Source organism: Paraburkholderia gardini, from assembly GCF_907164575.1.
Taxonomy (GTDB): Bacteria; Pseudomonadota; Gammaproteobacteria; order Burkholderiales; family Burkholderiaceae; genus Paraburkholderia; species Paraburkholderia gardini.
The window spans coordinates 229356-286385 of record NZ_CAJQYY010000001.1 but is presented as its reverse complement, the minus strand read 5'-3'; the positions used below and the strand labels follow the sequence as shown (position 1 = coordinate 286385).

The window sequence follows — 57030 nt, the reverse complement described above, 5'->3', positions numbered from 1 at the left end:
AACGTCCTGATGACCAACGACGCGGCGCTTCGCTTTTTCAACCACTTCATCGACATGGCGTCGCGCGAAGGACCGCGCAACATGCTGCATCTGATTTTCGATCCGCAGGGTATGCGTCCGTTCGTGGCCGACTGGGACAACGTCTCGCGAAGTTTGCTGCAACGGGTGTATCGCGAATCGGTCGGTCACGTCATCGACGACAATACAACGCGTCTGCTCGACGAACTGCTTGCGTATCCCGATGTGCCGCCCGACTGGAAGACGCACCGTGCGCCGACCGTCACGCCCACGATGCCGGTCATTCCGCTCGGCTTCGTCAGCGAGGGCGTGGTTCTCCGCTATTTTTCGATGGTGACGAGCGTCGGAACACCGCAGACCGTTGCCGCGCAGGAACTGCGCCTGGAATGTATGTTCCCCGCCGACGATGCAACCGAAGCACGCCATCAGCAACTGCTCGCAGCGCACTCAAAGGAACACTGAGCGGCGGCTTTGCCGGCTGCGATCCCACCGACCGCTACAGCCGCGCGTAAGGCTGCGACAACGCCTTCGCGGACCTGATGAGATCTTCGAGCATCGCCGTGCGCTTTTCCGGCGCCGTGTCGCGGCTCGTCATAAAGCAGAGCGCGGCGACCGCCAGACCCGTTCGATCATGTATGGGTGCCGCCATGCAGTATCGAAACGTGTGCGAAAGGCCTTCTGTACAGCAGTAACCCTGTTCAGCAGTGCGCTCGACGTCATGGAGAAAGTCCTCGAATTCAACGCGCCTGCCATTGTCGAGAATGAAGTCTTCGTCTGGAATCAGCGCGCGGATCTCGTCCGCGCGCAGGTGTGCGAGCAACAGGCGGCCCGTTGCGGTCCACGGAATCGGCACCTTCACGCCGATGTCGGAACTGATATTGAACGGTCGCGAGCTGTTCTCGGACAGCACCACGGTGTACTTGTTGCCTTCGAGCATGCACAGTTGCGCGGTCTCATCGTGGTTCCTGACCAGCGCGAGAATCGCCTGGTGCGCGCGACTGATCAGATCGTTGTGTACTGCGTAATCGGCGCCGTAGTAATGCATCTCGCGGCCAAAAAACACACTGCCGTCCGCCGCGGTTTCGAGCCATCCCGCTTCCGTGAGAATGGTGACCAGTTCGTAGATGCTCGAACGCGGCGCGCCGGTCGCTTCAATCAGATCGCGCATCGTCATCGGACGCCGCGCGATATGCAACTGCCTGAAAATTCCGACGACGCGGTCAACGCCTCTCGCCCTCGATGATTCTGGTGCGGACATTCCTTCAACTCCATCGACGACAGGTTCGCGGTTCATCTTTTGTTTGACGTGAGTCTGGCGGGCAACAAGCGTCTCTTCCCCGTCCGGTCGCGCGCTCAATGGTCGAGCACGCGATGCAGGAACTGGCGCGTGCGTTCGTTCCGCGGGTCCACGAAGATCTGCTCGGGTGCGCCCTGCTCCGCGATCACACCCTTATCCATGAACACGACACGATCGGCGGTCTTGCGCGCGAAGCCCATCTCGTGTGTGACGACAACCATCGTCATTCCGTCGCGCGCCAGCCCTCGCATGACCTCGGTTACTTCGCCGACGAGTTCCGGGTCGAGGGCGGACGTCGCCTCGTCGAAGAACATGATGCCCGGCTCGACTGCCAGCGCCCTCGCGATCGCCACGCGCTGCTGCTGGCCGCCCGAGAGCTGGCTCGGATAGTGCGCGGCGCGGTCGGCGAGCCCCACGCGGTCGAGCGTATCCATCGCCCGCTTGCGCGCATCGGCCGGGCTCATCTTGCGCGCCTTGATGAGCGCGAGCGTTACGTTGCCAAGCGCGGTCTTATGTGGAAACAGGTTGAACTGCTGAAACACCATGCCGACGTGCCCACGGATTTCTCTAGCCCGTCGCGCATCGTGTAGCGGCACTTCGTTGACCCAGACCTCGCCTGCGTCGGCCGTTTCAAGGCCACTCATGATGCGCAGCACCGTGCTTTTCCCGGAACCGGAGGCGCCGATCAGCACGAGCACTTCGCCCGGCCGCACATCGAGGTTGATCTCCTTGAGCACCTGCGTGGCGCCAAAGGACTTGCTGACGCCGGCGAGGTTGATGATGGGTCTGGACGCAGTGGTCGTAGTAGTAACGGTCATGACAACAGGCTCCTTCTTCGATCATGGTGGCGCACCCACTGCGACAGTGGAAAGCACACGATGAAATACAGCACGGCAACGAGTCCATAGATTTCCACCGGCTTCCCGACCCGGTCGACGATGGCCTGACCCCCATGCATCAATTCCGACATGCCGATCATGCTGACGATCGACGTGTCCTTGATGAGCGACAGATACTGGCCGATGAGCGGCGGCATCACGATCTTTCCGGTCTGCGGCAGAACCACCGAAAAGAAAGCCTGGGTCTTGCTGAGCCCGAGGATCTGCGACACCTCCCACTGTCCTTTCGGAACAGCTTCGATGCCGGAGCGGAACACCTCGGCAATGTAGGCGCCCTGATAGACGCTCAAGCCCACCACACCCGCGGCGAACACATCGATCGCATAACCGAAGTACGACACGCCGAAATAGATGAACATCAGCGTGATCAGCACGGGCGTGCCGCGAAACAGTTCGGTATAGAGTCTTGCGACGCGCGGCGTACCCCAGGGCCCGAATGAACGCAATACGGCTGCCAGCAGGCCGATCAGCGTTCCACCGACAATCGACGCCGCGGACAGAAGCAGTGTCGCCAGCAGACCCTGAAGCAGGATCGCGAGGCTCGTCGTTAGCAATTCGCTTGACATCTTCGATCTCCGGTTTGGGCACTCAGGTGCGATCGGCCTGTCGCGCGACAAGGAACGAACGGCGCGTACGTTTCTTCATGACCAGCGGCGGATGAAAAACGCGCACGCCGAGCTGGGCCGCCACCCACGACAGGAAGTTGCTCAACACCAGATAGATGATCAGCGTGATCGTGAAGGTCTGGATATAGAGCAGCGTGCGTGCGTTGATCACCGTCGCCGTTCCGCTCAACTCCGGTAGTGCGATCGCTGACAGAAGCGATGTGCCGAGCAGCAGCTGGATCAGGTTGTTGACGATCGCCGGATAGACGGCGCGCGCGGCCTGCGGCAGAACGACCTCGACGAAGATCTGCGAGCGCGAGAGGCCGAGGATCGATGCCGCTTCCATCTGACCGCGCGACACGGACTGGATGCCCGCGCGAAATACCTCGGCCAGATACGCGCCGACGTTCACCCCTAACGCAATGACGCCAGCCGTGTAGGCGTTGAGTGTGATGCCGAGCGACGGCAAGCCGAAGAACACGATGAAGATCTGCAGCAGCACCGGCGTATTGCGAATCGCCTCGATATAGACACTCGCAACGGCGCGCAGCAGCCCGACGCGCGACGCGCTTGCCAGCGCGGTCAGCAAGCCGAGCAGCAGCGCGAGGATGAAAGCCAGCAGCGTGATCTGGAGTGTCAGCCACGCCGCGTGAACGAAATCATTCCAGTAGCCCGCAAGGGTCAGCCATTCATAGCTCATGGTTCCTCCGTCTCTCAATCGACGTAGAGCAGACGCGGATTCAATACTGTGGATTCAGCGGGAAACGCGGGTCTGAGCCGAACCACTTCTTGTAGAGCTGTGCGTTCAACTTCGACGCGTTGACCTGGAACAGGAACAGGTTCAGGTAGTCGAGCCAGACCTGGTCTCCCGCCTTCACCCCAAACGCGTTGTATTCGAGAGGAACCAGCGCTTCGTTGGTCACGGTCAGTTCCGGATCGAGCGATGCCTGATAGGCGAGGAAGTTGTTGTCCTCGATCATCGCGTCGGCCTGGCCCTGCTTGACGGCGAGGATTGCTGCCTCCGAACTGTCGAATTCCTGGATCTTCACCTGCATATTCAGCGAGCGCACTTCGTCGCCGTTCGTGGAACCCTTGACGGTGGCAATCGTACGGTTCGACATGTCCTTGATGGACTTGATGCCGCTGCTTTTCTTCACGAGCAGCGCCTCGCTCGCTACCACGTACGGATTCGTGAACGCGATTTCCTTCGCACGCTCGAGGTTGCGGGTGAAGTTGCAGAACACCACGTCGACCTTGCTGGTCTGGAGGTTCGGAATGCGATTGGCGCTCGTCGTATTCACGACCTCGAGCTTGACGCCCATTTGCTTCGCCAGTTCTTTCGCCAGGTCGACGTCGTAGCCATCGGGCTGGCCGGCCTTGTTGTAAAAGCCGAACGGTGCAAAGGTCAGGCAATCGCCTACTCGCAGCGTCCCACGCTGCAGGACCTGCTTCAGCGTCGAATTGACCGCGCCGCCCTGATCGGACGTGGCGATCTTTGTGCAGCCGGCGAACACCAGCAGAGCGGTCACAGCGAACAAACCAGCAAATCTTGCGCTTTCTCTGACGAGTCTCATTTTTGGGTCCCGATCTGAAGTGATGAGTCGGTGCGTGGAAAGAAACGGTGATCGGCATGGCGCTCGCAACATGCTCCGACGGATGAGATCGAGATAATCGTGCGCCTATGCTCAACTGTCTGATATACCGGACTCGTGTCCGACACAGCAGATGAAACGCAGTGTTCCACGGAAAAAAAATCGTCGCAATGGGGTATACGTCAGCATCGCCCGGGCATGTTTTATAGCCGTGCGATGCTTTCAAGGTGAAAGAGGCGGCCAGATACGAATCCGGATTGACGGCACCGTTCCCCGCTCCGTCGAAGCGCGGATCGACCTTGCGTTTCAGCGAAGACCCGGCTTTACGCCTTCTCAGGGCTCAACCGCCTTGAACAGCCGATTCTTGTCGAGCGTGGCCGGATCGAGCGTCTTCTCGCCACCTTCCGCGGGCAACGCGGGGCTGGCGTCCTCCAGTGCGGGTCCGGTATAGCGGCCTCGTGGCCGTATGACCTTGCCGACCTGAAGCTGCTCGATGCAATGCGCGAGCAGACCCACACTCCGGGCCGTTGCGAACAACGCGAACGACGCATCGCGTGGCAATTCCAGCTGCGCCGCGAGCGCGGCAAGCGCAACGTCGATATTCGGCTTGAGCCCGGTCAGCTCCACCACCCTGGTGACGAACGACATAAGCTCTTGAGGGGGATTCAGCATTTCGAGCAATGCGCCCGCCCGCGGATCGCCGTCCGGATACAGATGATGTCCGAACCCCGGGATTGGGATGGCCGACTGCAAATGATGGGCAACGACGTACTCCGCACCGAGTCTTCGGACGTCGTCGAACACAGCCCGCACGCGGCCTGACGCGTCGCCATGCAACGGGCCTGAGAGCGTCGCGAGCCCCGTGAGCAGGCATCCCGGCAGCGATGCGCCGGTGGAGGCGGTAATCCTCGCGGCGAACGCGGAACTCGTGATCTCGTGGTCGGCCACGAGGACCATGGCGCGGCGGATGAGTTCGGCGCCATCGCGGTCCTGGCCCCAGCCGAGCGCGAGACGTTCATGCACCCTTTGTGCGTTCGCGTCACATCGGGCGCCAAACGCCTGCGCGACGAACGCCACGAGCCGGCCAGCCTCCACATGCAGTGCACTGTCCGTGCGTCCAAGGGTCGAGTGCCCGCAGGCCGCAAGCGCCGCCAGCGATGTGAACGCGCATTGCCTGCCTCGCTCGTTACCCTGTAGTGGCACGTCCCCGGTTTCGAAGGAAACGGACGTGCGCGCATTCCAGAGAATGGCCGCCACGTCCTCAAGCGTCGCCGTGTCCGCTAGCCGGATGCTGTCCCGTCCCCGGTAATATGCCCGGCCTTTTGCGAAGGTGGTGATGCCGCTGTAAATGCAGGGCTCCGCACCGAATATCGTCCCGGCGGCGAGCGCCTCGCGCTTGCGTCCCACCTGTTTCTTGCGACACAGAACAGCGACGTCCTCCGCGCGATAGAGACTCTTGCGCGGATCATGCGGATCCGACATGACCGCGATATTGCCTCGACTTACGTACGCATAGACAGTCTGAGCCTGCACTCCGAGTTGTCGGGCTGCTTCCGTCAGAGTGATCCAGTTTCGCATGGGATGGCAGGCAAGGTGAGGCGGTGGAACGCGGCAGGAGAGGAATTGCGATACGGATCGCGCGTTGCATGCGAGCGCGACCGGTCCGGCGTCAATACTGACGTTTTTTCAGATAAAAGTCATCTCGGCGGGTCGCCGCTCCAGGATCTCGACGAGAATGTCGCCCGGCGATCGCACAAAACAGGCTCTGACGCCGGGGCGAACCTGCTTGACCGGCTCGACGATTTCCGCGTCGCAACGCAACAGATGGTCGAACGCTGCATCGAGATCGTCCACGACCACGCCGAAATGATCGATGCCCTCCTTCCGCTCACCATGAGGACGGGTGGTTTGGGCGCTCGCCAGCGAAGTGATGAAAAGGTTGATGCTGCCGATGCGCACATCCACTCGCCCCGGGCGACGCACGATCTCGGCGTTCAGGCAGCGCGCGAACCATGCGGCGGTGGCCTCGGCATCCGCCGAGCACAGTTGCAGATGATCCCACTTGAATTCAATCATTCGATCTCACCGGTTAGTTGAAAGCATCACAGTTCGATGCGGGAAAGCTTCCCCAGCAGCACGGAGTAAGAGAGCGTCCCGAGCAGACATATCGCGCCCATCAGATTGAGGGCCCAGTAGAAGTGGCCGGTGTGATGGGTAATGTAGCCAATCATGAGCGGCGTGGTGACGGCCGCGATATTGGCCGCCAGACTGGTAATGCTGCTGGTCAGTCCGACGTACTGTCGAGGCGCGATTTCGGAGACGGCGGCCCACGACATCGACCCGACACCCTGCGCGAAGAACGCGACAGTCAGGATGGCGATCACCAGTTCGTTCGACTGGACGAAGTTGACGAGCACGATAGACGCGCCAAGCGCTGTTCCGATGATGAGCGGCGCCTTGCGCGCAGTGGAAATCGATACTCCACGCCGGATGAAAAAATCCGAGAGGTAGCCGGCAACAAGAATACCGATCGTCGCGCCGATAAAAGGGAGTGCCTGGAAGATCCCGACCTTGATCATCGACATATGACGCGCTTCGATCAGATAGGTCATGAACCACGTGGTGAAGAAGACCAGCAGGGTGTTATTGCAAAACTTGCCGAGGCAGATGGCGAGAATCTGCCGGTAGCTGAGCAGCTTGAGCGCCATGCGCCAGTCGAACTTCTCGCGAGGCTTGCGCGACGCCGTGGCGCCTTCATTGATGTATTGCAGCTCGGCGGCATTCACGCCCGCATGCTGAAGCGGATCGCGATAAATCCGGTACCAGAGCATGCTGAACAGAATGCCGAAGCCACCCGTCACGAAAAAAACGGTACGCCAGCCGTATGCGGTGGAAATCCACAGCAACAGGCCAGTGAAGAGCGGCGTCCCGATGTATTGCCCCATGACATAGACGCTGGTCGCGAAGCCGCGCTCCCGGGCGGGAAACCACAACGTCACGGCGCGCGCGTTCGAAGGAAAGGCCGGCGCCTCCAGTGCGCCGATGGCGAGCCGCGAACCGAACAGCATCTGATAGCCGCTCGCGAAACCCTGCGTCAGCGTGGCGAATGACCAGCCGACGAGCGACAGCGCATAGGCTACGCGCGAGCCGAGAATGTCGGTCAGCACGCCGCCAGGCACGAGGGCAACAGAATAGGCAAGGCCGAATGCCGCGAACAGCTCGCCCATCTGCATCTTGTTGAGCGCCAGGCTCTTCGAGAGGCCCGGCGCGACGATGCCCAGTGCCGACCGGTCCACGTAATTGAGGATGGTTGCCACGAGCAGCATCGAGAGTACGACGTACCGCACCCTGGTGCGTTTCGCGGTATCGGCGTAAGCCGGGCTTCGCGCCAGTAATGTTTGTTCCTCTACGACTTTCATCGGTGTCTCCAGAACATGAGTCTGTTGTCTTTTTATGTTTGACGGCAGGCCGGTTTATCCGCGGCCGACGAACGGCATGGCGCTCGCCATGATGGTCATGTTGAGAACATTGGCCTCGAGTGGGAGACTGGCCATGTGCGCAACCGCGTTCGCCACGTGCGTCACATCCATTCTTGGTTCGGGCGCCATTCTTCCATCCGCTTGCAGCACGCCCCGGTTCATGCGCTCCGTGAGTGGCGTCGCCGCGTTGCCGATATCGATCTGGCCGCAGGCGATGTTGAATGCGCGTCCGTCCAGCGCGATCGATCGGGTGATGCCGGTGACGGCATGTTTGGTTGCCGAATAGGCAATCGTATGTGGCCTCGGCGAGTACGCTGAAATCGATCCGTTGTTGATGATTCGTCCGCCTTGAGGGGACTGTGCTTTCATCAAGCGATACGCGGCCCGCGCGCACAAAAAGACGCCGGTCAGATTCGTGGCCACGACATCGTTCCAGAAATCGACCTCGTAGTCTTCCAGGGGGACGGCCCCCGCGTTGCGGCCCGCGTTGTTGAAGAGCACGTCGAGCCGACCGAATGCCCTGGCGATCTGCGAAAACGCGTGCTCGACCGATGCTGCATCGGCAACGTCGGCCTGGAATACATGCGCTTCTCCGCCGGCAATACCGATTGTTTCCTTCGTTTCCAGCAGCGGTTCGGCTCTGCGCCCGATCAGCGCGACGACGAATCCAGCGTTGGCGAGCGCCACGGCAGCGGCGCGGCCGATGCCGGAGCCGGCACCTGTCACGGCGGCGAATTTCTTCGATGCAAGCATTTCACTTCCTCTCGACAATTCAGTTGAACACGGGAAAGAGGTTTGCATTCGCGCCATGCGTTGAGCAATCTTGATTCATTGAATCAACGTCTGAGGGCATTACCGGTGGGATCGCATCAGGGTTTTCCTGATGCAGGCGTTGCCCGCAGCGACGCGGGCCAGGCGCGTGAAAGGAAGCCGATCGCAACGCGCGGGGTACGTCCAGGTGAATAAGGGTACAAATCATTTCCGACGAGTTGATTCACACGATCAACATTGACGGCCCGGTCTGCGGTTTCGTAGTCTCTCGACGTCTGTTCATCCAGGGAAAAACCATGTTGGAAAATAAACGTACCCGGCTGTTGATTGCGCGAAAGGTTCCCACAGCCGTGGCGAATCGCGCCGAGGCTGAATTCCATGCCTTCGTGACCGAGTCCGATATGGACTCATGGTCTGTCGTCGACTTCTGCACGAAGCACGACGTGCCGGCCGTACTGATCGGAAAGAAGTCCGGTTTGCAGGCGGAGCACATTGCCGCGCTGCCCTCGACTGTCAGGATCATTACGAACGCGAGTGCGGGCATCGATCACATGGACGTGGCTGCCGCCCGCGAAAGGGGAATCGTCGTCACGAACGCACCCGATGCGCTGACCGAATGCACGGCCGATTTCTCCATGCTCCTCGTGCTCGCGGCCTGCCGCCGCGCGTCGGAGTACGAACGAATCATGCGCAACGGATGGGGCAAATCGTTTGGCATGACCGAAATGCTGGGCATGCGAGTGAATGGCAAGACGCTCGGCATCGTTGGATTCGGGCGTATCGGCCGGGCAGTCGCGAAGCGCGCGCAGGGTTTCGGCATGCGCGTGATCTACACGGATACCCGCCGTGCAGCTCCGTCGGTGGAAAATGGTGCTGCGTTTTACGCCAGCCTCGACGAAATGCTGCCGCATTGCCAGATGCTCACACTGCACGTGCCGGGAGGAGGTGTCCCGCTGATGACGAAAAATGAGTTTGGACGCCTGCCAAGGGGCGCGGTTTTTGTCAACGCGGCACGTGGCGGCCTCGTGGACGAAGATGCGCTATACGACGCCCTGACTTCGGGGCATCTGTTCAGCGCGGCGCTGGACGTGTACCGGAACGAACCCAATGTCGACAAGCGCTTCGCGGAACTCGACAACGTGTTTCTGACGCCCCATATGGCCAGCGCCACGATCGAGACCCGCGACCAGATGGGGTTTACGGCGCTCGACAATGTCGCCGCCGTGCTGGATGGGCGGCCTGCGCTGAATCCAGTCTGAGGCCCGAACTCCCCGAATCAGGGTTTGCAATGCTCGCGTGGCTGGGCATGTCCCAGCCACGCGTCACAAGGCCATTCACGAAGCGCAGGCGCTTTCATGGATGTTCCAGCGGGATACACACCGGGGCGGTCACACAACGATCACGCAAGCGCCGTACTTTGCGAAGTTCGTAAAGGAGACTGCCATGGCGAACAAGCTTGGGGAAATCGATCACATCGTGTATCTGATGCTGGAAAACCGTTCCTTCGACCAGATGCTCGGTTTCCTCTACAGCGCCACTGGAAACCGTTCCCCGCTCGGCCACGCGTTCGACGGCCTCACCGGCAACGAATCGAATCCCGACGACACAGGCCGTGAGGTCCAGGTCTACCGCATCCAGGCGAGCGATCCGCATCCGTATCTGATGCCGGGTGCCGATCCTGGCGAAGGTTTCTACAACACGAACTACCAGCTGTTCTCAACCGACGACCCCGCCCCCGGTGCCGTGCCGGACAACGGCGGTTTTGTGCTGAACTTCAGGTCGGCGATCGCGTCGGATCTCGCGAAGCACTACAAGGACTCGTTGCCCGGCACCGAGCCATCGCAGATCATGGGCATGTACACGCCTGAGCTGCTGCCGATGCTCTCAGGGCTCGCGCGCGGCTATGCCGTGTGCGATGCATGGTTCGCGTCGGTGCCCACGATGACGATGCCGAATCGCGCGTTCGCGCTCGCGGGCACGTCGCAAGGCCATCTCGACGACCACGTCAAGATCTTCACGTGCCCGAGCATCTTCGGCCGCCTCTCGGATCTCGGCGACGCGAAGGTCGACTGGGCGATCTTCGGCTACAACCGCGATCCGCTCACGCGCCATGACTTCCCCGACGTGCAGCACGCCGACGAGCGTCATTTCGGCCACTTCCGCGATTTCCAGGCGCTCGCCGCGAGTGGCAAGCTGCCCGCGTTCACGTTCATCGAGCCGAGCTGGGACGCGACCGGCAACAGCCAGCATCCGAACTACGACGTCGCAGCCGGCGAGCAGCTTATCCACGACACCTATTACGCCCTGCGCAATGGCAAGGCCTGGCACTCGACGCTGCTTGTCATTAACTACGACGAGCACGGCGGCAACTACGACCACGTCGCGCCGCCGTCGAACGCAACGCCGCCCGGCGATGGCACGGTCGGCGAATATGGCTTCGACTTCACGCGCTTCGGCCTGCGCGTGCCGGCCGTGCTCGTCTCGCCGTTGATCGAGGCAGGCTCGGTGTTCCATGCGCCGAAGGGACAAACGATCGACCACACGTCGGTGCTGAAGACGATTCACGAGCGCTGGGGCACGCAACCGCTCACGAAACGCGACGCGGCCGCGCCGTCGCTGGGCGACGTGCTCACACTCGACCGGCCGCGCGATGACGATCCGCTCGCGAACGTCGCGGTGCCGGTTTCGAGCCCGCATCACCAGAACGCCTCGACGCCTTCGCGGCTCGATCGCCTGCAGGCGGCCCGCGTCGCCGCGCTGCCGGTCCGCAACGAGAAAGGCCATTACGACGTGGAGCCGGACCCGTTGCCGGCTTCGAGCGCCGGGCTCACGAACTTCATCCGCGACCGCTCGGCCGCGTGGAGCCAGCATATCCAGCGCCGGCGCAACCGGCGCGACAGCGGGCACTGAACGAAGGACGGTGCCGTCCCGACGGCATCGCCCTTCGCTCCCGTTACGTTACGTTACGCGCCGAACGTCAGCGCATGGGTGAGATCGCCCATCGGCGTCTGTCCGCGCGCACGCATCGCGTCATCGCGCAGCTTCAGACCGTCGAGCGTCGCGAGCCCGAACACGCGCGTGACGAGACGCAGGATCGAGCCCGTGTCGTAGACCGTGTGGTCGACGTATCCCTTCTTCGCGAACGGCGAGACGACGAGTGCCGGCACGCGCGTGCCCGGCCCCCACCGGTCACCCTTCGGCGGCGCGACGTGGTCCCACCAGCCGCCGTTCTCGTCGACGGTCACGATCACGACCATGTTCTTCCACTGCGGGCTCGCGCGCAGCGCCTTGACCGCATGCACGATGTGGCGGTCGCCCGAGGCGACGTCGGCATAGCCCGCATGCATATTCAGGTTGCCCTGCGGCTTGTAGAACGTGACAGCGGGCAGACGCCCCGCGCGCGCGTCGGCGAGGAAGCGGTTCGTGCTCTCGTCGTCGCCGAGGCCGCCGTCGCGCAGACGCTTCGCGCGGGCCTCGGTGCCCGGCGCGAGATTGTGGAAGTAGTTGAACGGCTGATGGTGATACTGGAAGTTCGGGATCACGGGCGTGCCGTTCGCGAGGTTCGCGCCGTGACGATCGAGCGTCTCCTGGAAGGCGCCTGCATACCAGGCCCATTCGACGCCGCGCGCGTCGAGCTTGTCGCCGATGTGCTCGTGGGTCTGCGGCGGTGCGGCCATCGCGTTCGCGTCGAGCCGGAAATCGACGACGCCGTCCGGGCCGGGCGTGAGCGGCGTCGGCGCGTACGGCGGCATCATCGTGTTGACGGCGTAGCTCAGCGTCGCGCCGCCGGCGAGCGTCTCTGGCGGCGTGAGCGCGCTCGCGCCGAACTTCGGGACGCCATTCATCGCACTTGGGGGCGTTGCTGGCAACGGCTTCAGGTTCGGGTCGTCAGGGCGCCCGCTCACGGTCTCCGCGATCTGGAATTTCGCGATGCTCTCGCGCGGATTCGCATAACGCGGCGGCGTGGCCGCGGCGAGATACTGGTGATTGAGAAACGACCCGCCGAACGCGCCCTGGAAGAAGTTGTCGCACAGCACGTATTCGCTTGCGAGATCCCACATGCGCAGGTCGTAGCTCGTGTTCGCGTAGTGGCCCATCGTGAAGCCGGCGGAATCAGCCCAGGCGACGAACATGTCGTTCCGGCCGCCGTTGATCTGCATCTGGTTCTGATAGAACACATGCCACAGGTCATGCGTGACGAGCGAGAGCGGCAGGTTTTCGCCGCCCGGCCCCTTGAGCGCGAACGGCGCGTTCGGCAGGTTCGTCTGGTATTGCTGTCCGGCACGATAGCTGACGCCGTCGGCGACCTGATCCTTGAGCAGCCAGCCACCCGGCACGGGCGGCAAATACGGCAACACGGTCTTGCCGTCACGATCGCGCTGCAGGTAGTCGGTGGGCTTCAACGACAAGAGCGGCTTCTCGACACCGGGGAAATCGCCGAACAGGTTGTTGAAGCTGCGGTTTTCCGAATAAATCACGACGATCGTCTTCACGTTCTCGCGCAGTGCGGCATCGAGTTCGGCGCCACCGAGGCCGCGCGCGGTGCGGCCGTCGCCCGCGCCCTCGGGCGCCGCGCAGCCGGCGAGCCCACCGCCAACGGCGACCGCCGCAAGCCCGCCGAGAAACGTGCGCCGGCGGGGATTCGGGGCGGACGGCGTTTTCTCCGTTTCAGTCGATTGCGGGGATTCAACGGACGGGTCTTCCTTTCTTGTCATGCCGCTTCCTTTTTGTCGTGATCGGGGTAGAGGCGCGGGCCGGGCTCGGGTGACCGGCGGCATGCGCGGATGGATCGCCCGAAGCCGCGGCGGTCCGCTCCGCGTGCGGCTTCAGATCGTAGCGTGCAGGCGAGGCATTTGAATGACAGATCGATGACAGGACATCCGCGCATCGAAAGGAACACTAAAACGCGCAAGGCGTGGAGTTATGGCGAGCAGTATTCCATCGGTACGATGTCGGGTCGGGTTCGGCCAGCATGTGACGTTCGCTCGTGCAGGCTAGGCGACGCTCGAATGACTCTTGCATCTCAACAACGGCCATACCGCTCATGAGATCATCGGTGAGCCGACCGGCCTTCGAGGTTTCCCAGCAGCAAGCTTGGGGCAATGACTGTTCGGATCCGTCAACACCGGGAAGTAGCCTGCCATGCGCTTGTGCTTACATAGACGAGGTCATTTTGCCGCTCATCATTGATGCAAAATCAGATGCGACCGTCGGTCGGCTACAGCAATCATGACCATCATTCGTGGGATTTCGGCTCAGTTTCGCCATGCCGGAATTTGAGCGGCGATACACCTACTGCCCGGCGAAACGTGCGTGCAAAGTGTGAAGGGTCTGCAAATCCGGCGCGTTGACCGATCTGAGCTGTAGTCAGGCGCGAGAAGAGTCGCGATTCGAGCATCCTGGCCGCCACGGCGACGCGCGCGGATAAGAGAACAATACCGAAGGCCTTATTGCGGGAGGCCAGATGGCGATGCAGCGTTCGTGGCGAGATGTCTAGCGCGCGTGCCACTTCACTGGCTGTCAGCGTGAGCTCTCCGCAGCGTTGGCGAATACACTCTTCGATGCGATCGGCCAAAGACTTGTCAGCTCGCGCCGGGGAGTGGCCGCCGTTGGCAATCTCATTCGCGGCCAATGCGAGCAGGGCGCCCAGATGATCCGCGATGAGTTGTTGCGGAAGCGGTGGACGGATCATGCTTTCAGGTGTCAGGGCCGTCATGAAGTTTGTCAGCGCCCGGCCCCACGGGGTGTGCGGGGTGATGCGGCGTCCCAGCACAACCTGCGGCTCCGGCAACCACTGACGCACCCAGCCGACGGGAAGTTGGAGATTGACAAAATCGTAGTCTTCCAGTGTCTCGACCATTAAATCCAGTTGTGAGTCGGTGAACGCAGCGATGTTCGGGGCGAACAGATTTTCATCCCGGTGTCTGAGTCGCCACGATCCTCGGCGACTCGCCAGCACGTTGAAGTTGTGGTCAATCTGACGCTGGATTTCCAGCTTACCGCTTCGAACCATATGTGCGCTGCCGCTGTGCCGCATCAGGGAGAGGGGTCCCAGTTCCACCGCCTCGATCGACGCGCAAAAACTCGCCGTGTGAGGGCCTGAAAAGCTAAACGGAATGATCGCAGTCGCACACGCAGCTTCGAAATAAGCAACGCGTTGCGCCGGGGGAACGGTGCTTGTCGACCAAGTCCGAATAGTGGGCAGCGGGCTGTCACTCATTTTGATTCCGTCACAATGAACGCCCGCACAGAATAGCACCCCTCGGCATCAGCAGCGACCCATCGGAGCCCGTCCCGCGGACCTCGCTGGCAACGGATCGTACGGCGAGTTTGCGGCGTGTGCGATTAGCCCCGCCAATAGTTGTTCGCGGCAGCAATGGTGGCGAACTCGAGCGCAACGACGTGGCCAACCTGAATCAGATCCGAAGCATCGTTCGCATAGACCTCGCGCAACCTAGCTCGAGTATTGTCGTCGGGTTGCGTCGCCTTGATTACCAGGCGCGCCATTTTAATTGCCAGGTGCCGACCATCCTCCGGCGTTGGCGTAATGAGAGAATTGCCGGGTACGAGAGTAATGTCCATCGAACGGCTCCTTGAGGTCGGTTGATAAAACAGTCAGCGTCCGCTTTCGGGCGCGGCGCACCCCAGTATGAAAGGGCCGATACCGTGTAACCGGCGCGAGACTGCCATCGCGATCCGTAAATCCGGTCGTCGCGTGCCAAGCTGCGGCGGGCCGCGGACTTGCGTCACCTTCCACAACCGACCCGGCGCTCAACTACTCGTTCAACCAGTGGAGGGCACTGACACTGTTTGCGAAGACGGGACAGGACCCGATGGAAACGTCCTTGCCCTTGGGGTGTAGGTTGATTTCTGCCTGTTGCCGCTCGCCTATTTCCCTATTATTGTCAACTGAGAGGACCATGGTTCTGCCACGGCAGCTCGATGCGCCCTCATGACCGGCCTCGCTTCCACACTCGCGCAATCGCTCACCTTCTTAGGCACGCAATAGCCGATTGACATGTTGTCGGAACCGCTGGATCCCGAAGGTGGGATTGGGATTGCCGCCCGCTCTCCTGCTCATGGACGATCGCGGTTCGCGACCGTCCGTTGTCGAGAGACTTGAATGGCGGCTCAGGGGGCGAGTTGCGCCGGTCGCCGTCGGGCAGGCCATCTACGGACGTTCGCCCAGGCTTTTACACGGTCGTTCGACCCGTCGGCTCCACGTTGAAAACGGCCGTTGCTCTCGCGGTGACTCGAATGACGGTAACGGGCTCGCAAAGCGCCCTTCACGCTCAATACATTCAGCAAGTCCAGCCTCGAAAAACGAGACGTCAGGAGACAATCTTTCGCCAAAGCAGCAGCTTCTGCTCGAACGAGAGCATCGCGTTCGCCGGACTCGATGAAGGCAGCACAAGCGTTTCATAGCCCGCCGCGCCGATCACATCGGCAAACCGTCCGGCCGCCTTGCCGTTAAAGCAAACCTTGCGAAGGCGTGGCGCGTGCTCTCGCAGCGACGCAAAGTCATTTGGCTGCGCGTTGCGAATCGCTGAATCCAGACTTCCCTCACGATGACACGCATCCAGCACGTCCCAGATGCCGATGCCATGCGCAAGCACGCGTTTGAGCCGCGCGTCATAAGGCAATTCGTGAAGCGAAGCCTCACCGGTCACGGAACCCAGAAGCCGCCAGAACTGGTTACGCGGATGTGCGTAGTACTGTGTCGCCACAAGCGACGCTTCGCCCGGGAAACTGCCGAGCACCAGCGTGTGCGTATCCGCCGCGACCACAGGGGCAAAGCCGCGCAGCATCAGCAACTTCCTTCACGTGGCGTGCGCGGCGCGGAATGCGTGCGCGATGTCGTGTGATCGAGCGGACGTCCATGTTCACGCGGATACGCACGCGCCGGCGCGTCGTAGCCGGGTTCGCGCGCATCGTGTGGCCGCGCCTGCGTTCGCGCGCGCGAGGCAAGATACGCCCATAGCGCGGGCAGCATGCATTCGGTGACCATCAGCGGTGCGCCGTGTCGCTCGAATACCGAGCGCCGCGCGACAAGCGCGTGCGGCGCGGCAGTGTCGATCTCGCGCGAAGCGAGCCGGTACAGCGGATGTCGCGCGTTGAGCCGACGACTCACCAGCGCGGATCGCGCGACGCTGCTATCGCTGTACAGCAGTTCGGCAAGCGGCCGGTTGCGCAGACACCGCATCGATTGCCACGCGCCGACGCTCGCGGCGAGCGGCGCGACGCTGTGCGCGGCGACGAACGGCGTGCCATCGACGGACAGCACCACTTCACGCACCCAGACCGGCGCACGCGACGTGATGGACAACGCGGCGTATTCATCGTCCCACGCGCGCGCGACCGCTTCACGCGTCACGCGGACGATGACCGCGCCAAGCGTCGCGAGATGGGCGGTCAATGAACCGCCGCGGGTGAGCCAGTCTTTCTGGTCTGACGAGAAACCGGGCATGGGCGCCGCGCGCCAGTGCGCGTTGGCGGCATCGAAACGGATAGACATGCGCCGCATTATAAGATGCGCTCCGGTTTGCGTTCCGCGCGGCGACGTTTGCGCGTGCGCTAGCGTGTCGACGCCAACGCAAGCTGCCGCAACCGCACAATCACGCGTTCGACAACCGGCCACCAGTCGCCCGGCCGCGGCTGACGGAACAGCTCGACGGTGTCGTACCACGGCTGCGATTCCGCGACGCCCCAGCACCAGTGCGACACGTGATCGAGCATCGCCAGCACCGGACGCCCAAGCGCGCCGCCAAGATGCAAGGGCGCGCTATCGATGGTGACGAGCGCATCGAGCGCGGCAACGTGAGCGGCCAGATCGTCGAAACCTTCGACGTAATGGGCGCTCAGATCCGGCGTGCGCGTACCCGCGCAGGCGGCGTTGAACGCGGATGCCAGTTCATCGCCGCTGCCTGGCGTCAAAGGATGGAATACGACATCCGGCAATTCGAGCAAAGGGGCAAGCGCCGGGAGTGGAATCGAACGCTTCGCATCGCGTCGATGCGAGGGACTTCCGCGCCACACCAGACCGACCTGCAATGCCCCCGATGCACCGCCAGCGTTCACACTCACAAGCTCACGCCACGCCTCGGCTTTCCGCGCATCCGCGCACAGATAAGGCGCGCCATGAACGTGCTCCAGCTGAAGGCCGATCACGAACGGCACGCTCATCATCGGCAACGTGAAGTGACACCGGCCGGGCGTATCGTCTTCGATCGAAACGCAGTCCGCGTAATAGCGCGAGAACAGCGGCTTGAGCGCACGCCGGCAGGCCAGCGTGACGCGACCGCCCTCGTCCCGCACACGCGCCGCCAGCGTGGGCAGCAAACGCACCATCTGGATATCGTCGCCGTTGCCCTGCTCGCTGTACACGAGCAACGTCTTGCCCGCGAGCGGCTCGTTGTGCCAGCGCGGGCCGCGTCGCGCCATTACGTTGACGATGTTCTCCGGCGTGCGGTCGCCGCGCGCGAGGCGTGCTTCGTAGCGCGGCCATGCGTCGCGCCACGCGCCACGTCGCAACGCCAGTTCAGCCAGATCGACTGCCGGCATGACCGCGCCCGGGTCCAGTGCAAGCGCCGCGTGCAGCGCGGCTTCGCTATCGTCGTAACGCGCCTGCTCCGCGAGATACAGGCCAATGGCCGCAACCACGCTCGCATTCCCTGGCGCCGCGCGGTCGACGGCGCGCATGGTGGCTTCGGCCGCGGCTGCGTCGTTGCGCTGCCATTGCGCGTGACTGAGCTGCCAGGCCATTTCGGCATCGGCGGGATGCTTCGCGAGCGCTTCACGGGCCACGCGCTCCATCACGTCCCATGCACGCATCTCGCGGCAGGCGATGGCGAACTGCAATGGCAAGTCCGGGTGAATCGCCGGATCGAGCGACCAGGCGCGCGCGAGCGCCGCATGGCGCTCCGCCGAAGACGCCGGGTCCGCGATTGCCGCCAGTGTCTGCGCGAGCCACCACGGAGCACGGGCGTCGTCCGGAAACCGGTGTCCATACGCGCGCAGCATGTGCGCTGCAGCCGGATGGGCCGCGCAGCGATTGCTCAGCCAGACGATCCATTCGATGCTCGCTTCGCCGGGCTGCGTGAGGACGGCCTGCTCGCTGTAACGCGTCGCCGCGCGTGTATCGCCGAGCGCGTCGGCGAAGAGCGCGAGCCGCGCGAAACGCGCACCCTGATTCGCATCTGGCGCGGTCAGCGCAGCGAGATGCCAGGCGCTTCCGAAATCCCCGGCGCTTGCGCACAGTTCGGCGTGAACGATCGATGGCACGCCATCGACGGCAAGCCTGGACGCGCATTGAAGCGCTGCGTCGAGACCCTGCTGCCGCAAGATCGACCATACGATGAAGACAGATTCGGAAACTGACGCAAACACTGGCTGTGACATGGGAAGACTACCCGGCGCAACAGATTGACGTGTCGCAGAACACGGTCGAATCCGACCGCATCTGCCCGCGGATGCCCGACGGCGCGGACAGACGGCAGATTACGACGGCACGCGTTCACGCCATCTCACAAACGATTCTGAAAGCGCCGGTGCTCAACGACTGCATCGTTACCCATACTGCTTTCGCGGCCCGCGTTTTGCGGGTCGTGTCATTCGAACAGGAACAGGTCCGCCAACAGGGAGAAGAGATTGACCATCAACACAAAACATACGTCCGACCGCATTGCCCACCTTGCCGCTGTCGTGCTGGCAACGCACGGCGCGTCGCATCAGGAGAAAGAACTGGCTGGTTCGGCGCTCGCGCAGCATCACACAACGAAGCAGTCGAGCGTCGCGATGGGACGGCTCGCGGCGCACGTGCTCGACGACAGACACGCGAGTGAGGCCGCGAGGGAACTGGCGGGCTCCGTCCTCGCGCAGGTTCGCCGGCTGGTTTAGGCGGCCGGGGCGCCGCCACGCAGGTCAAAAAAAACGCTGCCCGAAAACGGCAGCGTTTTTTCCATCGCGACGTATCACACGAAAACCGGGGCACGAAGCCCCGTTTTCACGCGTTGCGAGCCAGCAGCAACGCGTTGGTCCGCTTCACGAAGCTCGCCGGATCTTCCAGCGCACCGCCTTCCGCGAGCAGCGCCTGATCGAACAGCAGATGGCACCAGTCGTCGAAGTTCGCGCTGTCGGTGTGCAGGTTCTTCACGAGCGCGTGCTCCGGGTTCACTTCGAGGATCGGATGCGATGCCGGCGCCTGCTGTCCTGCCGCCTTCAACATGCGCTGCAGGTAGCCGCTCATGTCGCCTTCGTCGGCCACGAGGCACGACGGCGAGTCGGTCAGACGGAACGTCAGACGCACGTCCTTCGCCTTGTCCTTCAACGCTTCCTTCATGCGTTCGACGAGCCGCTTCAGTTCTTCACCGACCTTTTCCTGCGCCTCTTTTTCCTCGTCGTTCAGCGCGCCGAGATCGAGATCGCCACGCGCGACACTGGCGAGCGGCTTGCCGTCGAATTCGTTCAGGAACGACAGCATCCATTCGTCGACGCGATCCGTCAGCAGCAGCACTTCGACGCCCTTCTTGCGGAACACTTCGAGATGCGGGCTGTGCGTCGCGGCCTGGAACGTATCGGCGGTGACGTAGTAAATCTTCGACTGTTCGGGCTTCATGCGCGAAACGTAGTCAGCGAGCGAAACGGTCTGCTCCGGCGAATCCGTTTGTGTCGACGCAAAGCGGATCAGCTTCGCGATGCGTTCCTTGTTCGCGAAGTCCTCACCGATGCCTTCCTTCAGCACCTGGCCGAATTCCGTCCAGAACGTCGTGTACTTTGCCTTGACTGCTGCGTCTTCCGAGTTCGCGAGCTCTTCGAGCATCGACAGCGAACGCTTCGTCACGCCTTCGCGGATCGCCTTCACATCGCGGCTTTCCTGCAGGATTTCGCGCGATACGTTCAGCGGCAGATCCGCCGAATCGACCACGCCCTTCACGAAGCGCAGATACGACGGCAGCAGCTGTTCGGCGTCGTCCATGATGAAGACGCGCTTCACGTACAGCTTCAGGCCGCCGCGATGATCGCGGTTCCACATGTCGAACGGCGCGTGCGCCGGCACGTACAGCAGCTGCGTGTATTCGCTGCGGCCTTCGACGCGGTTGTGCGTCCACGTCAGCGGATCCTGATGGTCGTGCGACAGATGCTGGTAGAACTGCGTGTACTGCTCGTCGGTGATGTCGCTCTTCGAACGGGTCCACAGCGCACTCGCCTGGTTGACGGTCTCGTCTTCGTCCTTCGTGACCATCTCGCTCTTTTCAGCGTCCCACTCTTCCTTTTGCATCAGGATCGGCAGCGCGACGTGATCCGAATACTTCTGGATGATCGACTTCAGCTTGTAAGTGGACAGCAGTTCGTCTTCGTCGGCGCGCAGATGCAGCGTGATCGTCGTGCCGCGTGCCGCGCGCTCGATCGAATCCACCGAAAAATCGCCCTCGCCCGCGCTTTCCCAGCGCACGCCTTCGCTGGCCGGCAAACCGGCGCGACGCGTTTCGACCGTGATGCGGTCAGCGACGATAAAGCCCGAGTAGAAACCGACGCCGAACTGGCCGATCAGCGCCGCGTCTTTCTGCTGGTCGCCCGAGAGCCTGCCGAAGAATTCCTTCGTGCCGGAACGCGCGATCGTGCCGAGGTTCGCGACGGCTTCGTCGCGGCTCATGCCGATGCCGTTGTCGTCGATACTGATGGTGCGCGCGGTCTTGTCGTACGCAATGCGGATGCGCAGGTTCGGATCGTTTTCGTACAGCACGCTGTTTTCGATGGCTTCAAAGCGCAGCTTGTCGGCGGCATCCGACGCGTTCGAAATCAGTTCGCGAAGAAAGATTTCCTTGTTGCTGTACAGCGAATGAATCATCAGATGCAGAAGCTGTTTCACTTCTGCCTGAAAGCTCATGGTTTCTTGTGCCATGGTCGGATGTCCTCTCTGTTGCTGGATGGTTCAAAACAGGCGTATCTCGCGTTTTCCGCACCTTTGCGTGCATCAGCGCCAAACGCGAATTGCCGGCGTAAATGGGGTCGCCCGCGCCCGTTTCAAGAGGCGCGACGCGCGACGCTGTCCAGATAGCGGCACAGAAACACCGACAGCGCCGGATCGGTACAGTTCGCGATGTTAAAGCGCATCCATGTGGCCGGCGACTGGTGCGGCGAGAACAGGCTGCCGGGCGTCAGCAGGAAGCCTTCCTCGTGGCCGGCGGCGGCGAACACGTCGGCGTCGACGCCCGTGTCGGCCCACAGGAACATGCCCGCGCCAGGCGCGAAGAATATCTTCATGCCAGCCTTTTCGAGCATGCGCACGGCCTTGTCGCGCACGCCGTCGAGCCGCGCGCGTAGCCGCTCGACGTGCCGCCGGTAGTGGCCTTCTGTCAGGATCTTGTAGAGCACGCGCTCGTTCAGTTCAGGGCTCGTCATGCCGACCAGCATTTTCTGGTCGGTGATCGCGTTCGCCACTTCCGGCGCGCACGCGACGAAACCAACGCGCAGGTTCGCCGCCAGTGTCTTCGAAAAGCTGCCGAGGTAGATCACGCGCTTTAACTGGTCGAGACTCGCCACGCGCGTCGCCGCGTAGCCGGACGGGCACAGGTCGCCGTAGATATCGTCCTCGACGACGATGAAATCGTGTTCCTCGGCAAGCCGCAGGATGCGAAACGCCTGCGCGGCGGTGAGCGACGTGCCGGTCGGGTTTTGCAGCACGGAGTTGATGACGAGCATTTTCGGGTGCCACGTCTGGATCAGCTGTTCCAGCGCGTCGAGATCGGGGCCGTCGGGCGTGTACGGCATGCCGACGAGCCGCGCGCCCTGCGACGCAAAGCGCCCGAACATCTGGAACCACGCCGGATCGCCGACGATCACCGCATCGCCCGGCTGGACGTAAATGCGCGCGATCAGGTCGATGGCCTGCGTGATACCGGACACCATCACGATCTGGTCCGGCGAAGCGCCGATTTCCAGCTCCTCCAGCCGCGTCTGCAACTGCTGGCGCAGCGGCAGAAAACCCTGCGGCGTACCGAAGCCGAGCATCTGCGCTCCGCTTTGCCGCCCGAGCGTGCGTAGCGCGCCGGTGATCAGGTCGCCGTCGAGCCAGCGGCCCGGCAGATAACCGAGGCCCGGACCTTTCTCCGGCCGCGTCGACGAATGCAGCATGTTGCGCAACAGCCAGACGACGTCGATCGTGCTCGGCGCCGGTGCCGCCTCGGTGAGCGCGCGGCGCTCGCCGGGCAGCTGGCTCGCGGCGCGCTCGCGTACGTAGAAACCCGAGCCGCGCCGCGAATCGAGGTATCCCTGCGCGACGAGCCGTTCGTACGCCTCGACCACCGTGAAGCGCGACACCCCTTTGTCGAGCGCGAGCGTGCGGATCGACGGCATGCGCATGCCGGGCCGGAACACGCGTTCTTCGATGCGGCGGCGCGCCCATTGCACCAGCTGGTCGACGAGCGTCAGCGAAGACGCGTCATGGGGCGCGGGAATCAGGTCGAGCGGGACGGACATGGCGAGGCTCCAACTGTACCGAACAGTATCGAACCGATTGTACCGTTACTGTGCCGGTCGCAGGCGCTACATTGAACACTCCGTTGAGCGCCGCGGCATGCGTCTGCGTGCCCGGCATCCGGCCAGTCGCGGGCATCCTGTGCGTTGCACGGACCGTCGGCCGGACGAAAGGTTATGCTGGCGGCCCGGGCCGCATCGCCCCTCCCAACGTCCGGTTGCGCGCGCGAATGCGCCTGCCGTTCGCTGAAAACCGTCTTTTACCGTGTTGCCATGACCGCCCAGAAGCTGCATCTCGATCATCTCGTTGTCACCGCCCGCACGCTCGACGAAGGCACGCAATACGTCGCCGACACACTCGGCGTCACGCCGGCCGGCGGTGGTACGCATCCGCTGATGCGCACGCACAACCGGCTGCTGAACCTGTGGGGCGGCATCTATCTGGAAGTGATCGCGATCGATCCGCAATCCGGTGCCCTTCCGGCTGGAACCGACATTGCGCCGCGCCCGCGTCTTTTCGCACTCGACGCGCCCGCGACGCACGCGCGGCTCGAGCGCGGCCCGTACCTGTCGCACTGGGTCGCGCGCGTCGAGCGGCCTAAAAACCTGCCGCGCTGGCGCGAGCAGTATCCGGAGCGGATTGCACCGGTCGTGCCGATGTCGCGCGGCGATTTCACGTGGGGCCTCACCGTGCCGGACGACGGCGCGTTTCCCGCGTGGCAGGGTGCGGGCGACGGCATCGCGCCTTCGCTGATCCAGTGGGATACGGCGCTGCATCCTTCGGCGATGCTGCCCGAGCCGGAAGTCGCGCTGAAGTCGCTAAAGGGTTTTCATCCGCAGGCCGATGTGATCCGCGCGCAACTCGAGTGGCTCGGCGCCGCGCATCTGATCGCGCTCGACACAACGCCGGACAGCGCGAGCCTCGTCGCCGAATTCGAAACGCCCGCCGGACTCCGCACGCTCAAATAGCGTGTGTCACGGCCCACGAACCCAGGCTGGATCAAGAGAGTAAAGAGAGACACCCGCAATGAAACCGCGCGAATCCCAGGGCATGATGCTTGGCCTCATCGGCGTCATGATCTTCAGCCTCACGTTGCCGATGACGCGCATCGTCGTGCAGGAGTTTCATCCGCTGCTAGTCGGCCTCGGTCGCGCGCTCGCCGCCGCGGTGCCCGCTGCCGCGCTGCTGGCATGGCGCCGCGAACGCCGGCCGACGTGGCCGCAGGTCAAGAGCCTCGCCGTGGTGTCGCTCGGTGTGATCATCGCATTTCCGGTGTTTTCCGCGTGGTCGATGAAGACGGTGCCCGCTTCGCATGGCGCGGTCGTCAACGGCCTGCAGCCGCTGTGCGTCGCGTTGTATGCCGCGTGGCTCTCGCACGAACGGCCCTCGAAGGCGTTCTGGGTGAGCGCGATTGCGGGCAGCGCGATCGTCGTCGCGTTCGCGCTGCAATCGGGCGGCGGCTCGCTGCAGACGGGCGATCTGCTGATGCTCGTCGCAGTCGGCATCGGTGCGCTCGGCTACGCTGAAGGCGCACGGCTTGCGCGGCAGATCGGCGGCTGGCAGGTGATCTGCTGGGCACTGGTGCTCTCGGCGCCGTTCCTCGTGATTCCAGTCGGCTGGCTCGGCTGGGAACATCACGTGCAGCATCCCGGCCCCATCGCGTTGAAGACATGGCTCGCGTTCGGCTACGTCACGCTCTTCTCGCAGTTCATCGGCTTTTTCGCGTGGTACGCGGGGCTCGCGATGGGCGGCACGGCGCGCGTGGGCCAGGTGCAGCTACTGCAGATTTTCTTCACGATGGCGTTTTCCGCGATCTTTTTCGGCGAGCACGTCGCGGCTTCCACCTGGCTTTTCGCGGCCGCCGTGATCGCCACCGTCGTGCTCGGCCGCAAGGCGACGGTGCGCACCGTCCACGTACCCGCGCGCGCAGCCTGACGAGACGCGCGATAATCACGCATTCGACCGACCCCTTTCAGCTTCAGCATCACACTGCAATCGAGGAGACCATGGACCAAAGCGACCTTCAAGCCCCGACGTGGCAACTGTCCGAACGTGCACGCAAGCTCACCAGCTCGGCGATTCGCGAGATCCTGAAAGTCACCGAACGGCCCGAAGTCATTTCGTTCGCGGGCGGGCTGCCTTCGCCGGCAACTTTCCCGGCCGAACGGATGCGCGAGGCGTCCGACTGGATCCTGCGCAACGACCCCGCCGCCGCGCTCCAGTACAGCGCAACCGAAGGCTATCTGCCGCTGCGCGAATGGATCGCCACACGCTACTCCGTGAACGGTGCGAAGATCCGCGCGTCGCAGGTGCTGATCACGACGGGTTCGCAGCAGGCGCTCGACCTGCTCGGCAAGGTGCTGATCTGCAAGGACAGCCCGGTGCTCGTCGAAACGCCGACGTATCTCGGCGCATTGCAGTCGTTCTCGATGTACGAGCCGCACTACGTGCAGGTGCCGACCGATGAGAACGGCCTGATCCCCGAAGCGCTCACGCCCGAACTGACGGCGGGTGCGCGCCTCCTGTACGCGCAGCCGAATTTCCAGAATCCGACGGGCCGCCGTCTGCCGGTCGAGCGCCGCCGCGCGCTCGCCGCGCTCGCGAAGACCGCGCCGTTCCCCATCATCGAGGACGACCCGTACGGCGCCCTCGATTACGCGGGCGAGCCGCTGCCGACGATGCTCTCGATGTCGCCCGACCACATCGTTCATCTGGGCTCGTTCTCGAAAGTGCTCGCGCCGGGTCTGCGGATCGGCTACATCATCGCGCCCGAGGAACTGCACTTCAAGCTGGTGCAGGCCAAACAGGCAACCGATCTGCACACGCCGAGCTTCACGCAACGCATCGTGCATGAGGTCGTAAAAGACGGCTTTCTCGACACGCACGTGCCGACGATCCGCGCGCTCTATCGCGATCAGTGCGCCGCGATGCTGGCCTCGCTCGAACGCTACATGCCCGAAGGCGTGAGCTGGAACCGTCCGGAAGGCGGCATGTTCGTGTGGGTCACGCTGCCTGCGCAGATGAACAGCATGAAGCTGCTCGAAGAAGCGGTCGCGCAGAACGTCGCGTTCGTGCCGGGCGGGCCGTTCTTCGCGAACGAAGCGCAACACAACACGCTGCGTCTGTCGTTCGTGACCGTGTCGCCGGCGAAGATCGACGAAGGCGTCGCGAAGCTCGCCGCATTGATCCGCGCGCGGATCTGATGACCGATCCGTTTTACCGATTTCATCCAGAGATAAAGGACACGTCATGGCTCAAGCAAATGTGTATGACCGGCTGAAGGAACTCGGCATCGAACTGCCGACCGCAGGCGCGCCCGCCGCCGCTTACGTGATGAGCGCGCAGGCCGGGAACACGGTGTATCTGTCCGGCCACATCGCGAAGAAGGACGGCAAGCCGTGGGTCGGCAAGCTCGGCGACACGCTGTCGACCGGGGAAGGCAAGGTCGCCGCGCGGTCGATCGCGATCGACCTGCTCGCAACCCTGCACGCACACGTCGGCGATCTGAACCGCGTGACGCGCATCGTCAAGCTGATGAGCCTCGTCAATTCGACGCTCACGTTCACCGAACAGCATCTCGTGACGAACGGCGCATCGGAACTCGTCGCCGACGTATTTGGCGAGCGCGGCAAGCACGCCCGCTCGGCATTTGGCGTCGCGCAGATTCCGCTTGGCGCATGCGTTGAAATCGAAATGATCGCTGAAGTGCAGTAATACTTCGTTGTCGTCCGGCTTCAGCCTGGCTGAAGCCGCGTCGTACATATGAAGAATCGCGTTTATTCAATTCCGGCATCAGGAACGGGCAAAACTCATGTTTAGTCGTTTCAGGCAGGTCGATGTGTTTACCCTTGTCCCGTTCAAGGGCAATCCGCTCGCGGTGATTCTCGAAGCCGACAGCCTGACCACCGACCAGATGCAAACCATCGCGCGCTGGACGAATCTGTCCGAGACCGCATTTCTGCTGAAACCGACCGACCCGGCCGCCGACTACCGGGTGCGTATCTTCACGACGGGCAGCGAGCTTCCGTTCGCCGGTCACCCCACGCTCGGCAGCGCGCATGCGCTGCTCGAAAGCGGCTATACGCCGAAGCAGCCAGGCAGGCTTGTGCAGCAATGTGGCGTTGGCCTTGTCGAACTGGCGCAGCAGGACGCGCATGTCTGGGCGTTCGCCGCGCCGCCGGCGCGCATCACGCCCCTTCCCGAAACACAGTACGCCGCGCTGCGGGCGGCCCTGAAAACCGATGCGATCGACTTCAGTGCGCCACCCTGTGCGATCGACAACGGTGCGGCGTGGCTCGTCGTGCGCCTGCAGTCCGCTCCCGCCTGCCTTGCGCTGACGCCGGACGCACAGCAACTCGCCGACATCGCCCATGCCACCGATACACACGGTATCGCCGTCTACGCACCGCATGCCGACGGGGGCCCCGCCACGTTCGAAGTCCGCTGCCTGATGGCAGGCGGCGCGTTCGGCGTCGGCGAAGATCCGGTGACGGGCAGCGCGAACGCCGCGCTGGCAGGTTTGCTGACACAGCAGCATCGCCGTCCCGGCAACGGATACACCGCGCGCCAGGGCACCGCGATCGGCCGCGACGGCCGTATCGTCGTGACCTACGACGACGCCGCCGGCAAGACGTGGATCGGCGGCTCATCCGTCACGGTGGTCGACGGGACGTTCCGGCTGCCCTGAGCCGCAAGCGCACGCGCCTGTCCAATGCGCGCCGGCACTCCACTGTCTGGTTTGTTGCCCACAACATGTCTCATGCAGACAATCGGACGATCGCTTCGATGTGTGCTCAACGCTCGCCTTGATGCGAGCGTGATGCGTTCTGGATAAACTGGCGACGTACCCCTACGCAACGGGCATCGTCTGAAACTTCCGTTTCGACGAAACCCTTTAAACGCGGACTACCGGCGAACCTGGCGGCAACGCTGGCGAGCCACGTCGGGTCAGCGTATCGCGTGCCTGGCCGGGCGAGCGTATACCCGATGCGCGGATGCTTCCTTAATCTTTTGGCATTCAGTAATATCGAAAGGTCCAGGTGACAACAGGACTTCGGCACGACACCGCGCCCTCCCACCCCCGCGCACCCGGTACCGTTCATCATGCAGCCAATCTCGAACCTCGCGCAGTCGACGTACCCGGAGCCGCTGCGGCGAAGCGCACGCCCCTGGTCGGCACGATGAATCATTTCCGCGTTTCCACAACACGTGACGGAAGACTCCGCGATCCCGCGGTATCGCGCCGTCGTGCGCTGCTCGCTATTCCCGCACTCGGCGTACTGGTATTGATCCTGCTGTGGACTGTCATCTTCGCGCGCCTGTCGGTCGAGAAGGACACGACGTATCGGGAAGCGATGGCATCGTCGGCGATCCTGTCGGCGGCGCTTGAACAACACACGGTCAAGGCCATCCACCAGGTCGACCAGATCACGCGCTTCGTCAAATACGAGTTCGAGAAGTCGCCGAATCACTTCGACCTGTCGAGCACGGTGGAGAAAGGCGTCGTGCAGAGCGAGACGCTCGTGCAGGTTTCGCTGATCGATGAGCACGGCACGCTGATCGCGAACACCGCCGATCCCACGCCGAAACCCATCGACCTCTCGGACCGCGAGCACTTCAAGGTGCACGAACACGAGAACGATGACGCGCTCTACATCAGCAAACCGGTGCTCGGGCGCGTGTCCGGGCACTGGACGTTGCAGATGACGCGCCGGCTGAATCATCCGGACGGCTCGTTCGCGGGTGTCGTGGTGGTGTCCGAGGACCCGAGCTACTTCACGAGCGACTTCTACAACAACGCGGCGATCGGCCGCGACGGCGTGATCGCCGTCATCTCCGATTCAGGCACCGTGCTCGCGCGCCGCACCGGCAGCGCCGAGAATGCGGAAGGCGTGTTCTCGGCGAGCGGCACGTATCCGACGTCGGAACACGTGTCGGGCACGTACGTCGACCCGATCGACAAGGTGACGCGCATCGTGTCGTACCGTCATATCGACGGCTATCCGCTCGGCGTGCTGGTCGGGCTCTCGCAGGCGGAAGAGTTCGCCGACTACAACCATACGCGCAACGTCTATCTGTTGATGGCGGGCTTTATCTCGCTCGCGATGCTGAGCTTCTTCGCCGTCGCGACGGGGCTGATCGGCAAACTGCTCGGACGCGAACGCGAGATGACGCATCTCGTCGAATACGATCTGCTGACCGGCCTGCGCAACCGCTACGCCACGCTGCAGAGCCTGCGGCACGACGTTGCGTTACCGGTGAACGTCGGCCGTCTCGCGATCCTGTTCATCGACCTCGACAACTTCAAGACCGTCAACGACACGCTCGGCCACAACGCCGGCGACATCGTGCTGCAGATGACCGCGTCGCGGCTCGCGGATGCCGTCGCCGATCTGGGTTCGCTCAGCCGCATCGGCGGCGACGAATTTGTCGTGATCGTCAAAGGTGAGAACGTCGAAAAGCGCGCCGTCGATCTCGCCGAAGCAACCGCCGAAGTCTTCGCGAGACCGTTCGAGGTGCGTGGCAGTTCGTTCGTGCTGCACGCGAGCGTCGGCATCGCGCTGTACTCGGTCGCCAACGAAAGTGAAATCGACCTGCTGAAAAAAGCCGACCTCGCGATGTACAGCGCGAAGGATGCCGGCAAGAACTGCTATCAGTTCTACTCGCCGCAGCTCTCGCACCGCGCGGACCATCTGATGAAGTGGGAGCAGCAGCTGCGCGTCGCGTTGAACGAGGGCCAGCTGTTCCTCGCGTACCAGCCGAAGGTCGATCTCACGCGTCGCTGCATTACCGGCTTCGAGGCGCTGGTGCGCTGGAACCATCCGCAACACGGCCTGATTCCGGCCAACGAGTTCATCCCGGTCGCGGAATCGACCGGGCTGATCGTCCCGATCGGCGACTTCGTGATCGAGACCGCCTGCCGGCAACTGGCGATGTGGCAGCAACAGGGCTACGATCCGCTTTCGCTGGCGGTCAACATTTCCGCCGTACAGTTCTGGCGCGGCGACCTGTACCAGACGATCTCGCGCGCCATCGAGGAAACCGGTATTCCCGCGCGCCGCCTGGAACTCGAAATCACCGAGACGGCGATGATGGAATATCCCGATCTCGTCTCCGAAAAAATCTTCGCGCTCAAACGCCTTGGCGTGCGTATCGCGCTCGACGACTTCGGCACCGGCTATTCGTCGCTGTCGTACCTGAACCGCTTTGCGGTCGATACGCTGAAGGTGGATCGCTCGTTCGTGCAGGCCATTCCCGGCGACCGCAGCGTGTGCGTGATGGTGACGGCGATCGTCAACCTGGCGCGCTCGCTGGGCCTCACGGTGGTCGTCGAAGGCACGGAGACGGAAGAACAGATCGCGTGGCTGGCGGCGCTCGGCCATATCGAGGCACAGGGCTTCCTGTTCTCGCGACCGGTGCCGTCGGATGGCATACCGGCGCTGCTCGACCGGTTCGGCGTCTGCGGAATGCCGGACCGTCGCGTGACGCAGGAACCCGATCTCGACAGCATGGGCGTTGCACCGAGCACCAGCGGGCTGTCTGCGTGACTGAAAAGGTTAAAACCCGCGCGACATCACAGCGACACCGATCGTCACGACGCCCAGCACCAGATTGATCACCACCAGACGCCGCACCGTGCCGACCGCGCGGGCGCCATCCGGCCAGTTCTGCGCCTGTACCGCGCGACGGATGCGCGGGAACACGGCGAAACGGATGTGCCCGAAGAGCAGCATCATCACGATGCCGAGGCCGGCCATCGCATGAAGCGTCCACGATGCGTGCCCGCCGCCGAACTGCATCAACAGGAAGCCGCCCGAGATCAGGATGACGAGCACCGAGGCGCCCACCCAGTTGAAGAAGCGCCCGAAGACCGACTCCCATAGCGGCAGACGCAGTTGCGGCGAGAGATCGGCGAGCGCCGGCCGCAGGCAGAAATGCGCGAACACCATGCCGCCGATCCACACGGCCACGCCGAGCAGATGCAGAAAGAGCGCGAGTTCAATGCCTTTGGTCATGGTTGTTTTCCCTGTGCGGTGTAGAACTGTCGGGCTTCATTTGAAGCCCTCATTGAGCGCATTCGACCACGGCTCATCAGCGCAGTTCATCTTTATGTTTATTTTGACGTTTGGCCGCAACGGTTTCATCGTCAGGCGCGGTGCTTCGTTTTGCTTTAATTCTCTTTGCTTCGTTTCGCCTGACAGCATTTCTGGCGATTTTCACGACACTCACGCATTGCCCGGTTCCGGCACGCGAACAACGAAGGGCATCGATACGCGCCCTTCGTCCCCCGACGCCTGGACTGGGATAGCCGGCGTTCTCGACAGCGCCTAGCCCGCCAGCGCCGGCCTCATCGCCTGCATCTTCAGCTTCGTGTCCGGCGCGCGGCCCTTGCGTGCCCGCTTGCCCACGTGCGGTGCCAGCGCCGCGCCAGCCAGTGTTTCCTCCTGCTGCCTGCCGCCGCGCCCCGTGCCCTGCAGAACGACGCCAGCCTTGCCGATCGCCAGCGCCTGCACGAGCGCTTCCTTGTCGTCGAGCGCGATCAGTATGACGCCGCGTCCGCCGCCGGAAAGCGTCTTCATCTCGTCGAAGCCGAACACCAGCAAACGCCCTCCCCCCGACAGACACGCCACCTGTGTCGCATCCGGCAGCATCGGCATCGGCGCGAGCGGTGTCGCGCCTTCGTCGATCGTCATGAACGCCTTGCCGGCCTTCACGCGGCTCACCATGTCGCCGACCTTCGCGACGAAGCCAAAGCCGTTGCTCGAAGCAAGCAGCAACGCCTGATCCGTCGAAGCCGCGTAGTAATGCATCAGATACGTGCCCGATTCGAGCTCGATCAGCGACGTGACCGGCACACCATCGCCGCGCCCGCCCGGCAACACCGCGACCGGTACGGAATAGACGCGCCCCTTGCTGCCCCACGCAATCAGGATATCCGGCGTGCGGCACTGGAACGCCGCATACAGCCCGTCGCCGGCCTTGAACGTGAAGCCGGCCGGATCGAGTGCATGGCCCTTCAGCGCGCGCACCCAGCCCTTCTGCGACACCACCACCGTGACCGGTTCATCGACGACACGCGCTTCGAACGTCGCGCGCTTTTCCTGCTGGATCAGCGTGCGGCGCGCGTCGCCGTACTGCTTCGCGTCGCCTTCGATTTCCTTGATGAGCAGACGCTTCATGGCCGGTTCGCTGCCGAGCAGTTCCTCGAGCTTCGCCTTCTCGTCGCGCAATTCGGACAGCTCCTTCTCGATCTTGATCTTCTCAAGCCGTGCCAGTTGACGCAGGCGAATCTCAAGAATGTCTTCAGCCTGCCGATCCGACAGGCCAAACGCTGAGATCAGCGCGGACTTTGGTTCGTCTGACTCGCGAATGATGCGGATGACTTCATCGATATTCAGGAAGACGATCATCCGCCCTTCGAGAATATGAATCCGGTCGTCGACCTTCATCAGACGATGCTGCGTACGGCGCGTGACTGTCGCGAAACGGAAGCCGATCCATTCGCCGAGGATTTCGCCGATGCTCTTCTGGCGCGGCCTGCCATCGGCGCCGACCATCACCAGATTCAGCGACGCGTTCGATTCCAGGCTCGTATGCGCGAGCAGCGTGTTGACGAATTCGGTCTGATCAATGCGGCTCGACTTCGGTTCGAACACGAGGCGCACCGGCGCGTCCTTGCCCGATTCGTCGCGCACGGCATCGAGCAGCGCCAGCATCGTCTGCTTCGTCTGCAACTGTTCGGGCGTGAGCGTTTTCTTGCCGAGCTTGATCTTCGGGTTGGTCTGCTCCTCGATTTCCTCGAGCACCTTCTGGCCGGACGTGTTCGGCGGCAATTCGGTGAAGACAACCTGCCACTGCCCGCGTGCCATCTCTTCGATTTTCCAGCGCGCGCGCACCTTCAGGCTGCCGCGGCCGGTCTCGTATGCAGCGGCGATTTCCGCCTCGCTGGAGATGATCTGGCCGCCGCCCGGAAAATCGGGGCCCGGCACGAACTGCATCAACTCGGCGTGCGAGAGCTTCGGGTTGCGGATCATCGCCACCGCCGCCGCCGCGACCTCGCGCAGGTTGTGCGACGGGATTTCCGTCGCGAGCCCCACGGCGATACCGGACGCGCCGTTCAGCAGCACGAACGGCAGGCGCGCCGGCAACAGCCTCGGCTCTTCGAACGAGCCGTCGTAGTTCGGCATGAAATCGACCGTGCCCTGGTTGATTTCATCGAGCAGCAGCTTTGCGATCGGCGTGAGGCGCGCCTCGGTGTAACGCATGGCCGCCGCGCCGTCGCCGTCGCGCGAACCGAAGTTGCCCTGGCCGTCGATCAGCGGATAACGCATCGAAAAGTCCTGCGCGAGCCGCACGAGCGCGTCATAGGCCGACTGGTCGCCGTGCGGGTGATACTTGCCCAGCACGTCGCCGACGACGCGCGCCGACTTGACCGGCTTCGCATTGTCGGCGAGACCCATCTCGTTCATCGCGAACAGGATGCGGCGCTGCACGGGCTTCTGGCCATCGCAGACGTCGGGCAGCGCGCGACCCTTCACCACGCTCACCGCGTAGTCGAGGTACGCACGTTCCGCGTAGTTGCCAAGCGTCAGGAAATCGTCGGCCGGTACCGCTTCGGTGAAAAGATCGGGAGTGTTATCGTCCATCTGGATGTCGTGTCCGTTTTTTTGCGTGAGGGCATGCGCTCGCGGGATGCCGGGATGCGTCAGCGCGCTCGCTCAGATATCCGCTTCGACGTCGTTGCCCTTCTCTTCGAGCCAGCTGCGGCGCGACGCCGCTTCGCCCTTGCCCATCAGCATCGTCATGCGTGCGACGGTCGCGTCGAAATCGAGCGCGCCCAGCGCGACCGGAGAAAGACGCCGGGTGTCCGGGTTCATCGTGGTGTCCCATAGCTGCTCGGCGCTCATTTCGCCGAGGCCCTTGAAGCGACTGATTGTCCACTGCGATTCACGTACGCCGTCCTTGCGCAACTTGTCCAGAATCGCTTCGAGTTCGCCTTCGTCGAGCGCGTACAGCTTCTGCGCGGGCTTCTTGCCGCGCGCGGGCGCGTCGACACGAAAGAGCGGCGGACGCGCCACGCATACATGGCCGCGCTCGATCAGCTGCGGGAAATGCTTGAAGAAGAGCGTGAGCAGCAACACCTGGATATGTGCGCCGTCGACGTCCGCGTCCGACAGGATGCAGATCTTGCCGTAGCGCAGATTCGACAGATCGATCTTGTCGTCAGGGCCATGCGGATCGACGCCGATTGCCACCGAAATGTCGTGCACTTCGTTATTGGCGAAGAGCCGGTCGCGCTCGGTCTCCCACGTGTTCAGCACCTTGCCGCGCAGCGGCAGAATGGCCTGATACTCCTTGTCGCGGCCCATCTTGGCCGAACCGCCGGCCGAATCGCCCTCGACGAGGAACAGTTCGTTGCGGCCGATTTCCGTCGATTCGCAATCGGTCAGCTTGCCTGGCAACACCGCCACGCCCGAGCTCTTGCGCTTCTCGACCTTCTGCCCGGCGCGCGTACGCGCCTGCGCCTGCTTGATGACGAGGTCGGCGAGCTTCTTGCCGTGCTCGACGTGCTGGTTCAGCCACAACTCAAGCGCCGGACGTGCGAATGACGACACCAGCTTCACGGCGTCGCGACTGTTCAGCCGCTCCTTGATCTGACCTTGAAACTGCGGGTCCAGCACCTTCGCCGACAGCACGAACGACACGCGCGCGAACACGTCTTCAGCGAGCAGCTTCACGCCCTTCGGTTGCAGGTTGTGCATTTCGACGAAGCTCTTCACCGCCTGGAACAGCCCTTCGCGCAAACCCGATTCGTGCGTGCCGCCCGCAGGCGTCGGAATCAGATTGACGTAGGACTCGCGCGTGAGTGACCCCTCCTCGCTCCACGCGACAACCCATGCGGCGCCCTCGCCTTCCGCGAAGGTTTCTTCGTTCGAGCGCGAGTTTTCCGCATAACGCTCGCCTTCGAAGAGCGGAATCAGCAGATCGCTGCCCGCCATGCCTTCGAGCAGATAGCCGCGCAGACCATCTTCATACTTCCAGCTTTGCTGCTCGCCGGTTTTTTCGTTGATAAGCGTGACTTCAACGCCCGGCAACAACACCGCTTTCGATCGCAGCAGGCGTTGCAGTTCGCCGACCGGCAGGTTCGCCGAGTCGAAATATTTCGGGTTGGCCCAGGCGCGCACGCGCGTGCCGGACTTCTTGTCGCCGCGCTGGGCGGGACGCACTTCGAGCGGCTTGACGACGTCGCCGTCGGCAAAGCCGAGTTCGGCGATCTTGCCGTCGCGCCAGACGGTGACGTCAAGGCGCGTGGACAGTGCGTTCGTGACCGACACGCCGACGCCGTGCAAGCCGCCCGAGAACGTGTACGCGCCGCCGGACGCCTTGTCGAACTTGCCGCCCGCATGCAGACGTGTAAACACGATTTCGACGACCGGCACACCTTCTTCCGGATGCATGCCGAACGGAATGCCACGTGCGTCGTCTTCGACGGACACGGACTGGTCGGTGTGCAGCGTGACGATGATCTGGCGACCATAGCCGCCGAGCGCTTCGTCGGCGGCGTTATCGATGGCTTCCTGAATGATGTGCAGCGGATTTTCGGTGCGGGTGTACATGCCGGGCCGTTGCTTGACCGGCTCCAGGCCCTTCAGCACCTTGATCGACGCTTCGCTATATGCGGCGTTTGGCTTTTTCGTAGACATGGCTTGCTGTGGTCCGTCGGTTCATCATTGTCCACAGGTCCTGTGGACATCTGCGTGGACAAACCGTTGAATTTTCAAAAAAAGCGAAACGAAACAACGGGGTGAATCAATGTGCCTGCCATTGAGGCAGTGCCTTTATTAACTGTTCGTGCTGCGACAACCGGTTGCCTGCCGCCTGCATCGACGGCCCGGTAGTATGGTCGCAGATGCGTTCGCGGGGTATTTTACTGATTTCAATACGCACGGCAATTTGATGATGCAGGCGTTAGCCGTCTGGCTGGGTACTGGCGTCGCATCTCGCCTGCGGCACGTACAAAACCTGGCGACGCTTACTTGCGCTTCGCCTCCAGCTCTTCCCAACGCTCGAGGACCGTCAGCAGTTCGTTGTCGATTTCCGCATAGCGCCCGGTCAGGCGCGTGCCTTCCTGAGCGTCCTTCGCGAAGATCGAACCATCCTCGAGTTGCGCGCCGATCGTTTTCTGCTCCGCCTCGAGCGCGGCGATCTGCTGCGGCAACGACTCCAGTTCGCGCTGCTCCTTGAACGACAGCTTGACCGTGCGCTGCGCGTTGCGCCCTGCCCCGCTGTCTTTCGCCGCGACGTCTTTTGCCGGATCTTTCGGCGCTTCGCCCTGCGCGAGCTTTAGCGAGCGCTCGCGTTGAATCTGCCAGTCGGTAAAGCCGCCGACGTATTCCCGCCACCGCCCCTCGCCTTCCGACGCGATCACCGACGTCGCGACGTTATCGAGGAACGCCCGGTCGTGACTGACGAGCAGAACCGTGCCGTCGTAGTCGGTCAACAGTTCTTCGAGCAGTTCGAGCGTGGGAATGTCGAGGTCGTTGGTCGGTTCGTCGAGCACCAGCACGTTTGCCGGCCTTGCAAACAACCGTGCGAGCAGCAGACGGTTGCGCTCGCCGCCCGACAGCGACTTCACCGGCGAGCGGGCACGCTCTGGCGCGAACAGGAAGTCGCCGAGATAGCTCATCACGTGCTTCTTCGTGCCATTGACTTCCACCCACTCGCTGCCCGGGCTGATCGTATCGCCAAGGCTTTTGTCCAGGTCGAGCTGCGCGCGCATCTGGTCGAAATACGCGACCTGGAGATTCGTGCCGATGCGCACCTTGCCTTCGTCCGGCGTCAGTTCGCCGAGAATCAGCTTCAGCAGCGTGGTCTTGCCCGCACCGTTCGGCCCGATGAAACCGATCTTGTCGCCACGCATGACACTGGCCGAGAAACCGTCGACCACGGTGCGCGAGCCGTAGCGCTTCGTCACATCCGTCAGTTCGGCGACGATCTTGCCGGATTTCTCGCCTTGCCCCACGTCGAGCCTGACGTTGCCGAGCGAATTTCGCCGCTCGGCGCGCTCGTTACGCATCTGCACGAGCCGCGCAATGCGCCCGACGCTGCGTGTGCGCCGCGCCTCGACGCCCTTGCGGATCCACACTTCTTCCTGCGCCAGCAGCTTGTCGGCCTTTTCGTTTTCGATCCGTTCGACTTCCAGTTGCTGCGCCTTGCGCGTCTGGTACGCCGAAAAGTTGCCCGGATACGACAGCAGACGCCCGCGATCGAGTTCGACGATGCGCGTGGCGACACGATCGAGAAACGCGCGATCGTGGGTGATGAACAGCAGCCCGGCACGTTGTGAGACCAGGAGTTCCTCAAGCCAGCGGATACCGTCGAAGTCGAGGTGGTTGGTCGGCTCGTCGAGCAGCAGGACGTCAGGCTGTACAACCAGCGCACGCGCGAGCGCCACGCGTTTCTGCATGCCGCCCGACAGCGCGCCCACGCGCGCTTCGCCATCGAGCCCGATCTGCGCGAGCGTCGTGGATACGCGCGTGCGCCAGCTCCACGCATCCGTCGTATCGAGCGAGGACTGCAGCGTGTTCATGCGTGCGAGCAGCGCGTCGTGCTGCTCGCCTTCCGGCGTTTCCGCGAGCGCATGGGCGACGACGTCGTATTGGTCGAGCAACGCGCGCGCATCGATCAGGCCGGCCGCGACGGCGTCGAACACCGACATGTCGATGTCGAACTCGGGTTCCTGCGGCACATAGACCGTAGTGAGGCTTTGCTGACGCGTGACGAGGCCGTCATCGGGCTTCGTGAGATCGGCAACGATCTTGAGCAGCGACGACTTGCCCGCGCCGTTGCGGCCAATCAGCCCGACGCGCTCCCCCGCTTCGAGAGAGAAATCGGCGTGATCGAGCAACGCGACGTGACCGAACGCCAGTTGCGCTCCGGTAATGGTGTAAAGCGACATGGGGAGAAAGGAAAGAAGACTGCGATGAATCGGAACTGCCCATTGTACCGGTCGCGCGGTTGAACGCATCCCGGCCGGATGGCATAGCCCGTCTGGCCAGATTGAATTCGCGAGGCCGGTGCGCACAGAATGGCACGACTAACCCGGGTGAAACGACCGGCTCACAGTGGGCGCGAGAACATTCCGTGTACACGCGGCGGGCCTTTGCCGGCGCGCGAAATTGCGCCCTGCAACGCCGCTGCGCCGGGGGGTCAGACGAATTCCGGTAAGATTGCGGCTCGCCGCGCCCTGACCGGAAAAGGGGCAGAACGCGCGGGCCATTGCATTGATCTGAAGAAAGAGTACGTCGTGAGCGAAGTCATTGAATACAAAAGCTGGGTCTGCCTGATTTGCGGCTGGATCTACAACGAGGAAGAGGGTCTGCCGGAAGAAGGCATCGCGGCGGGAACGCGTTTCGCCGAGATCCCGGAAGACTGGCGCTGCCCGCTGTGCGATGTGGGCAAGGCGGAGTTCACCGTCGTCGAGTTCTGAAGCTGTCGCGCGCCGCGGGTTTTGCCGGCACCCCGTCTTGTCTTGAGTCTCTCCGCTTTCCCCGTCAGTCGCGCATCGCCACCACCACGAGTTCCCGGCTGGCGGCATCCACAGGTTCGCGCGACCAGCCGCCATACCAGTTCATCGAAACGAAGCCCGCTTCGCGGAGCGTGCTCTCCAGTGCGGTCTGGCTACGAAACCGCAATTCGCTTTCGGCGACGATCTCCTCGTCATCGCGCTCGAACCGGTAGTGGGTGGCAAACCGTACGCGTTCTCCCGTGACGTCGACAACCCGATGCCACACGTCGACCCGCCCATATTTCTGCGATTCGATGCACCGGCGTGACGCCTCTGGCGTCCACGCGCGCCAGGGTTCGCACGCCGGATTGCGGCTCTCGAAAGCAAGGCAGCCGCCCGGTCGCAACGCGTCGTATGCAGCCGAAAGCGTCTGCCGCCAGCTCGTATCGTCGACGAAAACCTGCGCGACGTGCCCTGTCATCAACGCAAGATCGGCGTCGACTGAACGCGCCGCGTGCGCGTCGCCCTCGAGCCACCTGACCTGCTCGCCGCCCGCACGGCTGCGCGCGACCGCCAGCATCGCCGCTGACGGATCGACGCCGGTCACGTCATGCCCCCGGTCGGCGAGCGCGCAGGTCAACAGGCCCGTTCCGCAGCCGATATCGAGCACCCGCGCAGCGTCGAGGGATTGCGCGAGGTGGAGGTAGAACGCCGTGTCGGCGGCGGCGGGATTGAGCGCGTCGTACAGATCGACGAGGCGTGGGTCGCTGTAGAGGGTCATCGCAAGATCATAACGGCAGCGTGTCGTGCGCCGCGCAGGGCCATTCTCGCCGCGAGGCGCGTTTGCTATACTCTGGCCCCTGCGGCGCGATTCCTGCCCGCGTGAGAGCGGACCGTCCAGCGCGACGATATCGCCTCCACGCTGCACGAATCAACGCGGTTCCAGCTACGATGGGTCACTTAGGAACGTAGCGGTTGCGGAACATGCGGGTCATTCGCCTCGCCGCGTAGGGTTCCATCTCCCTGTAGTTCAATGGATAGAACAAGTGCCTCCTAAGCGCTAGATACAGGTTCGATTCCTGTCAGGGGGACCAATTAGCTTCTTGCGAAGCCCCGTAACCCCCGGTCACAATTCCTTTCGAACTTCGATCGCCTGCGTCTCTCCCTATATAAGAGGAGGGGCACATCATGATCAGGCTCACATTAATGATCGGATTATTCGCCGCGCTGTCGGGCTGCGTCGCATACCCCGCGGGCTACGGCTACGGATACGCCGCCCCCGGATACGCTTATGGCCCCGACTATGTGCCTGCGTATGGCTACGGCAGCATCAACATATGGGGGGGCGGTGGCGGTGGCTACCATCATGGGGACTACCACCATGGCGACTGGGACCACGGCTATGGGCACGGGCACTGGGAAGGCGGCCACGGCGGTGGACATGGCGGCGGCCATGGCGGTCATGGGCATTAAGCAGTCCCGCGGCCTGTCTGGGGAACCACCGCGTACCATCTTCGCGGTGTCCACGCCTTGTACCTGCCGAACTGGCGAACTAACCGCCCTCTGATCGCCGGATCGCGCGCGCTCACGTCCCGTTACGCTTCATTCATCGCGATATCTGATCGCCGCGCTACGAACACGACGGGGCCTTCCAATGGTTACTTTGATCGACCACGACATTGCACACATCACACGTGTCATGCGGCCGTCACTGCATCGCGACGCCGGCGGCCCGATCCTGCCGACGTCGTACTGGCGCAACCGTCTGCATCATCTGCTCGATGCGTGGCACGTGACGAAAGCGCAGTTGTGCGCCATCGACAGCCTGCTGCTGGAACTGGATCACTACGACCGCGATCAGGCACGCAAGGCCGCGGGCGAAACGGCGGTCTGCCCGGCAGACGTGACGCCTGCGTCCCGCATGAGCGCGCGCAGGCGCCGCAACGCCTGCGCGACATAACGCACGAATACGACCTGCGACGCCTTCGTGCCTGAAACGCACACGGCTTCGGTGTCAAAATACGGGGCTACTGGCCGGAGGGCCATCTATTTTCCCCATCAGCAAGGAGTCCCGTGGACACCAGCAAACAAATCGCCGCACTGACCGTTTCCGGCATGCAGACCGCCGGTGCAAGCCAGGCTACCGCCATCGCCCTTCACGTTCTGATCCGTCATCTGAAGTCGCCCGAGCTGCTCAGCGAACTCACGACGGCGTTCGAACAACATCAGGCGTTGATGCTGCAAAAACCGTGGCCGGAGCAGATGCTGGCATCGTTCGAAGCAACACGCCGTTTCCTCGAAAGCGCCGCGCGTAGCGACAGCGGACCCGAAGCGGCCAGCAATGCGGGCTAAAACCAGATCGTCCACGCGGTGTCCGCGCCACGTTCCCTGTTTTTCAATCACATGACCTACCCTTACAACATCGTGGCGGCCGCCGCTCTGATGATCATTGTCGTTCTCAGCGCGATCGCGCTGATGCTGAACTGAGTCGACGTTCAACCGGCCACATTGAAAAAAGGCGCCGGAGCGCCTTTTCCAGCCGGCCTGCCTGGGTTAAAGCAATCCGGTCAGCCGTACGCTACGGGGTATTGCGCTTCGCATTGTCCTTGACGTTTTCCTTCGCGTCGCCATAGGCCTTGCGCACCTCGCCCGCGGCCTGCTGGACATCGCCCTTTACTTCCTGAGCGGTATCGCCGGTTGCGTGGCCGACAGTCTCGTTGACCTTGCCCTTCACCTTTTCCGCCACACCCTTCACTTGATCCTTGTTCATGTCCGGCTCCCGTCGTACAGAATGCCAGCGCGGATGTGCGCCAGTGCCCGGATAACAGCAACTGCTGTGCCCAGCCTCGCCGAGGAAAAAGCCATGTCGCCACCCGCGAACCCTAAAGCATTGATTGCCGGTGCCGTTAACCGGTTATGGACCGCACATCCTTCGCCCGCAGCGGCTCTTTTCAGGCCACGCTGATCGATCAGGACATCGCGCATATCGCGCGTGTCATGCGACCGGCACTTCAGGGCGATCTCGGCGGTCCGATCCTGCCCGCCTCGTACTGGCGACAGCGTCTTCATACGCTGCTCGACGCCGATTTCCTGACCAAGGGTCAGCTTCGCGCCATCGACAGCCTGCTGCTTCAACTCGAATACTTCCCGCTTCGCGACCGCCCGCCTGTCGTGCATCTCGTCGACGCCGCCAACGCGAACACCGCGACACCTGGCGTTACCTGCTTCGTTCAGGGATAAATCGCAGGCGTCACGCCCCGCACGCTGCGTCCACAGCGGGACCATGCGCCAGCTACCCCGCCGCCTGAACGCCGTCGCAACCGTATCCACCCCTGACTCGCGCACGTCAAACCGCGAAGCTGCAATCGCCAGTTTTTTCGCCATCATCGGTTCGCATATCAAAAAAGGGACGCGTCCAGGTCATAATGTCCGCAAAAATCCCCAGCAAGGACCGATAGTGACTCAGGCCACGCTGCCAGCCCTGCTCGCGCAGGCTCGCGCCCGCTACACGCAACGAGAGATCGCCGATCACGTCGGCAAGGACATCAAGACCGTCCGGCGCTGGGAGAAAGGCGAAACGCCCTGTCCGGCCATGCTCGGCCCGGCGCTGCGCCTGCTGCTCGCCACCGGCGGCGCTGGTAGCGCCCGGCGCGCCGGCACGCCCGCGCGCTTCTCCTTCATCGATCTGTTCGCCGGCATCGGCGGCATCCGCATGGGCTTCGAGGCACAGGGCGGCGAATGCGTGTTCACGAGCGAGTGGAACGATTTTTCGAAGAAGACGTACCTCGAAAACCATGGCGCGGATCACACGTTCGTCGGCGACATCGTGTCGTTTCCCGCGGAAGACGTGCCCGCCCACGACATCCTGCTCGGCGGCTTTCCCTGCCAGCCGTTTTCGATCGCGGGCGTCAGCAAGAAAAACGCGCTCGGCCGGCCGCATGGTTTCGAGTGCACGACACAGGGCACGCTCTTTTTCGACGTCGCGCGGATCATCGCCGCGAAGCGTCCCGCTGCATTCCTGCTCGAAAATGTGAAGAACCTGTTGTCACACGACAAGGGACGCACGTTCGACGTGATCCTGCAAACGTTGCGCGACGAGCTCGGCTACGAAGTGCATTACCGCGTGATCGACGGCCAGCATTTCACGCCACAACATCGTGAGCGGATCATCATCGTGGGCTTTCGCGGCAAGACCTCGTTTTCCTGGGACGATCTGCGCCTGCCGGAACACGGTCCGCGGCTCGCGTCGATCCTGCATCGCACCGACGGCGGCGAGCCGCACCTGCCGTGGGACGACGAACGCTTCTTCGATCACGCGGCGCGCTGCGTGCAACCGAAATACACGCTCACGCCGAAGCTGTGGGCCTATCTGCAGCAGTACGCCGAGAAGCATCGGGCGGCCGGCAACGGCTTCGGTTTCGGCATGGCGTATCCGGACAGCGTCACGCGCACGCTGTCGGCGCGTTATCACAAGGACGGCTCCGAGATTCTCGTCCATCAGGGCGAGGGTTTGCGGCCGCGCCGGCTCACGCCGCGAGAATGCGCGCGCCTGATGGGCTTTCCCGACACGTATCGCATTCCCGTCAGCGATACGCAGGCTTACCGGCAGTTCGGCAACAGCGTCGTGATGCCGGTCATGCAGGAAGTGGCGCGCATCATGACGCCGCATGTGGAAGCGTTACTGTCCGGCAACGGCGAACCCGACGCCACACCGCCGCAGGACATCGCGCTGGTCGCCTGATGGTCGACGTCGTCGACGCCGCGACGCGAAGCCGGATGATGTCCGGGATTCGCGGGCGCAACACGAAACCCGAGCGCCTGGTTCGCAGCCTGCTGCATCGACGCGGCTTTCGCTTCCGGATCGACGTGCGCGATCTGCCGGGTCGTCCGGACATTGTCCTGCCGCGCTATCGGGCGGTGGTGTTCGTGCATGGCTGCTTCTGGCACGGCCACGGCTGTCATCTCTTCAAATGGCCACAGACGCGCCCCGAATTCTGGCGCGAGAAGATCGGCCGCAACCGCAGCAACGACGAGCGCGCCGTGGAGGCGTTGCACGCGGCCGGCTGGCGCGTGGCGATCGTGTGGGAATGCGCATTGCGTGGCGCGAACCGGGACGTCGACGGCGTGGTCCAGCGTCTCGCCGACTGGCTGCAGGAAGAGCGTGGCGCGGGAAAGCCCACGTTGGGCAGCGACGCTCACGACACACTCGAACTGAGCCTCTGAAGCGGCGCCCAGGCGCGCCCTCATGAGCGTCGCGCAACGCTTTGCGGCACAGCAGCAAAGACTCGCGGTGCTACACTCGACCAGCGCATCGCGAGTCATCACGCGCCGTATGTGCGAGCGCGAGGCAGCGTCCGTTCCATCTCAAGAACTTTCCTTGAAGGAGGCATCCGATGGCTGATTTCCGACTCTGGTCCGATGAGTTTCCGGCTAACGGCTTCATGCACAAAGCGCAGGAATTCAACGACAAATCGTTCGGCGTCGACGGCGAGAACATTTCCCCCGCCCTGCAATGGGACGCGCCGCCCGCCGACACGCAAAGCTTCGCCCTCACCGTCTACGATCCGGATGCGCCGACGGGAAGCGGCTTCTGGCACTGGGTGATCGTCAACCTTCCGCCCGAAGCGCGGTCGTTGCCGCGCAACGCCGGCAAGGCCGACGGCAGTCTGCTGCCGCAGGGCGCGCTCCAGGTGCGCAACGACTACGGCACGCCGGGTTTCGGCGGCGCGGCGCCGCCGCGTGGCGACAAGCCGCACCGCTACATTTTCCGTCTGCATGCGCTGAAGGTGGCGCATCTGCCGATCAACGCCGAGGTGACGAACGCGGTCGCGCGATTCATGACGCATCTGAACGAAATCGATTCGACGACTTACACGGGCCTGTACGAACTGAAGTAGCTTGCCGGACAGGCGTCGACGTCAGACGTCACGGCAGGGTAAAACGGACGGCGGCCCCGTTGACACGCCTCATGGCGCCTGCCGTCCGTTTGCCGGTTGTGCTGCATTACCCCGGCGTCGGGCCAGATTATGCGCACGCCGCACAGCCTGGCGCCAGCGGCAAAAACGATGCGCGCACAACCTTCCTGTAAGGCGGGTTTCGTACAATCCGGCGTTTGCTTACTAACGGTAACGGCCCGTGCCGATGAATCCAGAACAAGGTCTGCCTCTTCCGCAACGTTACAGCGCAATCCTCGTCGTGGCGCTCGGCCTCACCCTTTCCGTGCTCGACAGCGCCATCGCCAACGTCGCGCTTCCGACGATCGCGCGACATCTGCATGCAAGCGCCGCTGGCTCGATCTGGGTCATCAACGCGTATCAGCTCGCCATCACCATCTCGCTGCTGCCGCTTGCCTCGCTTGGCGATCGCATCGGTTACCGGCGCGTGTATATGGCGGGCCTCGCGCTCTTCACGGTCTCGTCGCTCGGCTGCGCGCTCGCCACCTCGCTGCCGGCGCTCGCCTTCGCCCGCGTGATCCAGGGCTTCGGCGCGGCCGGCATCATGAGCGTCAACACCGCGCTCATACGCATGATCTATCCGCCCGAACATCTCGGGCGCGGCATCTCGATCAACGCGATGGTGGTCGCGGTGTCGTCGGCGGTCGGGCCGACGGTCGCTTCCGCGGTGCTCTCCGTCGCTACATGGCCATGGCTGTTCGCGATCAACGTGCCGATCGGCATCGCGGCGTTCGCCGGCGGGCTGAAGGCGCTGCCGCGCAACACGCCGCACAACGCGCCCTACGATTTCCTGAGCGCGGTGATGAACGCGTTCGTGTTCGGCCTGCTGATCTTCGCCATCGACGGCCTGGGTCACGGTGAGCATCGCGGCTATGTGCTGGCGGAACTCGTCGCGGCCGTGGTGATCGGCTACTTCTTCGTGCGGCGGCAGCTCGATCGGCCCGCGCCGCTCCTGCCCGTCGATCTGCTGAAAATCCCGATCTTCGCGCTGTCGATCGGCACGTCGATCTGTTCGTTCGCCGCGCAGATGCTGGCGTTCGTCTCGCTGCCGTTTCTGATGCAGGACACGTTCGGGCTCACGCAGGTGCAGACCGGTCTGCTGATGACGCCGTGGCCGCTCATCATCGTCTTCGCGGCGCCGCTTGCAGGCGTGCTCTCGGATCGCTATTCGGCGGGCATTCTGGGCGGCATCGGGCTCATCACGATGACCTGCGGACTATTGCTGCTCGCCACGCTCGACGCGCATCCGGAACCGCTCGCCATCGCGTGGCGCATGACCGTGTGCGGCGCGGGCTTCGGGCTCTTCCAGTCGCCGAACAACCGCGCGATGCTGTCGTCCGCGCCGCGCTCGCGCAGCGGCGGCGCAAGCGGCATGCTCGGCACGGCGCGCCTGACCGGGCAAACGCTCGGCGCGGCGCTCGTGGCGCTGATCTTCGGCGTGGCGCCGCAACGCGGACCGACGATCGCGCTCTACGTCGCGGCGACCTTTGCGATCGTCGCGGCGGCGGTCAGCATGTTGCGGGTCGTGCAGCGCGGAGCAACCGCTTCGACCTGATTGCTGCCGCTGCGCAGATCAATCCTCGCTTTTCTTTCGGGCCGGACGCCGGGCTTCGAGCTTCTAGTTCGCCGGCGCGTGCGCGAGCTTTACCGCCTTCGCGGTCATCGACGAAGCCGTCGCCACGCTGCGCAAATCGGCGAGAAAGTTATCCCGCCACACGGAAAGATTGTTCTCGCGCAGCGGCGCCATCATGTCCGCGTGACGCGCCTGACGTTCCGCGAGCGGCATCGACAGTGCGCGCTCCAGCGCTTCGGCCATCTGCGACAGATCGAACGGATTGACGACCAGCGCGCCCGGCAACTGCCCGGCGGCACCGGCGAATTGCGACAGCACGAGCACGCCCGGGTCGGCCGGATCCTGCGAAGCGACGTATTCCTTCGCGACGAGGTTCATCCCGTCGCGCAGCGGCGTCACGTAACCGACCTGCGACTGACGGAATAGCGCCATCAGCAGATTGCGTTCGTACTTGCGGTTCAGGTACTGGATCGGCGTCCAGTCGAGCTGCGCAAAACGGCCGTTGATGCGCCCCGCTTCGCCTTCCAGCGTCTGACGGATGCGCTGATAGGTCGATACGTCGGAGCGCGTCGGCGGCGCGATCTGCACGAGCGACACGCGGCCATGCCAGCCCGGCGCGTTCAGCAACAGACGCTCGAACGCCTGGAAACGCTCGACAAGCCCCTTCGAATAATCGAGCCGGTCGACGCTCATGATCAGCTTGCGTCCGCGCATACCATCACGCAGGCTGCGAACCGGCTTGCGATCGGTGAACTGCTCGGCGGCCTTCGCAATCGCATCCGGATAGATGCCGATCGGATAGGCGCCGACTTTCAGGAAGCGGTCGTACGCATGCACCATGCCGTCTTCGCTCGACGTGCCATGCTGCCCGCGCTCGATGTAATCGACGAACGACTGGCGATCCGCATCGGTCTGGAAGCCGACGACGTCGTAACTGCACATGCACTTCACGAGTTCTTCGTGCGGCGGCACGGTGCGCAGCACCTCGGGCACCGGAAACGGAATGTGCAGGAAGAAGCCCACCGGATTCTTCACGCCGAGATCGCGCAGGCACCGCGCGAACGGCAGCAGATGGTAGTCATGCACCCAGATGATGTCGTCGGGCCTGAGCAGTGCCTTCAACTGCTTCGCAAGCGTCACGTTGACGCGCAGATAACCCGAGTATTCCTGCCGGTCGTAGCGCGACAGGTCGTTGCGATAGTGGAAGGTCGGCCACAACGTGGCGTTCGAGAAACCACGGTAATACTGGTCGTAGTCGCGCTTCGTGAGACCGACAGTGGCGTACGTCACGTTGCCCTGCTTTTCGATGACGGGCGCCGACGGTTCACTGACGGTCTCGCCACTCCAGCCGAACCACACACCACCGGTTTCCTTCAGCGCGTCGAGCACGCCGATCGCAAGCCCGCCAGCGGCCGGACGGCCCTCCTGGGTCGGCGCGACACGATTCGATACCACGATCAATCTGCTCATTCAGCTCCACCTCATTCAGTTATGCATTGCATGCGGGGGATTCACCTTTCACGGTGCATGCAAGTCATATGCCCGGTTTCGCAAAACTGGAAGAAAAATTTATGAAAATGCAATGAACGAGTAAAAGCATGCGGTGCAATTCACATCGCACAGAAATTTTTTCGTCTTCCGGGCTTCTTGACGTTGCCGCCTGCGTTGCGCGGGCACATTCGCCACGCAGTGCATGTCGGGATTTCAGTCGAGCCGCGCTCAGGCGTCCTGTTCGGAACCGAGGTCGCGCTGATAGTCGAGCCCTTCCGGACGCACGCCGCCCTGATTGTGGTCGCCGTCCAGCGGCGTGGGAGGCGCGGGGCGATTCTGCGTGGCCGGATCGGGGCCTGTGGGCGACTCACCCGTGCCGCTACCGGCGGCGTTGGCAGGACGTGCGTCGCGCTTCGAATGGCGCGCGGAGCGCCGCAAGGCGGGATGTCTCATCTCGATGCCTCCACTGGAAGGCCGCCACACGAACGGTGGCATCACCCTAGTCTAGAGCCCGGCGTGGCAAATTGCCGGTAAAAACTCAGGCCGACTTGTAACAAGTACCTAAATGCGCCTGCCCTGCGAGTCGAGCCGGCGGGGCACGCGATACCACAGGTGTTAATGCACGTTGACGTGCGGCGCTTCGTTCGGCGCTGGCGGCGGGTCGCCGATCGGCGGCGTGTCGGGAATCGTCGGTTCGCGCGTCGGATCGGGGACGGTGTCCGGCTCCTCGGGTGTCGACGGCGGCTCGACGGGCTCGGGTCGATGCGCGATCATCGCGGGATCCGGTGTGGCATACAGCATGGATAGAGCGGCGCAGCGTTCAGGCATGAAAGTCTCCTCGTTCGAGTCGTACACTTTCATCAGCAAGCGATGTGCCGTCCGCGGTCCACGTCCCCTCATCGCTCAATGCAAAACGGAGCGCCATTGTGCAAGACGGCCCGTTTCAGTTCTCCGCGCACGCACCAGCGCTACACCAGCGCTGTGCGTTCAGGCATTCGCATCGCCCAGTGCGCGGGACTCGTCGTCCGCTTCGCCTTCGGCGAGACGGCTCGCGTCGTTACCGTATTCGACGAGGCGGTTGTACAGCGTCTTCAGGCTGATGCCGAGAATCTCCGCCGCGCGCGTTTTCACGCCGCCGCATTGTTCAAGCGTCGCGAGAATCAGCTGACGGTCGGCTTCGGCAAGCGAGGTGCCGAACGGTATCGTCACCGCCGTGCCCGCTGCCGGCTTCGACAGCGAGATCTGCAGCGGCACTGTCGCCGTGCTGTCGGATTCCGCGCCGGACATGATGTGCGCGCGCTGCACATAGTTCTTCAATTCGCGTACGTTGCCGGGCCACGGATACGACATCAACATGTCCTTCACCGCCTGCGGGAAGTGCTTTTTCGTGCTGTGACGTTCGTTCAGTTCATCGAGGAAGGCCTGCGCGAGCAGGTCGACATCCTTGCCACGCTCGCGCAATGGCGGCAGGCCGATCGGAAACACGTTCAACCGGTGATACAGGTCGAGGCGCAGCTTGCCTTCGAGCACGGCCTGCTCCGGATCGCGATTCGTCGCGGCGATCAGGCGCACGTCGGTTTCGATCTCTCTCGTTGTGCCGACACGCATGAACATGCCGGTTTCCAGCACGCGCAGCAGTTTCACCTGCAACTCGACCGGCATTTCGGTGATCTCGTCGAGGAACAGCGTGCCGCCGTTCGCGCGCTCGAAATAGCCCTTGTGCTGACGGTCGGCGCCCGTGAACGAGCCGCGCTCATGACCGAACATTTCGGATTCGATCAGGTTCGGCGAGATGGCACCGCAGTTCACCGCGAGAAACGCGTGCTTGCGACGCAAACTCAACTGGTGCACGGTCTGTGCGGCGACTTCCTTGCCCGTGCCCGATTCGCCGACCAGCATCACCGACGCAGCCGTCGGCGCGACCCGGCTGATCTGGTCGTAAACCTCCTGCATCGCAGGCGAATTGCCGAGCATCAGACCGAAGCGGCCCATGCGTCGCAGTTCGCCGCGCAGGTTGCCGATTTCGGCTTTCAGATCGCCGGCGCGCGGCAGGCGGCTCAGAATCGCCTTCACGCGCTGCATGTTGATCGGTTTGACCAGATAGTCGGTCGCGCCCATTTTCAGCGCGTTCACGGCCGATTCGACTGTCGCGTGCCCCGTAATGACGATGACCTCGACGCCCGACTGCGGATCGAGATCCTCGAAGAGCTCGACGCCACTGCCGTCAGGCAGTTTGAGGTCGGTGAAAATCACGTCCGGCGTTTGCCGGACGAGCTGGATGCGCGCTTCACGCAGATCGCCGGCCGTGACCGTAGTCAAACCGTCTTCCGCGATGATGGTAGCGAGCGCCTCGCGGGTACCTGGATCGTCGTCGACAATCAATACGTGTGGCATTGCGTCTCGCAAGCGTGGGAAGCGCTGGATGTTCGCATCGTCAGACGCGTGAAATCCGCCGGTGGCAGCATGCCCGACGCGTCGCGCGTTGCACGAACCGCACGACGGGTGTGCGCTGGTTTCCGGCCAGGATTCGAGATCTGGCGTCGCGACCCGGGTTCGATCAGAGCGAGCAACAATCCGGATCGATGATCGAATCGGGACGAAGACCAGGTGCGTCTGAGCAACAATCGGCGGATGCGAGCCAGCCTGAACGCCTCATTGTTGTGGATTTGTCTATTGTACGGCTTTACTTCGGCCACACGCCTCTATCTTATGGCGAGAAAGCGCGGAGAAGCCAGCCCGGCTATCTGGCCAACCCCGCACGACGCGTGCCTCATGCCAGAGCGCCGCAAGACCCGCTAATCGTCTCGCGGCGTTCAACCGGAAATCACCGCTCAGCCATGCGGAAAAGGCCAGGGCTCGCCTGCACCCGCCGGATGCCCTGTACCGTTCGTCGCGCCGTTCGCGGCACCGCTCTGCATGCCGTTTGCAGCGCCGCCGTTGCCGGCGGTATTCGCCGTGGCGGCTGCGGGTTGCGCGGGTGTGGCGATGCTACCGCCTTCCCCTTCCCAGCGGCTCAGATCGCGGCTCAAGGGAACCTGCGCGGCGCGGCGTCGCTGTTGCGACCAGCGCCACGCGAGAATCCCGCCGGCTGCCACCAACGTGCCGAAAATACCTATTCTGGGTCGTGCCATGTCGAACTCCTCTTCATCGCAAATCCGGAAAATCAGATCGAAGCGAACGCCTGCGCAAACACCGGCGTGATCTGCCAGCCGGGCCGCATGGCGCGAAGCAGGCGGATCATGTGCAACGCGCCACCCGATCGCCGTCGTTCAAATCAACGCGCCGCCAGAACGCCCAGCAAAAAACCAATGCCCGCGCCGATGCCGACCGCCTCCCACGGATTGTCGCGAACGTAGCGATCGGCGTTGTCGGCGGCCACGCGATAGCGCTGCTTTGCAACCGACTGCGCGTCGCCCAGCGCAAGCTGCAGCGAATCGACATGCGTGCGCAACCGTTCACGCAGCGCGTCGACACCCTCGCCCGACATGGCCGTCGCCAGTCGCAGCATTTCTTCGGAATCTGTCACCAGCACCCGCAGGTCCTCGACAATTTTTTGCCTGCCAAGCGCAAGCTGCATCGTGGTGTCGCTCATGATCAAAACGCTCCTCGTTGTCCGGATAACCGCGCGGGAAAACCGCGGGAATTCGCCGCGTCCGCAAATCGTGTTGTCGTGCCCTCGACCTCAAGGCGGCGCCGACGCCATGCAGTTGAGGCTACTCGCAATCCGCGCGCCCGCCCTGCCTTTTGCCGGCTCTCTTAAGTCGATCGATTTCCCGCGGACGAGTTCCAGCCCATCCACCCCGCGTTTTCGCAACCCCATGTTCCGGTCGATATTGCCGATCGCTCATGACAAATATGTCGTTAGTACCGTTTATCGATCGCGTCGCCATTTGACGGGCGCAAACAGCCGTTTGATCGTCCTCATGCGGTCGCGCGCATTGCGGTGCAAGGCGCGCGAGTGGTTAAATCGCATTTACGAGATATTGAACTGGCGCGGTTCGCGGATCGTGCGGGCAGGCGTCGCTACAACGAAGAACATTTTTGCGGGACATCCTGTTTATGGCGTCAATCGATCTGGACTCGCCCACTGTCGCCCCGGGCGGCGGTCCGGCGCAGACGAAGCAACGCATCCCCGGCGAGGTGGCCGGTCTCAGGTCCTATGGCCTGCTGTACGGCTCGTCGCCCGTGATGCTCGAACTGTATGAGCAGATTGAACGCGTCGCGGCAACCGACGCAACCGCGTTGATCATCGGTGAATCCGGCACCGGCAAGGAACTGGTCGCCCGCACGATTCACGACCAGAGCGCACGCCGCGATGCGCCGTTCATCGCCGTGAACTGCGGCGCGATTCCCGACGAGCTGATCGAAGCCGAACTCTTCGGCCACGAGAAAGGCAGCTTCACGGGCGCGGTGCAGGGACGCATCGGTTACTTCGAGCATGCGAACGGCGGCACGCTGTTCCTCGACGAAATCACCGAGATGGCGCCGGTGCGTCAGGTGAAACTGTTGCGCGCGCTCGAGACCGGCACGTTCTTTCGAGTGGGCGGAAGCGAGCTGATTCGTGCCGACGTGCGTGTGATCGCCGCGACCAACCGCGATCCGGTGGTCGCGATGAAGGAGAACGGGCTGCGCGAGGACCTGATGTATCGCCTCGCCGTGTTTCCGCTGCGCGCACCGCCGCTGCGCGAGCGCGAGAACGATCGCGAACTGCTCGCGCATTACTTTCTCGCGTCGATGAACCAGCAGGAAGGCACGGGCAAGACGTTCAGCAAGCGCGCCATCGAAACGCTGCGGACATGGTCGTGGCCGGGCAACGTGCGCGAACTGAAAAACGCGGTGTACCGGGCGTTCATCCTCGCGGAAAAAACGGTCGAGCTGCCGCATCCGCATCTTGCGTCGCGCGTCAGGAAACCCGTGACGCAAGGCGATGCGATGAGCGTGTGGATCGGCACGCCGCTCGCGGACGCGCAAAAGCAGATCATTCTCGGCACGCTCAAGTACTGTGGCGGCGACAAGCGTCGTGCCGCGAAGGCGCTCGGCGTGAGCCTGAAGACGCTGTACAACCGGCTCGGTACGTACGGCAGCGAAAACGGCGTCGAAGAGGAAAACGAGTAAGCCGTGATTCGCCGTGGTCCGGCCATCGTGAGCCGGATGTTCGTCTTTTCAGAAACTTCGTTGACGTGCATCAGGATTTGCAATTGCTTGCACTTTTCTCCTGCCATTTACAAAACGCATCCTGCAAAATGCTGCGGCAAGAAAAGACGTAAATAACGCGTCGTCTGGCTGTTGCTGCGCGAAGCGCGTGGCATACCGGCAGACGTCGCAAGCAGGAGCAAGACAGGGAATGACGATCAGGATGCATCGGGCTCATGACGCCCAGCGGAAGCGTTTTTCGACGCTCTCCGCGCTAGCGACGCTCGCCATCGTCGCGACAGTGAGCTTGAGCGGATGCAACTCGCTCTATTCAGAAGGCGCGACCGCCGGTGCCGGTGTCGCCGGCGCCGCCATCGCTTCCAGTATCACCAGCAATGCAGCCGTCGCGACCGGCATCGGCCTTGGCGCCGTCGCCGCGGCGCGTGCCGGCGTGCAGTACTCGCAGCGCGTCGTTCATCGCGATACGCAGGACCACATCGCGCAGGCGGCCGGCCCGCTCGACGTCGGCGCCGTCGCGCCGTGGAGTGTCACGCATTCGGTGCCGATCGAAGAGGACGAGCACGGCCGCGTCACCGTCAGCCGCACGATCAGCACCGGCGCGCTCGACTGCAAGGAAATCGTCTTCTCCGTCGACAAGGCCGCCACGCAGAACGTGCCGGCCAGCACGGGGTTTTTCGTCGCATCGATCTGCCGTGACGGCGCCGCGTGGAAATGGGCGTCGGCGGAACCGGCCACCGAACGCTGGGGCGCGCTGCAATGAGCGCGGCCGCAAGCGTACGGCTCGCGCTGGCGGCCGCCGTCTGTGCGGGCGCCAGCGTGTTGACGGGCGGCTGTTCGTCGGCATCGGTCGGCGCCGCGAGCGGTGCGGCGGCGGGCGTCGCCACCGGTATCGTCACGGTAAACCCGGCAGTCGGGATCGGCGTCGGCATCGCGGTGCAGGCCGCGACCGACGAGGTCGTCAAAAACTACATGCGCGACATGCATACGGACCAGCAGAACCTGATCGCGGCACTCGCGGGCACATTGGCCATCGGCGAGACGCGCTCGTGGAGCGTCAAGCACGCGATGCCCGTCGAAAACGGCCACGGCCACGTTCGCGTGACGCGTGCGTTCACGTCGGCGCTCGCGAGCTGCAAGGACTTCGTGTTCTCCGTGCAGGACGGCGACGATCCCGGCGCACACGAAGCCTGGTACACCGGCAGCGCGTGCCAGCAAGGTCAGGACAAGGGCTGGAAGTGGGCGCTGGCCGAACCGGCCGTCGATCGCTGGGGCAATCTGCAATAACGTTCGCCGCGTCGCTTTGCGGCGTTTGCATCGCGGATAAAAAAAGGCCGTGCAGGGTTCGATGACGAACCGCACGACCTTTCTGCTTCCGGGCACAGCGGGCTTTTCCCGGAGATTTCCAGGTCACGCCCGCCGCAAATCAGGACTCGACGTCTTCCAGACTGAAGATTTCGGTCTGGTCGTTATACGAGAAGATCTCGCCATAACGGCCCCAGTTGATGACGGCGTCGAGCGTCTCCTCGGCGGCCTTGTCGGAGAGAAAATCCTCCAGCTCCTGCTCGAAGCGCACGCGCGGCGCGCGATGCCCCGGGCGCTCGTTCAGCACCTTCTTGATCCGCGCGGCGAGCGGCACGTGACGCAGCAGATGCTCGGCGAACATCATCTTGCGTTCCTGCGTGCCGAACTCCGAGAACACGCGCGCCGGCGGCGTCAGGAAAATGTCGCCTTCGCGCACATCGGCGAAGCCGAGATGTTGCAGCACTTCGGCGACCGGAAACAGATCGTCGACCTCCAGATGCAGCGAGCGCGCGATTTCCGGCATGTCGGCGCGGCCGTGATACGGCGCGGCAGCCAGCGTCTCGATCAGGCCGGCCATCAGGTTGGTCGACACATGCGGCAGCCAGCTGCTCCACTCCAGCCCCTTGCGGGTTGCTTCGCCTGTCTGGCGGGCGGTCATCTTCGCGTAGATTTCGTCGACGAGGCGCCGGAACGCCGGGTCGAGACGGTTACGCGGATGCTTGAATGGCACCTTGATCTCGGCGATCACGCGGCCCGGATTCGACGACAGCACGAGAATCCGGTCGCACATGAACACTGCTTCCTCGATGTTGTGCGTGACGATCAGCACCGACTTGATCGGCATGCGCCCCTGTGTCCACAGATCCAGCAAATCGGTACGCAGGGTTTCGGCGGTCAGCACGTCGAGCGCGGAGAACGGCTCGTCCATCAGCAGCAGCGTCGGGTCGACGACGAGCGCGCGCGCAAAGCCCACGCGCTGACGCATCCCGCCCGACAGCTCGCGCGGATACGCGTTCTCGAAACCGTCGAGACCGATCAGATCGATCGCGGCCAGCGCGCGCTCGCGGCGCTCGCGCGCGGCGACACCCTGCGCTTCGAGCCCGGCTTCGACGTTCTGCAAGACGGTCAGCCACGGGAACAGCGCGAAGGTCTGGAACACCATCGCGACGCCCTTGGCGGGGCCGTCGAGCGGCTTGCCCATATACGTGACTTCGCCGTCGGTCGGCTCGATCAGGCCCGCGATGATCCGCAGCAACGTCGATTTGCCCGAGCCCGAGCGGCCCAGCAGACCCACGATCTCGCCTTCGCGCAGCGACAGGTTCGCGTCGTCGAGGACGAGCAGTTCGCCCTGCGTCTTGTTAAAGCCACGGCACACGTCCTTGACGCGCAGGATCTCCTCGCCGGGACGGGGCGGCATGGGCGGCGTCGGCTGCATCTGCGCGGCGGCTACGGCTTTCGGGTTTTGCATCGTGTTTCGCTCTCAATCGAGCCGAAGCTTCGCTTCGGCATAGGCGTACATCGGACGCCACAACAGACGGTTGAACAGGGTCACGAAAAGCGACATGACGGCGATCCCGAGGATGATCTTCGGATAATCGCCCGCTTCGGTATTCTGCGCGATATAGGCGCCGAGGCCGTGCGCGACGACCTTGGTATTGCCCCACTGCACCGCCTCCGCGACGATGCTCGCATTCCACGCGCCGCCCGACGCGGTGATCGCGCCCGTCACGTAGTAAGGAAAGATGCCCGGCAGCATGGCCTGACGCCACCACTGCCAGCCACGGATGTGGAAATTGGCGGCCGCCTCGCGGTAGTCGTTCGGATACGACGTCGCGCCGGCAATCACGTTGAACAGGATATACCACTGCGTACCGAGCACGATCAGCGGCGAGAGCCAGATATCCGGGTTCAGGCCGAAGCGCACGATCGCGATCACGAACACCGGGAACAGCAGGTTCGCCGGGAACGCCGCGAGGAACTGCGCGAGCGGCTGCATCTTCTCGGCAAGGCGCGGGCGCAGCCCGATCAGCACGCCGATCGGCACCCACACCACCGAAGCGATCGCGATCAGCACGACCACGCGCAACAGCGTGATGAGCCCGAGCACGAACGCGTGACCGACCTCATCCATCGTGACGCCGGTGCGCACGTACAGCGCAACGCGACAGACCACGTACACGGTCGCGATCAGCACGCCCAGGGCCCACACGATGTCGCCGAGCTTCGACGATTTTTCGCGCTGCGGAATCTGGAAACGCACGCGGTCGAACGACGGCACACGCAGCGGCACGCGGGCGGCCTTCGCGAACAGCCAGCCGAGCGGCACGAGCAGCCGGTGAATCAGCCGCGTACGGCGAATCAGGTCGAGCAGCCACGACTCCGGCGCATTGCCCGAACTCGTGGTTTCCATGCGGAACTTGTCGGCCCACGCGACGAGCGGACGGAACAGAAACTGGTCGTAGGCGAGAATCACGACGGTCATCGTCAGGATCACCCAGCCGATCGCGTGCAGGTCCTTGCCGGCGATCGCCGCGGCCAGATACGCGCCGATGCCCGGCAGCGTGATCGAGTGATTGCCGACCGTAATCGCCTCCGACGCCACGACGAAGAACCAGCCGCCCGACATCGACATCATCATGTTCCAGATGAGGCCCGGCATCGAAAACGGCACTTCGAGCTTCCAGAAGCGCTGCCACGAGGTCAGATGAAAGCCGCGCGACACTTCGTCCAGATCGCGCGGCACCGTGCGCAGCGACTGGTAGAAGCTGAACGTCATGTTCCAGGCCTGGCTCGTGAAGATCGCGAAGATCGCCGCGAGCTCGGCGCCCAGCACGCGCGCCGGGAACAGCGCGAGAAAGAACGTGACCGTAAACGAGATGTAACCGAGCACCGGCACCGACTGCAGGATGTC

Annotated in this window: 54 protein-coding genes and 1 tRNA gene (2 of these 55 running past the window's edge); 24 read left to right on the top strand and 31 right to left on the bottom strand. The window is 63.3% G+C overall.

The annotated features are described in order from the left end of the window. Positions 1–480, top strand: the 3' portion of a protein-coding gene (locus LPA34_RS01290) for a helix-turn-helix domain-containing protein (RefSeq protein ID WP_228974074.1). 366 nt of this gene lie to the left of the window's left edge; the window shows 480 of its 846 coding nt (coding positions 367–846); its start codon lies beyond the left edge, outside the window; the stop codon is at positions 478–480. Between the two features lie 34 nt (positions 481–514). Here LPA34_RS01290 and LPA34_RS01285 read toward each other — a convergent pair whose 3' ends face one another. The 9 genes from LPA34_RS01285 to LPA34_RS01245 all read right to left on the bottom strand — a co-directional run bounded on the left by LPA34_RS01285 (position 515) and on the right by LPA34_RS01245 (position 8643). Then, a complete protein-coding gene (locus tag LPA34_RS01285; protein WP_228974072.1) occupies positions 515–1276 on the bottom strand; it encodes an IclR family transcriptional regulator in 762 nt (253 codons plus the stop codon). Between the two features lie 95 nt (positions 1277–1371). Continuing rightward, complete coding sequence (locus tag LPA34_RS01280; protein WP_324251700.1) at positions 1372–2133, bottom strand: amino acid ABC transporter ATP-binding protein; 762 nt, start codon at positions 2131–2133, stop codon at positions 1372–1374. Further along, positions 2130–2780 (bottom strand): amino acid ABC transporter permease, encoded by a 651-nt coding sequence (locus tag LPA34_RS01275; RefSeq protein WP_228974069.1) that lies wholly within the window; start codon positions 2778–2780, stop codon positions 2130–2132. Before LPA34_RS01275 ends, LPA34_RS01280 begins: the two co-directional genes overlap by 4 nt. Positions 2781–2802: 22 nt before the next feature. Next, positions 2803–3519 carry an amino acid ABC transporter permease gene (locus tag LPA34_RS01270; RefSeq protein ID WP_228974067.1) on the bottom strand — a complete coding sequence of 239 codons (717 nt, stop codon included), beginning with the start codon at positions 3517–3519 and terminating at the stop codon, positions 2803–2805. A 40-nt stretch (positions 3520–3559) separates the two neighbouring features. Next, the gene (locus LPA34_RS01265) at positions 3560–4393 is read right to left on the bottom strand and encodes an ABC transporter substrate-binding protein (RefSeq protein ID WP_228974064.1); all 834 of its coding nucleotides are present in this window, start codon (positions 4391–4393) and stop codon (positions 3560–3562) included. Between the two features lie 351 nt (positions 4394–4744). Next, complete coding sequence (locus tag LPA34_RS01260; protein WP_228974062.1) at positions 4745–5989, bottom strand: citrate synthase; 1245 nt, start codon at positions 5987–5989, stop codon at positions 4745–4747. A gap of 108 nt (positions 5990–6097) precedes the next feature. Next, a complete protein-coding gene (locus LPA34_RS01255) occupies positions 6098–6487 on the bottom strand; it encodes a VOC family protein (RefSeq protein WP_228974061.1) in 390 nt (129 codons plus the stop codon). A 26-nt stretch (positions 6488–6513) separates the two neighbouring features. Next, a complete protein-coding gene (locus LPA34_RS01250; protein ID WP_228974060.1) occupies positions 6514–7830 on the bottom strand; it encodes an MFS transporter in 1317 nt (438 codons plus the stop codon). A 54-nt stretch (positions 7831–7884) separates the two neighbouring features. Next, positions 7885–8643, bottom strand: coding sequence for an SDR family oxidoreductase (locus LPA34_RS01245; RefSeq protein ID WP_228974059.1), 759 nt, complete (start codon positions 8641–8643; stop codon positions 7885–7887). Positions 8644–8957: 314 nt separating this feature from the next. On the opposite strand from LPA34_RS01245, the gene LPA34_RS01240 reads away from it, so the two are divergent. Together LPA34_RS01240 and LPA34_RS01235 are read left to right on the top strand one after the other, a co-directional pair. After that, entirely contained in the window at positions 8958–9920 is a 963-nt protein-coding gene (locus LPA34_RS01240; RefSeq protein ID WP_228974179.1) for a 2-hydroxyacid dehydrogenase, read from the top strand. A gap of 184 nt (positions 9921–10104) precedes the next feature. Continuing rightward, on the top strand, positions 10105–11571 hold the full coding sequence (locus tag LPA34_RS01235) for an alkaline phosphatase family protein (protein ID WP_228974058.1): 1467 nt from the start codon (positions 10105–10107) through the stop codon (positions 11569–11571). A gap of 53 nt (positions 11572–11624) precedes the next feature. Here LPA34_RS01235 and acpA read toward each other — a convergent pair whose 3' ends face one another. The 6 genes from acpA to LPA34_RS01205 form a co-directional block, all read right to left on the bottom strand. After that, the gene (acpA, locus tag LPA34_RS01230; protein WP_228974057.1) at positions 11625–13376 is read right to left on the bottom strand and encodes an acid phosphatase; all 1752 of its coding nucleotides are present in this window, start codon (positions 13374–13376) and stop codon (positions 11625–11627) included. 521 nt (positions 13377–13897) lie between these two features. After that, positions 13898–14881 (bottom strand): helix-turn-helix transcriptional regulator, encoded by a 984-nt coding sequence (locus tag LPA34_RS01225; RefSeq protein WP_228974055.1) that lies wholly within the window; start codon positions 14879–14881, stop codon positions 13898–13900. Positions 14882–15006: 125 nt separating this feature from the next. Beyond that, on the bottom strand, positions 15007–15243 hold the full coding sequence (locus LPA34_RS01220) for a hexameric tyrosine-coordinated heme protein (RefSeq protein WP_228974053.1): 237 nt from the start codon (positions 15241–15243) through the stop codon (positions 15007–15009). A 749-nt stretch (positions 15244–15992) separates the two neighbouring features. Further along, entirely contained in the window at positions 15993–16469 is a 477-nt protein-coding gene (locus tag LPA34_RS01215) for a DNA-deoxyinosine glycosylase (RefSeq protein WP_228974051.1), read from the bottom strand. Next, positions 16469–17176 carry a chorismate--pyruvate lyase family protein gene (locus tag LPA34_RS01210; protein ID WP_228974048.1) on the bottom strand — a complete coding sequence of 236 codons (708 nt, stop codon included), beginning with the start codon at positions 17174–17176 and terminating at the stop codon, positions 16469–16471. Before LPA34_RS01210 ends, LPA34_RS01215 begins: the two co-directional genes overlap by 1 nt. A 59-nt stretch (positions 17177–17235) precedes the next feature. Beyond that, a complete protein-coding gene (locus LPA34_RS01205; protein ID WP_228974046.1) occupies positions 17236–19059 on the bottom strand; it encodes a glycosyltransferase family protein in 1824 nt (607 codons plus the stop codon). 249 nt (positions 19060–19308) lie between these two features. Between LPA34_RS01205 and LPA34_RS01200 the strand changes: the two genes are divergently transcribed. Further along, on the top strand, positions 19309–19557 hold the full coding sequence (locus tag LPA34_RS01200; RefSeq protein WP_228974044.1) for a hypothetical protein: 249 nt from the start codon (positions 19309–19311) through the stop codon (positions 19555–19557). A 106-nt stretch (positions 19558–19663) separates the two neighbouring features. Here LPA34_RS01200 and htpG read toward each other — a convergent pair whose 3' ends face one another. Continuing rightward, positions 19664–21562, bottom strand: a complete 1899-nt coding sequence (htpG, locus tag LPA34_RS01195; RefSeq protein ID WP_228974042.1) for a molecular chaperone HtpG — start codon at positions 21560–21562, stop codon at positions 19664–19666. 122 nt (positions 21563–21684) lie between these two features. Continuing rightward, positions 21685–23139 carry an aminotransferase-like domain-containing protein gene (locus tag LPA34_RS01190; protein WP_228974041.1) on the bottom strand — a complete coding sequence of 485 codons (1455 nt, stop codon included), beginning with the start codon at positions 23137–23139 and terminating at the stop codon, positions 21685–21687. Between the two features lie 270 nt (positions 23140–23409). On the opposite strand from LPA34_RS01190, the gene LPA34_RS01185 reads away from it, so the two are divergent. The 6 genes from LPA34_RS01185 (at position 23410) to LPA34_RS01160 (ending at position 30684) form a co-directional block, all read left to right on the top strand. Then, positions 23410–24105, top strand: coding sequence for a VOC family protein (locus LPA34_RS01185; protein WP_228974038.1), 696 nt, complete (start codon positions 23410–23412; stop codon positions 24103–24105). Between the two features lie 58 nt (positions 24106–24163). Continuing rightward, positions 24164–25072: a DMT family transporter gene (locus tag LPA34_RS01180; protein WP_228974036.1), complete on the top strand. Its 909-nt coding sequence runs from the start codon at positions 24164–24166 to the stop codon at positions 25070–25072. A gap of 71 nt (positions 25073–25143) precedes the next feature. Next, complete coding sequence (locus LPA34_RS01175) at positions 25144–26340, top strand: aminotransferase-like domain-containing protein (protein ID WP_228974034.1); 1197 nt, start codon at positions 25144–25146, stop codon at positions 26338–26340. A gap of 46 nt (positions 26341–26386) precedes the next feature. Continuing rightward, positions 26387–26851, top strand: a complete 465-nt coding sequence (locus LPA34_RS01170; RefSeq protein ID WP_228974032.1) for a RidA family protein — start codon at positions 26387–26389, stop codon at positions 26849–26851. Positions 26852–26948: 97 nt separating this feature from the next. After that, positions 26949–27824, top strand: a complete 876-nt coding sequence (locus LPA34_RS01165; RefSeq protein WP_228974030.1) for a PhzF family phenazine biosynthesis protein — start codon at positions 26949–26951, stop codon at positions 27822–27824. A gap of 493 nt (positions 27825–28317) precedes the next feature. After that, positions 28318–30684 (top strand): bifunctional diguanylate cyclase/phosphodiesterase, encoded by a 2367-nt coding sequence (locus LPA34_RS01160; protein ID WP_228974026.1) that lies wholly within the window; start codon positions 28318–28320, stop codon positions 30682–30684. A gap of 9 nt (positions 30685–30693) precedes the next feature. Here LPA34_RS01160 and LPA34_RS01155 read toward each other — a convergent pair whose 3' ends face one another. Continuing rightward, positions 30694–31152: a CopD family protein gene (locus LPA34_RS01155; protein ID WP_228974024.1), complete on the bottom strand. Its 459-nt coding sequence runs from the start codon at positions 31150–31152 to the stop codon at positions 30694–30696. A gap of 52 nt (positions 31153–31204) precedes the next feature. On the opposite strand from LPA34_RS01155, the gene LPA34_RS01150 reads away from it, so the two are divergent. Then, entirely contained in the window at positions 31205–31468 is a 264-nt protein-coding gene (locus LPA34_RS01150) for a hypothetical protein (protein ID WP_228974022.1), read from the top strand. Here LPA34_RS01150 and parC read toward each other — a convergent pair. The 3 genes from parC to LPA34_RS01135 all read right to left on the bottom strand — a co-directional run bounded on the left by parC (position 31465) and on the right by LPA34_RS01135 (position 38096). After that, entirely contained in the window at positions 31465–33783 is a 2319-nt protein-coding gene (parC, locus tag LPA34_RS01145; protein WP_228974021.1) for a DNA topoisomerase IV subunit A, read from the bottom strand. The two genes, LPA34_RS01150 and parC, sit on opposite strands and share 4 nt — an antisense overlap. 72 nt (positions 33784–33855) lie before the next feature. Continuing rightward, positions 33856–35841, bottom strand: a complete 1986-nt coding sequence (locus LPA34_RS01140) for a DNA topoisomerase IV subunit B (protein WP_228974019.1) — start codon at positions 35839–35841, stop codon at positions 33856–33858. A 329-nt stretch (positions 35842–36170) separates the two neighbouring features. After that, a complete protein-coding gene (locus tag LPA34_RS01135) occupies positions 36171–38096 on the bottom strand; it encodes an ATP-binding cassette domain-containing protein (RefSeq protein ID WP_228974017.1) in 1926 nt (641 codons plus the stop codon). A gap of 330 nt (positions 38097–38426) precedes the next feature. Between LPA34_RS01135 and LPA34_RS01130 the strand changes: the two genes are divergently transcribed. Beyond that, positions 38427–38627 carry a rubredoxin gene (locus LPA34_RS01130; protein ID WP_411178744.1) on the top strand — a complete coding sequence of 67 codons (201 nt, stop codon included), beginning with the start codon at positions 38427–38429 and terminating at the stop codon, positions 38625–38627. A 64-nt stretch (positions 38628–38691) separates the two neighbouring features. Here LPA34_RS01130 and LPA34_RS01125 read toward each other — a convergent pair whose 3' ends face one another. Further along, on the bottom strand, positions 38692–39426 hold the full coding sequence (locus LPA34_RS01125) for a class I SAM-dependent DNA methyltransferase (RefSeq protein WP_228974015.1): 735 nt from the start codon (positions 39424–39426) through the stop codon (positions 38692–38694). A 238-nt stretch (positions 39427–39664) separates the two neighbouring features. On the opposite strand from LPA34_RS01125, the gene LPA34_RS01120 reads away from it, so the two are divergent. From LPA34_RS01120 to LPA34_RS01105, 4 genes are all read left to right on the top strand, one after another. Continuing rightward, positions 39665–39739, top strand: a tRNA-Arg gene (locus LPA34_RS01120). A 112-nt stretch (positions 39740–39851) separates the two neighbouring features. After that, positions 39852–40118, top strand: coding sequence for a hypothetical protein (locus tag LPA34_RS01115; RefSeq protein WP_407672510.1), 267 nt, complete (start codon positions 39852–39854; stop codon positions 40116–40118). A 181-nt stretch (positions 40119–40299) separates the two neighbouring features. Next, positions 40300–40605: a hypothetical protein gene (locus LPA34_RS01110; RefSeq protein WP_228974012.1), complete on the top strand. Its 306-nt coding sequence runs from the start codon at positions 40300–40302 to the stop codon at positions 40603–40605. Between the two features lie 113 nt (positions 40606–40718). Next, positions 40719–40997 (top strand): hypothetical protein, encoded by a 279-nt coding sequence (locus tag LPA34_RS01105; protein WP_228974010.1) that lies wholly within the window; start codon positions 40719–40721, stop codon positions 40995–40997. A gap of 226 nt (positions 40998–41223) precedes the next feature. Here the strand turns inward: LPA34_RS01105 and LPA34_RS01100 are convergent, their stop codons facing one another. Then, the gene (locus LPA34_RS01100) at positions 41224–41415 is read right to left on the bottom strand and encodes a CsbD family protein (RefSeq protein WP_228974008.1); all 192 of its coding nucleotides are present in this window, start codon (positions 41413–41415) and stop codon (positions 41224–41226) included. A gap of 146 nt (positions 41416–41561) precedes the next feature. On the opposite strand from LPA34_RS01100, the gene LPA34_RS01095 reads away from it, so the two are divergent. From LPA34_RS01095 to LPA34_RS01075, 5 genes are all read left to right on the top strand, one after another. After that, positions 41562–41885, top strand: coding sequence for a hypothetical protein (locus LPA34_RS01095; protein ID WP_228974006.1), 324 nt, complete (start codon positions 41562–41564; stop codon positions 41883–41885). Between the two features lie 217 nt (positions 41886–42102). Further along, the gene (dcm, locus tag LPA34_RS01090; protein WP_228974004.1) at positions 42103–43386 is read left to right on the top strand and encodes a DNA (cytosine-5-)-methyltransferase; all 1284 of its coding nucleotides are present in this window, start codon (positions 42103–42105) and stop codon (positions 43384–43386) included. Further along, positions 43386–43868, top strand: coding sequence for a very short patch repair endonuclease (locus tag LPA34_RS01085; protein WP_228974002.1), 483 nt, complete (start codon positions 43386–43388; stop codon positions 43866–43868). Before dcm ends, LPA34_RS01085 begins: the two co-directional genes overlap by 1 nt. Before the next feature lie 170 nt (positions 43869–44038). Next, positions 44039–44542, top strand: coding sequence for a YbhB/YbcL family Raf kinase inhibitor-like protein (locus tag LPA34_RS01080; protein WP_228973999.1), 504 nt, complete (start codon positions 44039–44041; stop codon positions 44540–44542). Positions 44543–44786: 244 nt separating this feature from the next. After that, positions 44787–46154, top strand: a complete 1368-nt coding sequence (locus tag LPA34_RS01075) for an MFS transporter (protein ID WP_228973996.1) — start codon at positions 44787–44789, stop codon at positions 46152–46154. 63 nt (positions 46155–46217) lie between these two features. On the opposite strand, the gene otsA is transcribed toward LPA34_RS01075, so the two are convergent. The 6 genes from otsA to LPA34_RS01045 all read right to left on the bottom strand — a co-directional run bounded on the left by otsA (position 46218) and on the right by LPA34_RS01045 (position 51255). Continuing rightward, positions 46218–47642, bottom strand: coding sequence for an alpha,alpha-trehalose-phosphate synthase (UDP-forming) (gene otsA, locus LPA34_RS01070; RefSeq protein WP_228973994.1), 1425 nt, complete (start codon positions 47640–47642; stop codon positions 46218–46220). 249 nt (positions 47643–47891) lie between these two features. Continuing rightward, positions 47892–48116: a hypothetical protein gene (locus LPA34_RS01065; protein ID WP_228973992.1), complete on the bottom strand. Its 225-nt coding sequence runs from the start codon at positions 48114–48116 to the stop codon at positions 47892–47894. Positions 48117–48278: 162 nt separating this feature from the next. Next, positions 48279–48491 (bottom strand): hypothetical protein, encoded by a 213-nt coding sequence (locus LPA34_RS01060; RefSeq protein ID WP_228973990.1) that lies wholly within the window; start codon positions 48489–48491, stop codon positions 48279–48281. Between the two features lie 159 nt (positions 48492–48650). Further along, positions 48651–50057, bottom strand: coding sequence for a sigma-54-dependent transcriptional regulator (locus LPA34_RS01055; RefSeq protein WP_228973987.1), 1407 nt, complete (start codon positions 50055–50057; stop codon positions 48651–48653). Positions 50058–50494: 437 nt separating this feature from the next. Continuing rightward, complete coding sequence (locus LPA34_RS01050) at positions 50495–50794, bottom strand: hypothetical protein (protein WP_228973985.1); 300 nt, start codon at positions 50792–50794, stop codon at positions 50495–50497. A 143-nt stretch (positions 50795–50937) separates the two neighbouring features. Next, a complete protein-coding gene (locus LPA34_RS01045; protein ID WP_228973984.1) occupies positions 50938–51255 on the bottom strand; it encodes a DUF883 family protein in 318 nt (105 codons plus the stop codon). A 467-nt stretch (positions 51256–51722) separates the two neighbouring features. On the opposite strand from LPA34_RS01045, the gene LPA34_RS01040 reads away from it, so the two are divergent. From LPA34_RS01040 to LPA34_RS01030, 3 genes are all read left to right on the top strand, one after another. Beyond that, on the top strand, positions 51723–52778 hold the full coding sequence (locus LPA34_RS01040) for a sigma-54 interaction domain-containing protein (RefSeq protein WP_228973982.1): 1056 nt from the start codon (positions 51723–51725) through the stop codon (positions 52776–52778). Between the two features lie 229 nt (positions 52779–53007). Then, the gene (locus LPA34_RS01035; RefSeq protein WP_228973980.1) at positions 53008–53577 is read left to right on the top strand and encodes a hypothetical protein; all 570 of its coding nucleotides are present in this window, start codon (positions 53008–53010) and stop codon (positions 53575–53577) included. After that, positions 53574–54101 carry a hypothetical protein gene (locus LPA34_RS01030; RefSeq protein WP_228973979.1) on the top strand — a complete coding sequence of 176 codons (528 nt, stop codon included), beginning with the start codon at positions 53574–53576 and terminating at the stop codon, positions 54099–54101. Before LPA34_RS01035 ends, LPA34_RS01030 begins: the two co-directional genes overlap by 4 nt. A 139-nt stretch (positions 54102–54240) precedes the next feature. On the opposite strand, the gene LPA34_RS01025 is transcribed toward LPA34_RS01030, so the two are convergent. Next, a complete protein-coding gene (locus LPA34_RS01025) occupies positions 54241–55587 on the bottom strand; it encodes an ABC transporter ATP-binding protein (RefSeq protein WP_228973977.1) in 1347 nt (448 codons plus the stop codon). A gap of 12 nt (positions 55588–55599) precedes the next feature. Further along, positions 55600–57030 carry the 3' portion of an ABC transporter permease gene (locus LPA34_RS01020; protein WP_228973975.1) on the bottom strand. It continues 321 nt past the right edge of the window, so only the last 1431 of its 1752 coding nucleotides appear in the window; its start codon lies beyond the right edge, outside the window — the gene reads right to left on this strand; it ends in the stop codon at positions 55600–55602.

Coding starts and splice junctions, on each gene's coding strand:
- LPA34_RS01285 (WP_228974072.1), bottom strand. CDS start 1,276: ATGTCCGCACCAGAATCATCGAGGGCGAGAGGCGTTGACCGCGTCGTC.
- LPA34_RS01280 (WP_324251700.1), bottom strand. CDS start 2,133: ATGACCGTTACTACTACGACCACTGCGTCCAGACCCATCATCAACCTC.
- LPA34_RS01275 (WP_228974069.1), bottom strand. CDS start 2,780: ATGTCAAGCGAATTGCTAACGACGAGCCTCGCGATCCTGCTTCAGGGT.
- LPA34_RS01270 (WP_228974067.1), bottom strand. CDS start 3,519: ATGAGCTATGAATGGCTGACCCTTGCGGGCTACTGGAATGATTTCGTT.
- LPA34_RS01265 (WP_228974064.1), bottom strand. CDS start 4,393: ATGAGACTCGTCAGAGAAAGCGCAAGATTTGCTGGTTTGTTCGCTGTG.
- LPA34_RS01260 (WP_228974062.1), bottom strand. CDS start 5,989: ATGCGAAACTGGATCACTCTGACGGAAGCAGCCCGACAACTCGGAGTG.
- LPA34_RS01255 (WP_228974061.1), bottom strand. CDS start 6,487: ATGATTGAATTCAAGTGGGATCATCTGCAACTGTGCTCGGCGGATGCC.
- LPA34_RS01250 (WP_228974060.1), bottom strand. CDS start 7,830: ATGAAAGTCGTAGAGGAACAAACATTACTGGCGCGAAGCCCGGCTTAC.
- LPA34_RS01245 (WP_228974059.1), bottom strand. CDS start 8,643: ATGCTTGCATCGAAGAAATTCGCCGCCGTGACAGGTGCCGGCTCCGGC.
- LPA34_RS01240 (WP_228974179.1), top strand. CDS start 8,958: ATGTTGGAAAATAAACGTACCCGGCTGTTGATTGCGCGAAAGGTTCCC.
- LPA34_RS01235 (WP_228974058.1), top strand. CDS start 10,105: ATGGCGAACAAGCTTGGGGAAATCGATCACATCGTGTATCTGATGCTG.
- acpA (WP_228974057.1), bottom strand. CDS start 13,376: ATGACAAGAAAGGAAGACCCGTCCGTTGAATCCCCGCAATCGACTGAA.
- LPA34_RS01225 (WP_228974055.1), bottom strand. CDS start 14,881: ATGAGTGACAGCCCGCTGCCCACTATTCGGACTTGGTCGACAAGCACC.
- LPA34_RS01220 (WP_228974053.1), bottom strand. CDS start 15,243: ATGGACATTACTCTCGTACCCGGCAATTCTCTCATTACGCCAACGCCG.
- LPA34_RS01215 (WP_228974051.1), bottom strand. CDS start 16,469: ATGCTGCGCGGCTTTGCCCCTGTGGTCGCGGCGGATACGCACACGCTG.
- LPA34_RS01210 (WP_228974048.1), bottom strand. CDS start 17,176: ATGTCTATCCGTTTCGATGCCGCCAACGCGCACTGGCGCGCGGCGCCC.
- LPA34_RS01205 (WP_228974046.1), bottom strand. CDS start 19,059: ATGTCACAGCCAGTGTTTGCGTCAGTTTCCGAATCTGTCTTCATCGTA.
- htpG (WP_228974042.1), bottom strand. CDS start 21,562: ATGGCACAAGAAACCATGAGCTTTCAGGCAGAAGTGAAACAGCTTCTG.
- LPA34_RS01190 (WP_228974041.1), bottom strand. CDS start 23,139: ATGTCCGTCCCGCTCGACCTGATTCCCGCGCCCCATGACGCGTCTTCG.
- LPA34_RS01185 (WP_228974038.1), top strand. CDS start 23,410: ATGACCGCCCAGAAGCTGCATCTCGATCATCTCGTTGTCACCGCCCGC.
- LPA34_RS01180 (WP_228974036.1), top strand. CDS start 24,164: ATGAAACCGCGCGAATCCCAGGGCATGATGCTTGGCCTCATCGGCGTC.
- LPA34_RS01175 (WP_228974034.1), top strand. CDS start 25,144: ATGGACCAAAGCGACCTTCAAGCCCCGACGTGGCAACTGTCCGAACGT.
- LPA34_RS01170 (WP_228974032.1), top strand. CDS start 26,387: ATGGCTCAAGCAAATGTGTATGACCGGCTGAAGGAACTCGGCATCGAA.
- LPA34_RS01165 (WP_228974030.1), top strand. CDS start 26,949: ATGTTTAGTCGTTTCAGGCAGGTCGATGTGTTTACCCTTGTCCCGTTC.
- LPA34_RS01160 (WP_228974026.1), top strand. CDS start 28,318: ATGAATCATTTCCGCGTTTCCACAACACGTGACGGAAGACTCCGCGAT.
- LPA34_RS01155 (WP_228974024.1), bottom strand. CDS start 31,152: ATGACCAAAGGCATTGAACTCGCGCTCTTTCTGCATCTGCTCGGCGTG.
- parC (WP_228974021.1), bottom strand. CDS start 33,783: ATGGACGATAACACTCCCGATCTTTTCACCGAAGCGGTACCGGCCGAC.
- LPA34_RS01140 (WP_228974019.1), bottom strand. CDS start 35,841: ATGTCTACGAAAAAGCCAAACGCCGCATATAGCGAAGCGTCGATCAAG.
- LPA34_RS01135 (WP_228974017.1), bottom strand. CDS start 38,096: ATGTCGCTTTACACCATTACCGGAGCGCAACTGGCGTTCGGTCACGTC.
- LPA34_RS01125 (WP_228974015.1), bottom strand. CDS start 39,426: ATGACCCTCTACAGCGACCCACGCCTCGTCGATCTGTACGACGCGCTC.
- LPA34_RS01115 (WP_407672510.1), top strand. CDS start 39,852: ATGATCGGATTATTCGCCGCGCTGTCGGGCTGCGTCGCATACCCCGCG.
- LPA34_RS01110 (WP_228974012.1), top strand. CDS start 40,300: ATGGTTACTTTGATCGACCACGACATTGCACACATCACACGTGTCATG.
- LPA34_RS01100 (WP_228974008.1), bottom strand. CDS start 41,415: ATGAACAAGGATCAAGTGAAGGGTGTGGCGGAAAAGGTGAAGGGCAAG.
- LPA34_RS01095 (WP_228974006.1), top strand. CDS start 41,562: ATGGACCGCACATCCTTCGCCCGCAGCGGCTCTTTTCAGGCCACGCTG.
- LPA34_RS01085 (WP_228974002.1), top strand. CDS start 43,386: ATGGTCGACGTCGTCGACGCCGCGACGCGAAGCCGGATGATGTCCGGG.
- LPA34_RS01080 (WP_228973999.1), top strand. CDS start 44,039: ATGGCTGATTTCCGACTCTGGTCCGATGAGTTTCCGGCTAACGGCTTC.
- LPA34_RS01075 (WP_228973996.1), top strand. CDS start 44,787: ATGAATCCAGAACAAGGTCTGCCTCTTCCGCAACGTTACAGCGCAATC.
- otsA (WP_228973994.1), bottom strand. CDS start 47,642: ATGAGCAGATTGATCGTGGTATCGAATCGTGTCGCGCCGACCCAGGAG.
- LPA34_RS01065 (WP_228973992.1), bottom strand. CDS start 48,116: ATGAGACATCCCGCCTTGCGGCGCTCCGCGCGCCATTCGAAGCGCGAC.
- LPA34_RS01060 (WP_228973990.1), bottom strand. CDS start 48,491: ATGCCTGAACGCTGCGCCGCTCTATCCATGCTGTATGCCACACCGGAT.
- LPA34_RS01055 (WP_228973987.1), bottom strand. CDS start 50,057: ATGCCACACGTATTGATTGTCGACGACGATCCAGGTACCCGCGAGGCG.
- LPA34_RS01050 (WP_228973985.1), bottom strand. CDS start 50,794: ATGGCACGACCCAGAATAGGTATTTTCGGCACGTTGGTGGCAGCCGGC.
- LPA34_RS01045 (WP_228973984.1), bottom strand. CDS start 51,255: ATGAGCGACACCACGATGCAGCTTGCGCTTGGCAGGCAAAAAATTGTC.
- LPA34_RS01040 (WP_228973982.1), top strand. CDS start 51,723: ATGGCGTCAATCGATCTGGACTCGCCCACTGTCGCCCCGGGCGGCGGT.
- LPA34_RS01035 (WP_228973980.1), top strand. CDS start 53,008: ATGACGATCAGGATGCATCGGGCTCATGACGCCCAGCGGAAGCGTTTT.
- LPA34_RS01030 (WP_228973979.1), top strand. CDS start 53,574: ATGAGCGCGGCCGCAAGCGTACGGCTCGCGCTGGCGGCCGCCGTCTGT.
- LPA34_RS01025 (WP_228973977.1), bottom strand. CDS start 55,587: ATGCAAAACCCGAAAGCCGTAGCCGCCGCGCAGATGCAGCCGACGCCG.